General features: G+C 70.0%; 52 protein-coding genes and 2 pseudogenes. 25 read left to right on the top strand and 29 right to left on the bottom strand.

The window, feature by feature from the left end:
- Window positions 1-267 (bottom strand): annotated as a pseudogene (locus QWU11_RS44775) (hypothetical protein); the annotation flags it as partial.
- Window positions 268-379: 112 nt separating this feature from the next.
- Window positions 380-1,615, bottom strand: coding sequence for an ABC transporter substrate-binding protein (locus QWU11_RS44770; protein ID WP_290120699.1), 1,236 nt, complete (start codon window positions 1,613-1,615; stop codon window positions 380-382).
- A 193-nt stretch (window positions 1,616-1,808) separates the two neighbouring features.
- Here QWU11_RS44770 and QWU11_RS44765 point away from each other — a divergent pair, with 193 nt between their 5' ends.
- The 5 genes from QWU11_RS44765 to QWU11_RS44745 are packed head-to-tail and all read left to right on the top strand — an operon-like array spanning window position 1,809 to window position 6,700.
- Window positions 1,809-2,315: a PadR family transcriptional regulator gene (locus tag QWU11_RS44765; protein ID WP_290120698.1), complete on the top strand. Its 507-nt coding sequence runs from the start codon at window positions 1,809-1,811 to the stop codon at window positions 2,313-2,315.
- Entirely contained in the window at window positions 2,312-3,073 is a 762-nt protein-coding gene (locus tag QWU11_RS44760) for an ABC transporter ATP-binding protein (RefSeq protein ID WP_354670955.1), read from the top strand. The genes QWU11_RS44765 and QWU11_RS44760 overlap by 4 nt, the downstream gene beginning before the upstream one ends.
- A 3-nt stretch (window positions 3,074-3,076) precedes the next feature.
- A complete protein-coding gene (locus QWU11_RS44755) occupies window positions 3,077-5,377 on the top strand; it encodes an FtsX-like permease family protein (RefSeq protein WP_290120697.1) in 2,301 nt (766 codons plus the stop codon).
- 52 nt (window positions 5,378-5,429) lie between these two features.
- On the top strand, window positions 5,430-5,789 hold the full coding sequence (locus tag QWU11_RS44750; protein WP_290120696.1) for a BlaI/MecI/CopY family transcriptional regulator: 360 nt from the start codon (window positions 5,430-5,432) through the stop codon (window positions 5,787-5,789).
- A gap of 5 nt (window positions 5,790-5,794) precedes the next feature.
- A complete protein-coding gene (locus QWU11_RS44745) occupies window positions 5,795-6,700 on the top strand; it encodes a M56 family metallopeptidase (RefSeq protein WP_290120695.1) in 906 nt (301 codons plus the stop codon).
- Here QWU11_RS44745 and QWU11_RS44740 read toward each other — a convergent pair whose 3' ends face one another.
- Complete coding sequence (locus QWU11_RS44740; RefSeq protein ID WP_290120694.1) at window positions 6,701-8,962, bottom strand: MMPL family transporter; 2,262 nt, start codon at window positions 8,960-8,962, stop codon at window positions 6,701-6,703.
- Between the two features lie 73 nt (window positions 8,963-9,035).
- Between QWU11_RS44740 and QWU11_RS44735 the strand changes: the two genes are divergently transcribed.
- The 4 genes from QWU11_RS44735 (at window position 9,036) to QWU11_RS44720 (ending at window position 12,634) form a co-directional block, all read left to right on the top strand.
- Window positions 9,036-9,662: a TetR family transcriptional regulator gene (locus QWU11_RS44735; RefSeq protein WP_290120693.1), complete on the top strand. Its 627-nt coding sequence runs from the start codon at window positions 9,036-9,038 to the stop codon at window positions 9,660-9,662.
- A gap of 375 nt (window positions 9,663-10,037) precedes the next feature.
- Window positions 10,038-10,565, top strand: a complete 528-nt coding sequence (locus QWU11_RS44730; protein ID WP_290120692.1) for a hypothetical protein — start codon at window positions 10,038-10,040, stop codon at window positions 10,563-10,565.
- A 274-nt stretch (window positions 10,566-10,839) separates the two neighbouring features.
- On the top strand, window positions 10,840-11,406 hold the full coding sequence (locus QWU11_RS44725; RefSeq protein WP_290120691.1) for a hypothetical protein: 567 nt from the start codon (window positions 10,840-10,842) through the stop codon (window positions 11,404-11,406).
- Window positions 11,407-11,506: 100 nt separating this feature from the next.
- Entirely contained in the window at window positions 11,507-12,634 is a 1,128-nt protein-coding gene (locus tag QWU11_RS44720; RefSeq protein WP_290120690.1) for a LamG domain-containing protein, read from the top strand.
- Between the two features lie 18 nt (window positions 12,635-12,652).
- Here the strand turns inward: QWU11_RS44720 and QWU11_RS44715 are convergent, their stop codons facing one another.
- Window positions 12,653-13,225, bottom strand: coding sequence for an alanyl-tRNA editing protein (locus QWU11_RS44715; RefSeq protein ID WP_290120689.1), 573 nt, complete (start codon window positions 13,223-13,225; stop codon window positions 12,653-12,655).
- A 206-nt stretch (window positions 13,226-13,431) separates the two neighbouring features.
- Here QWU11_RS44715 and QWU11_RS44710 point away from each other — a divergent pair, with 206 nt between their 5' ends.
- Window positions 13,432-14,175 carry an SGNH/GDSL hydrolase family protein gene (locus QWU11_RS44710; protein WP_290120688.1) on the top strand — a complete coding sequence of 248 codons (744 nt, stop codon included), beginning with the start codon at window positions 13,432-13,434 and terminating at the stop codon, window positions 14,173-14,175.
- A 3-nt stretch (window positions 14,176-14,178) separates the two neighbouring features.
- Here the strand turns inward: QWU11_RS44710 and QWU11_RS44705 are convergent, their stop codons facing one another.
- The 4 genes from QWU11_RS44705 to QWU11_RS44690 form a co-directional block, all read right to left on the bottom strand.
- Window positions 14,179-14,514, bottom strand: a complete 336-nt coding sequence (locus QWU11_RS44705; protein WP_290120687.1) for a DUF2516 family protein — start codon at window positions 14,512-14,514, stop codon at window positions 14,179-14,181.
- 168 nt (window positions 14,515-14,682) lie between these two features.
- The gene (locus QWU11_RS44700) at window positions 14,683-15,063 is read right to left on the bottom strand and encodes a hypothetical protein (protein WP_290120686.1); all 381 of its coding nucleotides are present in this window, start codon (window positions 15,061-15,063) and stop codon (window positions 14,683-14,685) included.
- A complete protein-coding gene (locus tag QWU11_RS44695) occupies window positions 15,060-15,458 on the bottom strand; it encodes a helix-turn-helix transcriptional regulator (RefSeq protein WP_290120685.1) in 399 nt (132 codons plus the stop codon). Before QWU11_RS44695 ends, QWU11_RS44700 begins: the two co-directional genes overlap by 4 nt.
- 192 nt (window positions 15,459-15,650) lie before the next feature.
- Window positions 15,651-16,490: a neutral zinc metallopeptidase gene (locus QWU11_RS44690; RefSeq protein ID WP_290120684.1), complete on the bottom strand. Its 840-nt coding sequence runs from the start codon at window positions 16,488-16,490 to the stop codon at window positions 15,651-15,653.
- 296 nt (window positions 16,491-16,786) lie between these two features.
- Between QWU11_RS44690 and QWU11_RS44685 the strand changes: the two genes are divergently transcribed.
- On the top strand, window positions 16,787-18,442 hold the full coding sequence (locus QWU11_RS44685; RefSeq protein ID WP_290120683.1) for a DUF2207 domain-containing protein: 1,656 nt from the start codon (window positions 16,787-16,789) through the stop codon (window positions 18,440-18,442).
- A 169-nt stretch (window positions 18,443-18,611) separates the two neighbouring features.
- Window positions 18,612-18,884: a hypothetical protein gene (locus tag QWU11_RS44680; protein WP_290120682.1), complete on the top strand. Its 273-nt coding sequence runs from the start codon at window positions 18,612-18,614 to the stop codon at window positions 18,882-18,884.
- A gap of 115 nt (window positions 18,885-18,999) precedes the next feature.
- On the opposite strand, the gene QWU11_RS44675 is transcribed toward QWU11_RS44680, so the two are convergent.
- Both QWU11_RS44675 and QWU11_RS44670 read right to left on the bottom strand, forming a co-directional pair.
- Complete coding sequence (locus QWU11_RS44675) at window positions 19,000-19,923, bottom strand: asparaginase (RefSeq protein WP_290120681.1); 924 nt, start codon at window positions 19,921-19,923, stop codon at window positions 19,000-19,002.
- A 12-nt stretch (window positions 19,924-19,935) separates the two neighbouring features.
- The gene (locus tag QWU11_RS44670) at window positions 19,936-20,760 is read right to left on the bottom strand and encodes a 3-keto-5-aminohexanoate cleavage protein (protein WP_290120680.1); all 825 of its coding nucleotides are present in this window, start codon (window positions 20,758-20,760) and stop codon (window positions 19,936-19,938) included.
- 99 nt (window positions 20,761-20,859) lie between these two features.
- On the opposite strand from QWU11_RS44670, the gene dtd reads away from it, so the two are divergent.
- A complete protein-coding gene (gene dtd / locus QWU11_RS44665) occupies window positions 20,860-21,291 on the top strand; it encodes a D-aminoacyl-tRNA deacylase (protein WP_290120679.1) in 432 nt (143 codons plus the stop codon).
- A 3-nt stretch (window positions 21,292-21,294) separates the two neighbouring features.
- On the opposite strand, the gene QWU11_RS44660 is transcribed toward dtd, so the two are convergent.
- The 4 genes from QWU11_RS44660 to QWU11_RS44645 form a co-directional block, all read right to left on the bottom strand.
- The gene (locus tag QWU11_RS44660; RefSeq protein ID WP_290120678.1) at window positions 21,295-21,684 is read right to left on the bottom strand and encodes a hypothetical protein; all 390 of its coding nucleotides are present in this window, start codon (window positions 21,682-21,684) and stop codon (window positions 21,295-21,297) included.
- A gap of 179 nt (window positions 21,685-21,863) precedes the next feature.
- Complete coding sequence (locus tag QWU11_RS44655) at window positions 21,864-22,826, bottom strand: glycine cleavage T C-terminal barrel domain-containing protein (RefSeq protein WP_290120677.1); 963 nt, start codon at window positions 22,824-22,826, stop codon at window positions 21,864-21,866.
- 10 nt (window positions 22,827-22,836) lie between these two features.
- Window positions 22,837-23,250, bottom strand: coding sequence for a Fur family transcriptional regulator (locus tag QWU11_RS44650; RefSeq protein ID WP_290120676.1), 414 nt, complete (start codon window positions 23,248-23,250; stop codon window positions 22,837-22,839).
- A gap of 1,019 nt (window positions 23,251-24,269) precedes the next feature.
- Complete coding sequence (locus QWU11_RS44645) at window positions 24,270-24,755, bottom strand: FABP family protein (protein WP_290120675.1); 486 nt, start codon at window positions 24,753-24,755, stop codon at window positions 24,270-24,272.
- A gap of 122 nt (window positions 24,756-24,877) precedes the next feature.
- On the opposite strand from QWU11_RS44645, the gene QWU11_RS44640 reads away from it, so the two are divergent.
- The 3 genes from QWU11_RS44640 (at window position 24,878) to QWU11_RS44630 (ending at window position 27,095) form a co-directional block, all read left to right on the top strand.
- Window positions 24,878-25,531, top strand: coding sequence for a GIDE domain-containing protein (locus QWU11_RS44640; protein WP_290120674.1), 654 nt, complete (start codon window positions 24,878-24,880; stop codon window positions 25,529-25,531).
- 10 nt (window positions 25,532-25,541) lie between these two features.
- Window positions 25,542-25,904, top strand: a complete 363-nt coding sequence (locus QWU11_RS44635) for a DsrE family protein (RefSeq protein ID WP_290120673.1) — start codon at window positions 25,542-25,544, stop codon at window positions 25,902-25,904.
- Window positions 25,905-26,591: 687 nt separating this feature from the next.
- Window positions 26,592-27,095, top strand: coding sequence for a hypothetical protein (locus tag QWU11_RS44630; RefSeq protein WP_290120701.1), 504 nt, complete (start codon window positions 26,592-26,594; stop codon window positions 27,093-27,095).
- A gap of 45 nt (window positions 27,096-27,140) precedes the next feature.
- Here QWU11_RS44630 and QWU11_RS44625 read toward each other — a convergent pair.
- From QWU11_RS44625 to QWU11_RS44615, 3 genes and pseudogenes are all read right to left on the bottom strand, one after another.
- Window positions 27,141-27,317 (bottom strand): annotated as a pseudogene (locus tag QWU11_RS44625) (UTRA domain-containing protein); the annotation flags it as partial.
- 368 nt (window positions 27,318-27,685) lie between these two features.
- Complete coding sequence (locus QWU11_RS44620; RefSeq protein WP_290120672.1) at window positions 27,686-28,114, bottom strand: thermonuclease family protein; 429 nt, start codon at window positions 28,112-28,114, stop codon at window positions 27,686-27,688.
- 615 nt (window positions 28,115-28,729) lie between these two features.
- The gene (locus tag QWU11_RS44615) at window positions 28,730-31,609 is read right to left on the bottom strand and encodes an ATP-binding protein (protein WP_290120671.1); all 2,880 of its coding nucleotides are present in this window, start codon (window positions 31,607-31,609) and stop codon (window positions 28,730-28,732) included.
- Between the two features lie 66 nt (window positions 31,610-31,675).
- On the opposite strand from QWU11_RS44615, the gene QWU11_RS44610 reads away from it, so the two are divergent.
- Complete coding sequence (locus QWU11_RS44610) at window positions 31,676-32,404, top strand: hypothetical protein (RefSeq protein WP_290120670.1); 729 nt, start codon at window positions 31,676-31,678, stop codon at window positions 32,402-32,404.
- A gap of 122 nt (window positions 32,405-32,526) precedes the next feature.
- Window positions 32,527-32,943 (top strand): hypothetical protein, encoded by a 417-nt coding sequence (locus QWU11_RS44605; protein WP_290120669.1) that lies wholly within the window; start codon window positions 32,527-32,529, stop codon window positions 32,941-32,943.
- A 477-nt stretch (window positions 32,944-33,420) separates the two neighbouring features.
- On the opposite strand, the gene QWU11_RS44600 is transcribed toward QWU11_RS44605, so the two are convergent.
- Together QWU11_RS44600 and QWU11_RS44595 are read right to left on the bottom strand one after the other, a co-directional pair.
- Complete coding sequence (locus QWU11_RS44600) at window positions 33,421-35,352, bottom strand: hypothetical protein (RefSeq protein WP_290120668.1); 1,932 nt, start codon at window positions 35,350-35,352, stop codon at window positions 33,421-33,423.
- A 143-nt stretch (window positions 35,353-35,495) separates the two neighbouring features.
- Window positions 35,496-35,903, bottom strand: a complete 408-nt coding sequence (locus QWU11_RS44595) for a hypothetical protein (protein WP_290120667.1) — start codon at window positions 35,901-35,903, stop codon at window positions 35,496-35,498.
- A 110-nt stretch (window positions 35,904-36,013) separates the two neighbouring features.
- On the opposite strand from QWU11_RS44595, the gene QWU11_RS44590 reads away from it, so the two are divergent.
- Complete coding sequence (locus tag QWU11_RS44590; RefSeq protein WP_290120666.1) at window positions 36,014-36,631, top strand: DUF4291 domain-containing protein; 618 nt, start codon at window positions 36,014-36,016, stop codon at window positions 36,629-36,631.
- Between the two features lie 34 nt (window positions 36,632-36,665).
- Here QWU11_RS44590 and QWU11_RS44585 read toward each other — a convergent pair whose 3' ends face one another.
- The 6 genes from QWU11_RS44585 to eccB form a co-directional block, all read right to left on the bottom strand.
- Window positions 36,666-38,192: a hypothetical protein gene (locus tag QWU11_RS44585; RefSeq protein ID WP_290120665.1), complete on the bottom strand. Its 1,527-nt coding sequence runs from the start codon at window positions 38,190-38,192 to the stop codon at window positions 36,666-36,668.
- A gap of 4 nt (window positions 38,193-38,196) precedes the next feature.
- Window positions 38,197-38,604, bottom strand: a complete 408-nt coding sequence (locus QWU11_RS44580; RefSeq protein ID WP_290120664.1) for a hypothetical protein — start codon at window positions 38,602-38,604, stop codon at window positions 38,197-38,199.
- A 74-nt stretch (window positions 38,605-38,678) separates the two neighbouring features.
- A complete protein-coding gene (locus QWU11_RS44575; protein WP_290120663.1) occupies window positions 38,679-39,953 on the bottom strand; it encodes a S8 family serine peptidase in 1,275 nt (424 codons plus the stop codon).
- Between the two features lie 201 nt (window positions 39,954-40,154).
- On the bottom strand, window positions 40,155-40,466 hold the full coding sequence (locus QWU11_RS44570; protein WP_290120662.1) for a WXG100 family type VII secretion target: 312 nt from the start codon (window positions 40,464-40,466) through the stop codon (window positions 40,155-40,157).
- A 44-nt stretch (window positions 40,467-40,510) separates the two neighbouring features.
- Entirely contained in the window at window positions 40,511-40,831 is a 321-nt protein-coding gene (locus QWU11_RS44565) for a WXG100 family type VII secretion target (RefSeq protein ID WP_290120661.1), read from the bottom strand.
- A gap of 219 nt (window positions 40,832-41,050) precedes the next feature.
- On the bottom strand, window positions 41,051-42,493 hold the full coding sequence (eccB, locus tag QWU11_RS44560) for a type VII secretion protein EccB (protein WP_290120660.1): 1,443 nt from the start codon (window positions 42,491-42,493) through the stop codon (window positions 41,051-41,053).
- Between the two features lie 106 nt (window positions 42,494-42,599).
- Here eccB and QWU11_RS44555 point away from each other — a divergent pair, with 106 nt between their 5' ends.
- Both QWU11_RS44555 and QWU11_RS44550 read left to right on the top strand, forming a co-directional pair.
- Window positions 42,600-44,015: a hypothetical protein gene (locus tag QWU11_RS44555; protein WP_290120659.1), complete on the top strand. Its 1,416-nt coding sequence runs from the start codon at window positions 42,600-42,602 to the stop codon at window positions 44,013-44,015.
- Between the two features lie 18 nt (window positions 44,016-44,033).
- Complete coding sequence (locus QWU11_RS44550) at window positions 44,034-44,744, top strand: hypothetical protein (protein WP_290120658.1); 711 nt, start codon at window positions 44,034-44,036, stop codon at window positions 44,742-44,744.
- Between the two features lie 10 nt (window positions 44,745-44,754).
- On the opposite strand, the gene QWU11_RS44545 is transcribed toward QWU11_RS44550, so the two are convergent.
- Window positions 44,755-45,183, bottom strand: coding sequence for a YbaB/EbfC family nucleoid-associated protein (locus QWU11_RS44545; RefSeq protein ID WP_290120657.1), 429 nt, complete (start codon window positions 45,181-45,183; stop codon window positions 44,755-44,757).
- 85 nt (window positions 45,184-45,268) lie between these two features.
- Entirely contained in the window at window positions 45,269-46,669 is a 1,401-nt protein-coding gene (gene eccD / locus QWU11_RS44540) for a type VII secretion integral membrane protein EccD (RefSeq protein ID WP_290120656.1), read from the bottom strand.
- 108 nt (window positions 46,670-46,777) lie between these two features.
- Here eccD and eccCa point away from each other — a divergent pair, with 108 nt between their 5' ends.
- Window positions 46,778-50,755 carry a type VII secretion protein EccCa gene (gene eccCa, locus QWU11_RS44535; protein ID WP_354670956.1) on the top strand — a complete coding sequence of 1,326 codons (3,978 nt, stop codon included), beginning with the start codon at window positions 46,778-46,780 and terminating at the stop codon, window positions 50,753-50,755.
- Here the strand turns inward: eccCa and QWU11_RS44530 are convergent.
- Window positions 50,752-51,999, bottom strand: coding sequence for a S8 family serine peptidase (locus QWU11_RS44530; protein WP_290120654.1), 1,248 nt, complete (start codon window positions 51,997-51,999; stop codon window positions 50,752-50,754). The two genes, eccCa and QWU11_RS44530, sit on opposite strands and share 4 nt — an antisense overlap.
- Before the next feature lie 107 nt (window positions 52,000-52,106).
- On the bottom strand, window positions 52,107-52,313 hold the full coding sequence (locus QWU11_RS44525; RefSeq protein WP_290120653.1) for a hypothetical protein: 207 nt from the start codon (window positions 52,311-52,313) through the stop codon (window positions 52,107-52,109).
- A gap of 136 nt (window positions 52,314-52,449) precedes the next feature.
- On the opposite strand from QWU11_RS44525, the gene QWU11_RS44520 reads away from it, so the two are divergent.
- From QWU11_RS44520 to QWU11_RS44510, 3 genes are all read left to right on the top strand, one after another.
- Window positions 52,450-52,848 carry a YbaB/EbfC family nucleoid-associated protein gene (locus tag QWU11_RS44520; RefSeq protein ID WP_290120652.1) on the top strand — a complete coding sequence of 133 codons (399 nt, stop codon included), beginning with the start codon at window positions 52,450-52,452 and terminating at the stop codon, window positions 52,846-52,848.
- A 7-nt stretch (window positions 52,849-52,855) separates the two neighbouring features.
- The gene (locus QWU11_RS44515) at window positions 52,856-53,161 is read left to right on the top strand and encodes a hypothetical protein (RefSeq protein ID WP_290120651.1); all 306 of its coding nucleotides are present in this window, start codon (window positions 52,856-52,858) and stop codon (window positions 53,159-53,161) included.
- 3 nt (window positions 53,162-53,164) lie between these two features.
- Window positions 53,165-54,570, top strand: a 1,406-nt coding sequence (locus QWU11_RS44510) for a hypothetical protein (protein ID WP_290120650.1), incomplete at its 3' end; no start/stop codon positions are given.

Genomic DNA, 54,570 nt, shown 5'->3' with positions numbered 1-54,570 from the left:
CTTCGCCCCCGTCTGCTTCTCAAAAGCCGACAAAACCTTCTGGAAGTTCGCCTGCTCCGGACCCGTCCACTTCGCCGCGACCTCAATGGTCGTGCCCTTGAGCTCCTGCGTACCAGTGCTCGCCTTGCCGGAGGTCTTGCTGTCGTCGCTGCTGCCACACGCGGTGGCGGCGACGAGCAGGCCCGCGGTCAGCGCCGCTGCCCAGAGACTTCTTGCTTGCATCTTCGTACCTTTCTGCACTTTGAACGGCCCCCGAATTTCGGCCATAGGTCGGCATCACGGGGTGACGGAAGGCGCGCGAAGGAGAACTCCTCGCGTTCGTTCGCCGAAACCCGCCATTAAGACAGGGGCGGGTACCCCAGTGGTGCCGTTGTTCAGATCAACGGTTGGTGATGACGCTCCCGAGATCTCCGGCCATCTGCGAGATGGCTGCATCGGGAGTTTGACGGAAGGACAGAGCCCCGCTCACGGCATTGGAGATCGCGAGACTCACCTGGTTGTAGTTCGGACTCACCGGCCGTGGCTTGGCCGAGAGGATGCTCTTCTTGAGCACCGGTAGATAGGGGAAGCGTTTGATCAGCGCGGGATCGTCGTAGAGCCGCGCCCACACGGGCGGGAATGACCCCTGGGTGAGGCCGTCCCGCTCGCTCTCCAGACTGGTGAGGTATTTGATGAAGGCGATCGCCGTCTTCTGGTGCCGCGAATAGGCGCTCACGGCGAGGTTGGCGCCGCCGAGCGAACTCGAACCCGGTCCGGACTGGCCCGGCAGCACCGTGACGCCGAACTTCTTCCTGACCTTGCTGTCCGGACGCGACACGAGCCCGTAGACGTACGGCCAGTTCCGCAGGAACAGCAGCCGTCCGCTCTGGAACTCCTCGCGCGACTCCTCTTCCTTGAAGGTGAGGGACCGCTTCGGGATCCAGCCCTCGCGGAACCCGCGTACGAGGAAGTCCAGGCCCTGCCTCGCCTGGGGAGTGTTCACCGCGACCTTCGTGCCGTCGTCGGTGAGGATCGCCCCGCCCGCGGACTGCACGGCCTCGGCGAAGTTGACGGTCAGCCCTTCGTAGGGAAGGAACTGCCCGGCGTAGCCTTCGAGGCCGTACTTCGGCGCCACGGTCTTGGCGAGCTGGCGAAGCTCGGCCCAGGTCTTGGGCGGCTTCTTGCCAGCTTTGTCCAAAATGTCTTTTCGGTAGTAGAGCAGCCCGGCGTTGCTGGTGTAGGGGACGCCGTACAGTTTCCCGCCGAACATGGCCGTGTCGACGACCGGCTTCAGGAACTGGTCGAGCGGGAACTGCCGGCGGTCGAGCGGGATGATCCACCCCGCGTCGGCGAACTCCGCCGTCGACACGATGTCCATGTTGAGCACGTCGTAACGATCAGATTTCGCCTGGAGGTTTGTGACCATTTGGGCGTGTTGATCGTCCGCAGCGGCGGGAAGCTCGAGGAGTGTCACCTTTTCGGACGGGTGCGCCGCGTTCCATTTGTCGACCAATGGGTGCACGTAACCCGTAAGATCCGGCCCAGTGGCGAGAGTGATGGGTCCGCTGGTCGCGACCGTGGGATCGTCGCTCGCCGCATGGGACGGGCCTGATACGCCACAGCCCGCCGCCAGCACGACTACTAGGAGCCTGCTTGCCAGCGACCGCACCATCGTCACCCTCTCTATGACCCCTCATTGGGCTACATGCATGTTATGCACACCCGTAATCCAGGTGTCAACGGGAAGTTTCGGCTTCGTTACCTATGTCCAGGCATCAGCATGACGCCTAACATGCCTGACATGCAGGATCCTGAGGAGGTGGCCGCGGGTGCGATCGGTGTTGCTGGCCCTGCTGGCCAAGGAGTCCGCACACGGATACGAGCTCAAGCATGCGCTCGAGCAGACGTTCGGCGGTAACTACCCGTCGCCGAACATCGGACAGGTCTATGTCACCCTGGGCCGGCTGGAAAAGGATGGCCTGGTCCGCGGCGAAGATGTGACGCAGAGCAACCGCCCGAACAAACGTGTCTACGACCTCACTCCGGCCGGCCGCGAGGCCGTCGCCGAATGGCTGGACGCCCCCAGCGACGGCCCCCGCTTGCGCAGTGACTTCTTCGTGAAGCTCACGCTCGCCCCCCTGGCCGGCGCCGCCGACCGGATGACGCTCATCAATCGGCAGCGCCGCCACTGCCTCAACCTCATGCGCGGCCTGTCCGAACCCGGCCACCCGGAGGAACGCGACAATTCGCTCGCAACACTGCTGGTCGAAGGCGCCCGGCTGCACCTCCAGGCCGATCTCGAATGGCTCGAACGCTGCCAGGAGGCGCTGACGTGAGCCGCGCAGAAGCCCCGGACGAAGCCTCCGGGGCGATGATCCGCACCAAGGATCTGAGGAAGGTTCATCACGCGGACGGCACCGACGTGCACGCCATCCGCGGTATCGACCTGGTCGTACGGCCGGGTGAGTTCGTCGCCATCATGGGCCCGTCCGGGTCCGGCAAGTCGACCGTCCTGCACCTGCTCGCCGGCCTGGTGCCCGCGACCAGTGGCGAGATCTGGCTGCGCGGCAACCGGCTCAGCGAGCTGAGCGAGGCCGACCGCGCCGTGCTGCGGCGCCGTCACGTCGGCGTCGTGTTCCAGTTCTTCAACCTCATCTCGAACATGACCGTCGCCGACAACGTCGAGCTTCCCGCGCTGCTCGCCGGGGCCGGACCCAAACAGGCGCGCAAGCGCCGGGAGTACCTCCTCGACGAGCTCGGGCTCAGCGACCGCGCCGACACCTCGCCGGCCCGGCTGTCCGGCGGCCAGCAGCAGCGCGTCGCGATGGCACGCGCGCTCGCCAACGAGCCCAGCCTGCTCCTCGCCGACGAGCCGACCGGCAACCTCGACAGCACCAACACGCGTGACGTCGTACGGCTGCTGGAGTCCGTGCACGACCAGGGCCAGACGATCCTGCTCGTCACGCACGACGCGCGGGTGGCGAGCTCCGCCGACCGGGTGATCTCGCTGTTCGACGGCATGATCGTCGATGACGCCGACGTCCGCCCGGCGTACGGCGCGCAGAACGCCCTCGGCTCGTTCCTGGACCTGTGAGCCGTGCACGCCACCATCCGCTGGATCCGCGCGGACCTTCGCACCCGTCCCGGCCAGGCACTGCTGTCGGTGAGCGTCGTGGCCGGCGTGGTCACGGCGCTGATCCTGGCGATCACCATGCTCGCAGGCGCGATGGACCCGTGGAAGGGCGTGTTCGCGCGTTCCAACGGCGCGCACGTCTGGGTCCACACGCAGGCGGGCACCGACCTGAGCGCGCTGAGCACGATGGACGGCGTCACCGGAGTCTCCGGGCCGTACCAGACGGCGGTGGCGACGGCGGTGCACGAGGGACAGCGGGCGCCGCTCGAGGTGCGGGCGATGGGCAGCGAGCTGCCCGAGGTCGGCCGGCCGGTGATCGCCAAGGGACACTGGCTCGACACCTCCCGGCCCGACGACATCGTCCTCGAACGCGCCCTCGCCCGCGTCCTGCGCGTCGGGGTGGGCGACACGCTGAACGTCCGCGGGCTCGACGCGCGCCAGCACGACCTCCGGGTGGCCGGCGTCGCCGACGAGTCCGACCAGGGCCCCTATCCCGCGGTGACGCCGGGCCTGGTCTGGGTGCTCCCCGGCACCCTGACCGCGATCGAGCCCGACACCGGGAGCACCGAGCTGCTCATCGGCCTGAAGCTGGCCGATCCGAGCGCCAGCGACTTCTTCGTGCAGCACGTGGTCACCGTCCTCGGCGGCGACCACGTCGCCCGGGTCTCGACCTGGCACCAGGTACGCGCCTCGATGGAGGTGGACAGCCGCCTGCTGGGCCTGCTGCTCGGCATGTTCGGCGTGGTCGCGCTGGTCGCCGCCGCGCTGGCCATCGGTAACGCGACCGGCGGGCGCATCCTGTCGCTCCTCCAGGACATCGCGCTGCTCAAGGCGCTCGGCTTCACCCCGGCCCAGATCAGGCGGATGCTGCTGCTCGAACAGACCTGCCTGGGCGTCGCCGGAGTGATCATCGGCATCCTGGCCGGCTCCGTGCTCACCGTGTCCTCGCTGTCCCAGCGGCTGTTCGGATCGCTCACCGGCACAGTGGCGGCGCCCCTGTCGCTGAGCCGCCTCGCCCTGATCGCGGTCGCCACCGTGGCCACCGTGGCGGTGGCCACGCTGCTGCCCGCCTGGCGGGGCAGCACCGTGTCGCCCACCAGCACGGTCACCGCCGAGCCGCCGAGCGGCCGGCTGTCGCGTTTCGCCCGGCTGGCCCTGCTCGTACGCCTCCCGCCGGCGCTGGTCCTCGGCGCGCGCGACGCCTTCACCCGCCGGCTGCGCGCCGTCATCACCATCGGCGGCCTGGCCATCCCGATGGTGATGGTCACGATCGCGCTCGGCTGCTGGTCCACGCTCGACAACTTCGAGAACCATCCCGAGCAGATCGGCCTGGCCGGCGCGCTGATCGCCCGGCCGGTCGGGCAGCACGACTACGAGGCCGCCACCGTCATCTCCGCCGACCGCGACGTGGCCGCGGTCTACCCCGAGGCGCAGACGGACGCGCTCCTTCCCGGGCAGACGCGCACGATCCAGGCACGTGCCCTCGGCACGTCGCAGCAGCCCTATCCGTTCCCGATCCACGACGGGCGGATGTACGCCCGGCCGGGCGAGGCGGTGGCCGGTCAGGGCCTGCTCGACCTGCTGCACGTCCACGTCGGCGACCGCGTGCGGCTGACGATCAGCGGCGTCCCGGTGATCGTGCACATCGTGGGACGCACGATCGAGCCGTCGCTGAGCGGCGAGGTGCTGTCCTTCGGCATGGACACGCTCGAACAGTCCCGCGCGACGCCGGTCCAGTCCTACCGGATCGTCCTGCGCCACGGCGTCTCGGTCGACAAGGTACGGGCTCGGCTGCTGGACGAGTCGCACGACCGGCTGGACATCCAGGCGGCGCAGAACCCTGCGCAGCGGCTCGTCATCATCCGCGTGGTGATCCTCGGATTGCTCATCGTGCTCGCGCTGATCGGGGCGGCGAACCTTCTGACCGCGGCGTCCGTCGGGCTCCGCGACCACCTGCGCGACATCGTCGTGCTCCGCGCCATGGGCCTGACGCCCCGCCAGGTGACCACGGCCCTGGTCGCCGGGACGAGCGTGCTCGCCCTGATCGCGGTCATCGCCGGGATCGGCGGCGGCCTGGCCATGTCCACGCGGCTGATCGACCTGCAGGGCCGTACGAGCGGCATCGGCGCGGGCATCGGCCGGGCCCCGACCGCCTTCGAGCTGGGCCTGGCGGCGCTGGCCGCGCTGGGGCTCGCCACGCTCACCGCCTTCATCCTGGCCCGTAAGGCGATCAGCATCGACGTACGCGAGGTGTCCCGATTCTGAGTCCGGACGACGTACTACGCTGTGTAGTACTACGGCGGATAGGATGTGTGACGTGAAGGGTCTTGGAGAGCTAGAACGCACGGTCATGGAGGTCCTGTGGCACCGGGAGCACGGTGCCACGGCGCGCGAGGTCGGCCGCGAGCTGGCCGACGAGCGCGACCTCGCCCACACCACGGTGATGACGGTGCTCGACCGGCTCGCCAAAAAAGGTTTCCTCGTACGGGAGCGCGAAGGACGCGCTTGGCGCTACCGTCCGATCGCGACCAAAGAGGCGTACGTCGCCGAGCTCATGCTGGGCGCGCTCAGCATGACCGGCGACCGCGACGCCGCCCTGGCGCATTTCGCACGCTCGGTGTCGGGCGACGAGGTGGAGCTGCTCCGTCGCGTTCTCGATGAGGTCGAAGGGACATAACCGGGATGACCGGCACGGCCCTGCTCGCCCTGATGGCGGCCGGAAGCGCCCTCGGGGCGCACCTGCTGACCCGCGCCCGGTGGACCTGGCGCACACCGCGCACCGCGATCGCGCTCTGGCAGGCCCTCGGCCTCGCCTGGGGCCTGGCCTCGATCGGCACGCTGCTCGGCTTCGGCGTCGCCCCGTACGGCCAGGGCGTCCTCGTCGGCGTGGTCCGGTCCTTCGAAGATCCCCGGCTGCTGTCGTCGGTCCGGCTCGCGGCCCTCGCGGCCGGCCTCCTGCTCGCGCTCCTGCTCGTCGGCGTGCTGCTGATCGCCATCGCCGGGGTCTTCCGCGCCCGCCGGCGTCACCGCGCCCTGCTCGCCCTGGTCGCGCACGGCGACCCCGAGGTGCCCGGCACGCTCGTCCTCGACCACCCGGCGGCCGCCGCCTACTGCGTGCCCGGGGTGCGTTCCAAGGTCGTGGTCAGCGCCGGGACACTCGAGCTCCTCGGCCCGTACGAGCTGGCCGCCGTGCTCGCGCACGAGCGGGCGCACGCGCGCGAGCGCCACGACCTCGTGCTGCTCCCCTTCACCTCGCTGCGCCGCATCTTCCCGCAGTCGAGCATCGTCGCCCGCACGCTCGACGCGGTCGAGCTGCTGATCGAGATGGCCGCCGACGACCGCGCCCGCCGGCACCGCCCGGCCAAGGAGCTGGCCACCGCCCTCCTGCGCTTCGCCTCCGCCGGCCCCGCGCCGACGCCGGCCGGCACGCTCGGCGTGATCGGCGCCGATGAGACCAACCCGATCCTCGTACGCGTCCGGCGGCTGCTGTCCCCGGCGCCGCTGCCCCGCCCGATGCGCGGCGCGATGCTGGTCAGCGCGACGGTCGTCGCCGCGCTGCCGCTGATCCTCTACGCCATCCCCGCCTGATCACCGTACGGGCTCCAGCGGCCGCTCCTCGACGGCCACAGGCTGCCCGGGCCGGTGGCCCCGGCCGGGGAACCACCAGTTCGCGTGGCCGAGCAGGCTCATCAGCGCGGGCACCAGCACGAGCCGTACGACGGTCGCGTCCACCGCGACGGCCGAGGCGAGGCCGACGCCCATCATCTTGACCATCGAGTCGGGCTGGCCGAGGAAGCTCAGGAAGACGCAGATCATGATCAGCGCGGCCGAGGTGATGAGGCGCGCGGTCGAGCCGATGCCGGTGACGACGCTCTCGTGCGGGTCGCCGCTGCGGAGGTACTCCTCGCGCACCCGTGACAGCAGGAACACCTCATAATCCATCGACAGGCCGAAGACCAGCGCGAACATGAACAGCGGCACGAACGAAACGATCGGCATCGGCTGGTCGAGGCCGAGCAGGCGGATGCCCCAGCCCCACTGGAAGACCGCGGTGACCACGCCGTACGAGGCGCCGATCGACAGCAGGTTCATCAGCGCGGCCTTGAGCGGCACCAGCACCGAGCGGAACGCGATGACCAGCAGGACCAGCGCGACCCCGACCACCACGGCGACGACGTACGGCATGCGCTGCTTGACGATCTCGGCCATGTCGATGATCGCGGGCGACTCTCCGCCGACGTACGCGCGCGAGCCCGGATAGCCCTTCATGACGGGCGGGATGACGTTCTCGCGCAGGTTCCCGACGAGGTCGGCGGTGGCCTTGGCCTGCGGGGCCGAGGCGGGCACCACGGTGACGATCACGCTGTCGCCGGCCACGACCGGGTTCTGCACGGCCGCGACGTCACGGACGCCGCGGAACCTCCGCTGCAGCTCCTCCCCCAGCAGCTTGGCCTGCGGGTTCGGCGCCGGCCGGTCGTCCGGGCTGACGGCGAGACGGCCGCCGGGCTCGCGGCGCAGCTCGGTCCAGCCCTTCGCGGTCTTGGTGGACTGCGCGGACGGCGTCGGCTCCTTGGGCGCGGGCACGGCGGCGACCACCGCGAACGGGCTGTACCAGCCCGGCCCGAACTCCCTGGCCGTCACGTCGTACGCGCGGCGTGCGCTGTTGGAGCGCGGCAGCGTACTGTCGGCCATGATGCCGAACCGCAGGCTGAGCACCGGGATCGCGAGGAAGAGCAGGAAGAGCGTCGCGGCGATCGCGTACGGCCAGGCGTGCCCGTCCACGTGCCGTCCCCAGCGCTCCCAGCGGTGGGTGGCCTTGTCGGGCCGGACGCGCGGCAGCCGATAGCGGTCGATGTTCGTGCCGAGGGCGCCGAGCACGGCGGGCAGCAGCGTGAGCGCGCCGGTCACCATGAGCAGGACCGCGATCGCGCTGGCCAGCCCGATGATGCCGATGAAGGCGATGCCGGAGAACCACAGCCCGCAGATCGCGAACACGACCGTGCCGCCGGCGAACACCACGGCGTGCCCCGAGGTCGCCAGCGCCCGGCCGATCGAGGTCTCGACGTCCATGCCGTCGTCGAGTTGCCGCCGATGCCGCGTCACGACGAACAGCGCGTAGTCGATACCGGCGCCGAGACCCAGCATGGCGGCGACCATCGGCGCCGTCGGATGCACCTGGAAGAGCGACGCCCCGAAGTGGATCAGTGAGTACGCCACCGCCAGCGCGGCGAGGGAGATCACGATCGGCACACCGGCCGCCAGGAACGATCCAAAGGCGAGCAGGAGCACGCCGAGGGCCAGGATGACGCCGACGCCCTCCTCGGGGCCGGCCTTGGGCTGGTTGAGGATCAGCGAGACGATGCCGCCGTAGTCGACGTCGACCCCGGCCAGCCGTGCGGGCTCGGTGGCCTCTTCCAGCTCGCGCATGTCGCCGGGCCCGAGGTCGCGCGCGGTGCCCTTGAGGTGCGCGACCGCGACGACGGCGTTCTTGCCCTTGGCCCCGCCGGTGCCGCCGTAGGGGTTCTCGACGGTGGCCACGCGCGGCAACCGGCCGACCTGCTTGATGGCCTGGCCGACCTGCAGCGCGACCCGCCAGTCGGTGAGCTGGACGCCGGGTTGCGGGTGGAAGACGATGGTCGCCGTCGGCCCTGTGACGTCGGCGAAGTTGTGCCGGAGCAGGTCGATCGAGCGCTGGGTCTCGGTGCCGGGCAGGCGGTCCTGCTGGACGAAGGTCCCCCCGCCGACGGCGCCGAGCGCCAGGGCCGCGATCGCGACCGCCGCCCAGACCGCGAACACCCACCGCCGGTTCCGGGCACAGAACCGCCCCAGCCGATCCAGAATCCGTGCCATGGTGCCTAGGACAGCACGAGGCCTCAAAAGTTGCAACGCCTGCAAAGTCGCATCGAGTGTATATATTGGTGAAATGGATCACATGGGGCTGAGGGAGCGGAAGAAACAGCGCACCCGCCGGGCCATCGCCGGTGCCGCCCTGCGCCTGTTCGACGAGCGCGGCTACGAGGAGACGACGATCTCCGATATCGCCGCCGCGGCCGACGTCTCCCCACGCACGTTCTTCAGCTATTTCCCGTCAAAGGACGACGTGGTGTTCGCGGAGATGGACGAACGCCTCGCCGACGTACGCGCCCGGCTGGCCGAACGCCCCGGCGACGAGACACCGCTGGCCACCTTCCGGCGCGTCGCCGACGCCCTGCTGCGGGCGATCGCCGCCGAAGACGGGGAGTACGGCGCGATCCAGGTCGCCCTGATCCGCGACCGGCCGTCGTTGCAGGCCCAGGCGCTGAAGCGGTTCTCGGACGCGGAGGACGACTTCGTCGAGGTGCTGCGCGACATCGCCCCGGAGCTCGACGACGTGACGGCGGTGACCCTCATCGGAATCGCGTTCGGCGGCCTGCGCGCAGTGATCACCTACTGCCGCACCCAAGCCTACGACCCCGACCGAACCCGCGAGGCCACCCAGCGCGCACTGACCATCGTCGAGTCGGTCCTCGAGTCGATCCCCGCCGTCACCCGCCCCCCGACCGCCGACTGACCGCCCACCGAGAACCCAGAACCCAGACCGACCCGCCCCGGCGCCGACCAACCGCCGACCCGGCCGACCGCTGCAGTCGGCCCGCGTAGGCCGATCGCCGTCGACCTCTGGTCGACCAGCCGCCCGCCGTCGGCCTGCTCGCCGCGCACTCCGGCATACCTGCCGCAGACCCCAGGCCCACCCATCGCCGCCCGCACGGCGTCGGCCTCCGGCCGGCACCCCGCCGGACTTTCCTCGGTGAACACCGGGGCCACATCATGGCAAAACGTGAAACTTACTCACAAGTAAGTTGACCCATTACGGGTGCATTACGGGTAAGTAAGGAACCCGGGTCAAGTCCTCCGTTCCCGCAACCCGGGTGGAAGGAGCACCACGATGATCGGGTCCCTCGCCAGGCGCGCCGCGGCTGCCTCCAGCGTCTTAGCTCTCGGTGGTCTCGGTGCGCTCGCCCTCCAGGCGCCCGCGCACGCCTCCAGCTTCTCCGCGTCCTACACCTGCAACATCCCGCTCTCCGGGTCGCAGGCGGTCACCATCTCCGGCACGCTGACCGCCTCGCCGAGCCCGTCCACCACCGGCACGTCGACGCACTTCGCGCTGCACATCTCCAACCTGAGCCTGTCGTCGCCCGTCGCCATCAACTCCTGGACCGCGACCGCCGGCATCGACGTCACGGGCGCCCAGACCGCCTCATTCCAGGTCAGTGGAAGCGGCGGCAGGGTTCCCGCGAACCAGCCGATCACCGGCGACCTGGCCGGCAACTGGACGCCGACCGTGGCCGGCACCGACCAGTTCCAGGGCGGCAACGTGACCGTCAAGGCGAGCGTGCCGCTCCTCGGCACCCTCACGGTCCCGTGCACCCCGAACGCTCCGCGGCCCGTGGCCGAAACCCTCACCGTCAACTGACCCCCGCTCGACCGGACGGCCTCGCGACACGACGTCGCGGGGCCGTCCGGCCGTCTCCGGGCCCGGACCGCGGTCCCGACCCGTACGCGGCGGAGGTCGCGACGCCTGTCCTCGGACAGACCGTTCCGACCTGCGGTTCTCTATTCGAATAAAGCCCCTCGAACAGGCGCGTACAAGGTCGAACAGCGTAATCCGTTGTGATCCGGATGGTCGGCTCACTAGAGATATGACCACCGATCGCACTCCGCGAAAGGACCCCAAGAAGGAGACGTGCATGAACGTCGCTCGGAAAACACTTTTCTCCCTACAACTCGCCACGCTCGCCATGGTCGGCGTGGCCGGCGCCGGAACCGGAACCGCCCACGCGGCGACGGCCCCCACCACGCCGGCGACCGTGTCCGCCAAGAAGTGCGGGAAGACCCCGGCGCACAACTCCCACCTGTCGCGCGCCACCATCCTCAAGCGCGGCAAGAGCTGGGTCACGGCCAAGGTGCCGTACTCCCAGTCGCGGACCTACTGCAATGGCTACGGCCGCTACCGCGCGGACTGCTCCGGCTTCGTCTCGATGGCCTGGGGCCTGCACACCTCGTACTGGACCGGCAGCCTGCTCGGCGTCTCCAAGAAGGTGTCGAACGGCGGCCTCAAGGCCGGTGACGCGCTCACTCACTACGCGACCAGCACCTCCCGCGGCCACGTCGCGCTCGTGGTGTCCAAGACCTCGAAGGGCGTGTACGTCTACGCCGAGCCGCACAGCGGAAGCCACGCCCAGAAGCAGTACTGGTCCTGGACCTATGTCAAGAACAATCACTACTACGGGATCCGCTACAAGAACGTGAAGTAGCGTTCCACCGACGATGGCGGCCGTTCGCCGAAAACGGCCGCCATCGTCATATCAACCGCCGATAGCCACAAATGCTATCCGGCGCGATAGGTTTCGCCCCGTGCCACTCGAGAGCCCTCCTCCGGACCCGCGCGAAGCGACGTCTCCCGTCGAGTTCGTCGTCCAGCTCCGCCGGCTCAAGGCGTGGTCGGATTCGACCTACCGCCGGCTGGAGAAAGAGGCGATGCGCCGCGGCCACGTTCTGCCGCACAGCACCATCGCCACGGCTCTCAAGCGCGAGTCGCTGCCCCGTACCGAACTCGTCGAGGCGCTGGTGGGCGCGTGCGGCTGTGACGAGGAGACCGTCGCACGCTGGGTGGCCGTACGGCAGCGGCTGAGCACCGGGCCGGGCCCCGAGGCGACCCGTGCCGAGCCGGCGCCCGAGCCGGTCCCGCCGGCCCGCGGCGCGGACACACGGCGGTTACACCGTCTCCTACGCTTGGCGCCGCTGGCGGTGGTGCTGCTGGCGGCATTCCTGGTCATCAGTGCCTCGTCCCGCCCGCCGGACGTACGGCGGCCGGAACGGCGCCCGGCGTTCCTCCCCCAGGCGGCGGCCTGGTGGCGCTTCGAGGAGACCGGCGGCACGGCCGCGTACGACTCCTCCGGCCACGGCGCGACGGCGTCGATCGCCGGCGGAGCGGTCCGCACGGCGGTCCCGGGAGGCCGGGCGCTGGCGTTCGACGGCGGTGGCCACGTGGTCGCCCGCGGGCCCGTCGTCCGTACCGACGAGGCCTTCACGGTCGCGGCATGGGTACGGCTGGACGAGACCGACGACTGGGGCACGGTGTTCAGCGAGCATCACGGCGGCCGCGCTCCCGACATCGCGCTGCTCGACTACGACGCCGAGCACCGGGACTGGGCGTTCATGATGCCGGACCGCCGTAAGGGGTGGGCCATGGGCGACGAGACCGTGTTCAGCGGCCTGCGGCCCGCACCCGGGCGGTGGACCCATCTCGCCGCGGTCCACGACCCCGCCGACCGGCGCGTGTGCCTCTACGTCGACGGCACGCGCGAGGCATGCCGGACACGCGACTCCCTGACCCGCGCGGACGGGCCGCTGGAGATCGGCCGGGCGGTGCTGGACGGCAAGCCCGTCGACGGCTGGCACGGAGCCATCGACGACGTGCGCGTCTTCGCCCATGCCCTCAGCGACGCGCAGATCGGCGAGATCGTGGCGCATCGCGCCTGACCCTCGCCGAACGCCCGGTCAGTCCTCGATCCTGATCCGTACGCGCCGGAAGCCGCGGCCCTTGTTCTCGATCTTGGCGACGCGCAGGCGGCCGATCTGCCGGGTGGAGGCGACGTGGGTGCCGCCGTCGGCCTGGGTGTCCAGGCCCACGATGTCCACGATGCGTACCTCCTCCACGTCCTGCGGGACGAGGTTCGTCGCCGTGCGGATGATGTCGGGGATCTCGAACGCCTCCGCGCGGGGCAACGAGCGTACGTCGATGCGCCGGTCGGCGACGATCTCGGCGTTGCACGCCTCCTCGACCGCCTCCTTGAAGCCGGGCGGCACCTCCGGCAGGTTGAAGTCCATCCGGGCGCTGCCGGGCTCCATGTTCCCGCCGGTGACGAGGCAGCCGTAGTCGCGGAACACGACACCGCACAGAACATGCAAGCCGGAATGTGTGCGCATGAGGCTGGTGCGCCGTTCGTCCTCGATCGCGCACCGCACGACCGTACCCGCAGGTGGGAGCGGGTCACCCTCCGCCGGGACGAGGTGGAGATCGTCTCCTTTGCGGACGCCGGCGATGTGAGTCTGGACTCCTTGCCAGAGCAACACACCAAGATCGGCCGGTTGTCCCCCTCCGCCCGGATAAAATGCGGAACGGTCGAGGACGATCCCTTCGGGACCGGACTCGAGTACGACAGCCTCCCACTCGCGGAGTGCCTGGTCTGTCAGCTCGAGCCGCTGTGTCCGATGCGTCGTCGTCATAACAGGTCACGATAGAACGCCCGGCTGCCCGGGCGCGGTCAAGGAGCGGCATGAGACGACGCGTGATGTGCAGCGTCGCCGCCGTTGCCGCTCTCCTCGCGTCCGCGGGGTGCGGTGGCACGGCGCGCAGGGCGCGGGCGGACAGCTCGCCCATCGCCAAGAAACACTCGCCGGTGGTCAAGGAGCAGGCGCACCACACTCCCGTGGTGATGTTCCTCGGCGACAGTTACACGACCGGCCGCTACGGGCAGATCCCCGAGCTGACGTACGCCGCCGACACCGCGCGTACGCTCGGCTGGCAGGTCATCCTCGGCGGCTACCGCGGCACCGGGTTCGTGGCGAAGGGCCACGTGCACAAGAACTTCGCGAACCTGTTCACCGAGCAGCTCGCCTGGCGCCCCGCGCCGGACCTGGTGATCGTCTCCGGCGGCCACAACGACCGGAAGTACTCCCCCGAGGAAGTCGCCTCCAGCGCCCGGCAGCTCCTGTCGACGATCCAGCAGACGTGGACCGAGAACCCCCGCGTCGTGCTCATGGGCCCGATGTGGGGCGGGGACCCGATCGCCTCGGTCAAGGACGTGCGCGACGCGCTGGTCGGCGTCGCCGCCGAGCAGAACGTGCCCTTCATCGACCCGCTGCGCGAGCACTGGATCACCGGCGACCGCAAGGAGGGCACCGGCAACGCGCCGATGTACATCCTGCACGACGGCATCCACCCCAGCACCGCGGGCGCACGCTTCATCTCCACCAAACTGGTGGCCGACCTCCGCAAGCTGAAGCTCGCGAAGCCGTAGCGCCTACCAGGGGCCGTACGGGCCCGAGGAGGACGAGCCGCCCCGCCCGTACTGCCGGACCGCCGGCCGTACGTCGGCGAGGTAGACGGCCGCGGCGATGAAGCCGATGATCGGCAGGATCCCGAGGATCGAGACGAACTGCACCGCGCCTGCCAGCCCGAACAGCAGCGCGACGCCGAGAATGATCAGCCAGAGCTGCTTGGTGAGTTTTCCCGCCGCGGCGTAGGCCGCGGCCGGGCGCCGTACGGCGTCGGCGGCCGCCCACACCTCGACGACGAACATCACGATCGCCACGGCCCAGAACAGGTAGGCGACGACACCCTGGGCTCCTCCGAGCACGGCTCTCTCCCTTTGGAGTGGGCGGCGCCGGAACGCCGCTTACGACTGCCTGACGGCCCCAGCGTATGCGCTACGCCCGAGTCAGGCCCGTTCTCGCCTGAGGAAAACACGAGGGCCCGGACGGGTCGCCCCGTCCGGGCCCTCGCGGTGGAGTCTCCTCCGGCTGGCTCAGTTGCCGACCTTCTTGGAGGCGTCGCCGGCGGCCTTGGCGGCCGTACGGGCCGTGGTCCGGGCGGAACCGGCGGCCGAACGGGCGCGGCGGACCGTGGACCGGGCCGACTCCTCGAGCTCTTGCGTGGCCTTCTGGCGGTCAACGCGGCTGACGATCCGCTTGCCGCGCTCGGCCAGCCCGTCGTAGACCTCGACCGCACGCGTGCCCACCTGGGTCACGTACGCGACGGCGGCGCCGCCGAGGTCCTTCGGGTCGGTCTTCTCCTGGAGCTTGTTGATGCGGTCCGGCACCTCGCGGAGCTTCTCGACCGCGAGGTCGCCGGCGCCGGCGGCGACGTAGAAGGCCTTGCTGTCACGCAGCTTGTCGGTGATCGTCATGTCTCTTCCGTTCCTTCCATCGATGAGGTCATTCGGCTGGCGACATCGCCGGCGTTGCCTTCTTCCCGGCGGAACGACTCGTAGATGTCGAGGAGGACCTGCTTCTGCCTCTCCGACAGCCCGGCGTCCGCGCGGATGGCGGCCTGGACGTCCGTGTCCGACTCGCGGTCATCGAGAATCCCCGCCTGCACATACAGGGCCTCGGCGGAGATGCGCAGACCTTTCGCGATCTGCTGCAGGATCTCCGCGCTCGGCTTGCGCAGCCCGCGCTCGATCTGGCTCAGGTACGGGTTCGAGACACCCGTGACCTCGGCCAGCTGGCGCAACGAGACCTTCGCCCGCTGCCGCTGCTCCCGGATGTACTCCCCGATGGAGCCGACTTTGGAAGTCGCCATGGATCCACTGTGCGTCGCGATGCTTGCTATTGCAAGCGGAGCAGCAAGCACTTACGGGTGAGACGAGTCACATCTCGAGTCGTTCCAGGTAAAGCGGTCACCTCGGCGAATGCGGGAAGCGGCATCTTCCAGACGCGGGAGCAGCGCGCGGACGGCCGGGCGGGACGGCGGCGCGGTTCGTCCGCCGGAGGGTCAGGAGACGTCGGAGGCCGGGACGGTCCAGGTGTCGCAGGCCGACAGGGCGCCGCCGCGGTAGCCACGGGCCACCCAGCCGGCGTAGTGCTTGCCCGAGCCATGGTCCTGGGGTTGGGACGCGCCGTCGCCGCGCAGCAGGTTGTCGTTGATCATCTCGCGGTACTGCCTGGCCGTCATCGGCAGCGTACGGCGCTCGGCGGACAGGAAGGCGCCCGCGAAGCACTGCGCCTGCAGCTCGATCCGCCGGCTCGCCTCCGCGGGGGCCCCGCCGCCTCCCGACGCCATCAGCTCGTGGCCGTACTCCAGGATCCCGGCGTCCTCCTGCACGTGGTGGCCGTACTCATGGGCGATCACCCGGGCGAACACCGCGTAGTGCGACACCGGCTCGCCCCCGGCCGTCTCCACGATGTTGCTCAGGCCGACGTACATCGTGTCGTTGGCCGGGCAGTAGAACGCCGACGCGCCGGGCGCGGGATAGGACCCGCACGGGCTGCTGCCGGGTGTGCTCCAGAAGACCCGCTGCGGGGCGGTGAACCCGGCGACCCCCGCCTTCGCGAACTGCCGGTTCCACGCGGTGTCCAGGCAGTCGGAGAGCGTCTGCAGGAACGTCCGCATCGAGGCCTCGTCGCCTTCGGCGATCTTCGGCAGGCGGCACGGGACGCGGGAGAGCGAGCCGCTGCGGTACAGCGGGCCCGCGAGGGCGGCCGACTTGCTGCCCGTACGCAGGTGGCTGCCGTCGGCCTCCTTGCTCGGTTCGCGGCCGCTCCCGGCCAGCCAGAACCCCACGACGGCCACAACGAACAGCGCCGCGAACCCGCCCAGGACGCCGATGACCACTCCGGTCGCCGTACGCCGTGGCCGGCGGGACGGCCGCCGGTAACCGTAGTCCGCCGCCGGACGCCATGCGCCGGACGGTGGCGTGTGCGGCGCAGGGCCGCTCTGCGAAGGCGATCGATGAGGACCTGCCACTCGCTTCCGTCCCTCCTCGCGGCCGTCCCCGCCGGCCCCGGCGTAGTACGGACAGGAGGCGACCGCGACCAGAATCATTGCATAGCACGGAAAAAATCGATCACCGGCCAGCCGCGCAGGTCATGCCTATAAGGGGGAAGCGTTCCCCGGTACGCTGTGCGCCCATGCTGGTACGGACGCGGCACCTCATCGCTCCCGTCGTCGCGGCGGGCCTCCTCGCCTGCGCGGCTCCGGCGTACGCGGGTTCCCCAGGACAGGTCGCCTCCGACAGGATCGCGCTCACGGTGACCCCCGACGGCCTCCTGCACGCCACGGAGACGGTGACCTTCCAGGGTGACGGCGTACGCCGCACGTTCGTCCGGCGCGAGCACATGGACGACCGGAACGACCGCCGCTTCGAGGTGAACGACGTCCACGGCGGCACGGTGACGCGCGACGAGGACCGTACGGTCCTCACCCCGTCCGGCGGCGGCGCGGGCAGCCACACGGTGAAGCTCACCTACACCGTGCAGGGCGCGATGACGCCGCTGAAGGACCGCCAGGAGCTCAACTGGGTGGCCGCCGGCGGCTGGAACGTCCCCGTGGCGCAGACCGAGGTCAGCGTGGCGGCCGGCGCGGCCGTACAGGACCTCAACTGCTTCGCCGGCGAACTGGGGAGCACGGTGGGCTGTACGCAGTTCTTCACCAACCACACGCACGTGCAGGCGGAGTTCCGGCAGCAGAACCTCGAGTCCGGCGAGTACCTCACCATCGTGATCGGCTATCCGCCCGGCACGACGTCCGGGAAGCCGACGCTCGACCAGCGGCACACGCTCGCGACCGCGTTCACCGTCAACGGCGTGACCGGGGCCGCGCTGGTCGGCCTGCTCGTGCTGCTGCTCGGCGGCGTCGGCCTGCTGTACTCCACGCGCGGGCGCGACGCGCGCATCGTCAGCAGGAAGGCGGTCGAGGGCGACCACTCACCGGTCGACGACGGGGAGTTCTCGCCGCCGGACGGTGTACGGCCGGGGCAGATCGGCACGCTCATCGACGAGCAGGCGGACGTCATCGACGTCACCGCCACCATCATCGACCTGGCCGTCCGCCGCTACCTGCTGATCGAGGAGCTCACCCGCGAGACGTACGGGCGGATCGACTGGCAGCTACGGCGCCTCGACGGGCCGGCCGAGGACCTGATGCCGTACGAGCGGCTGCTGCACGACGCCCTGTTCGCCGGACGCGATGTCGTACGCCTCTCGGAGCTGGGCGGGACGTTCGCCGGGCAGCTCGCGGCGGTACGCGGCGCGCTGTACGAAGACGTCGTACGGCAGGGGTGGTTCACCCGGCGGCCCGACTCCGAGCGCACCCGCTGGACCACGACCGGCACGATCCTCGCCGGGATCGGCCTGATCGGCACGATCGGGCTCGCGCTGTACACCAACCTCGCGCTCATCGGCCTCGCGGTGATCATCGCGGGCGCCGCACTGGCCGTCGGCGGTCAGTACATGCCCGCCAAGACCTCGCACGGCGCGACCGTGCTGGCGCACACGCTCGGGTTCCGCGCGCACCTGTACCGCGGCGAGGCGCCGGACGGGCCCTCGGGCGACCGGGTGGCGCTCTTCTCGCGCTATCTGCCGTACGCGGTGGTGTTCGACTCGGTGTCCCGCTGGGCGGGCACGGTCGCCGATGTCGGCGGCGACGGGGAGCAGGCCGACAACCTCTACTGGTACGAGGGTCCGGCCGAGTGGGACCTGTCCAACTTCGCCGAGTCGATGCGGAGCTTCACGCTCGCCACGTCCGGTGCGATCTCGGCCTCCCGGCAGTTCCGTACGCTGTCCTGACGGTCGCCTGACAGACCATAGCCAAAGCCGGAAATGTCCGGCTTTGTGATGACCTTACCTTCGCATTGTGTCGCCACGATATTACACCGGGATACTGGAAACTGTAGAGAACCACGAGAGCGCCGATACGAATGGGTCTCGTGCCAATTTCCGGTAACAAGGAGACGACGTGCGAAAAAAGCTTAGCGCCGCCGCTGGCCTGGTCACGATCGCAGCCGCCGGCGCCCTGATCACGAGCACACCCGCCCTCGCGGCGAGCGAGGACATCACCATGGTCACCGCCGTGGCCGGCCCCGCGTCGGCCACCGTCGGCGATCAGGCATCGGTGTCGTCGAGCACGCGTACGGTGGCCAATGACCGGCGCAGGCGGCACCGCCACCGCCGTCACCACCGGCACCACCGCCGCCATCACCGGCACCACCGTCACCACCACCGCTATTAACCGATCCGACGACGCCGATCATGTCGGTGAATGTCCGGCCCTGACCGTGTTGTTTACACGGACGGGGCCGGACACACGAAATACCTCTACTGAAGATGGCGTTTCGCCACAGGCCTCAGAAGCCGACCGCGCGGATCTCTCCGACGACCGACTCTCCGCCGCGGACCGGCGCCGTGACCAACTCCTCGGGGACACCGCCGACGCCGAGGGCGCGCAGCGTCGCGACCGTGGCCGGCGTACGGGCCCGCATCGCGCCATCATCGATCTTGATGGCGCCCGCGCGGCCGTCCGCGAAGGCGAAGGCGTCGATGCCCTCCGCGCCGCACTTGACCAGAAGGCCCGGAACGGCGTCCATGAGACGCCGCTCGTCGCGGTCGGTGCCCGACGTCCACTCGGGGTGGGCGCGCATGGCGTCGGCGACGCGGCGCTCGGGGCTGCCGGGCGCGGCGAGGACCAGCGCGCGGAACGCGCGGGCCAGGCCGGTCAGCGTCACCGCGAACAGCGGCGCGCCGCAGCCGTCCACGCCGGTCGCGACGACCTCTTCACCGGTCAGGTCCGTCACGACCTCCCGTACGGCCATCTGCAACGGGTGGTCCGGCTCCAGGTAGGACGCGGTCGGCCAGCCGTTGACCACACACGTGGCGAGCATCGCGGCATGCTTGCCCGAGCAGTTCATGCGCGGCCGGGACCTTTCCCGTACGACGGCGAGTTCGAGGTCGAGGGGCCGGTCGGACGGGCACTTCAGGTCGTCGGCGCTCAGCCCGGCGCCGGCGAGGATCTTCTGCACCCCGTCGACGTGGAAGTCCTCACCGGAGTGGCTGGCCGACGCGAGCGCGAGGAGCTCGCCCTCCAGGCCGAGGCCGTGGCGCACCATGGCGACGGCCTGCATCGGCTTGTTGGCCGACCGCGGGAAGACCGGGTCCTCCGGCGAACCGAGGCGTACGGCGGTCGAGCCGTCCGCGGCCAGCCCTGCCACCGAGCCCCGGTGACGCGACTCCACGAACCCGGACCGTTCCACCTCGACGAGGACGGGATTCACGCTTCCCCCTTTTCAGCGACGCTTCACACCGAGGAACGACCGTGCCTCGTCCGGAGTCATGGGCGGGCGCTGAGCGGTCTTCGCCGCGGTCGCCGCGCGCTCCACGAGCTGGGCGTTGGCCGTTACGGGCCGTCCCTTGGCGAATGTCAGCGTATCTTCCATGCCGACGCGCAGATGACCGCCGGCAGACAGGGCCGCGTACATCACGGGAAGCGTGGTCCGGCCGATCCCGGTGGCCGACCACGTCGCGCCTTCGGGCAGCGCCTCGACCGCCGCGACGAGCGAGCGGGTGTCGCCGGGCATGCCGCCGGGAACGCCCATGACGAGGTCGCAGTGGACGCGTCCGCCGTACGGCGGGCCGTAGGTGTCGAGCAGCCGCCGCAGCGACGCGACCTGCCCGAGGTCGAACAGCTCGAACTCCGGCACGACCTTCATCGACTGGGTGAGCTGGTACAGCTCGGCCATGAAGGGCCAGGGGTTCATGAAGACGTCGTCGCCGAAGTTGACCGTGCCGCACGTGAGCGAGCAGGCGTCCGGCGCCGCGTCCAGGACCTTCAGGCGGTGCTCGTACGGGTCGGTGACCGCGCCGCCGGTGGACAGCTGGACGATGAGGTCGGTGCTCTCGCGCAGGGCGGCCACCGTGTCGCGGAGCCGGATCGGATCGAGCGTCGGCCGGGTCTCGGCGTCGCGGATGTGGACGTGGATCACCGCCGCTCCGGCTGCCTCGCACTCCTTCCCGGTCTGGACGAGCTCCTCCAGCGTCACCGGGAGCGCCGGGGCGTCGACCTTGGCGGCCTCCGCGCCGGTGGGCGCAATAGTTATCAGTGTCGTGGCCATGTACGACATGATTTCAAGCGAATGACCTGTTTGGCGATAAGATCTTCGTAAATATCGCGGCGAGCGGACGCGGCGGCCGATACGGCAGAATGCGGTCTCGTGCGAGCAGTGGTCCAGCGGGTGAGCCAGGCGAGCGTCTCCGTCGACGGTCAGGTCGTGGGCGCGATCTCCGAGCCGGGCCTGCTGGCCCTCGTGGGGGTGACCCACGACGACACCCCCGAGAAGGCGGCCCGGCTGGCCGCCAAGCTCTGGGGGCTGCGCGTGTTCGAGGGCGCGACCGAGGCGTCCTGCTCCGACCTCGGCGCGCCCCTCCTGGTGATCAGCCAGTTCACGCTGTACGGCGACACCCGCAAGGGCCGGCGGCCGTCCTGGATCGCCGCCGCGCCCGGTCCGGTCGCCGAGCCGCTCGTCGAGGAGGTCGTCGCGGCCCTGCGGCGCCTGGGCGCCAAGGTCGAGACGGGCCGGTTCGGCGCCGACATGAAGGTCTCACTCGTCAACGACGGCCCCATCACCCTGATCGTCGACGTGTGAGGGTCAGGAGCCGACGATCCCCACTACGGCGACGAGGATCGCCAGCACGCTGGCCACCCCGGCCACCGTCAGCACGATCCGGTCGTTCTGCGCCAGCCGCGCGCGTACGGCGGGCGAGTAGACGACCACCCCGGTGTCGCGGTTCGGATCATGGGACGTGGCACGGCTGAAGGGGTTCGGCAGGCCGAACGAACGCCACACGGCGTCGTTCTTGACCCTCTGGTGCGCCGCCGAGCAGGCGAACAGCCGGCCGCGTACGGGCTCGTGGCAGGCGAACCCCTGCCGCGTCATGACCCGGCACACCGTCGGGTTGAGCGAGAACTCGTACAGGCACCATGCCGCCACCCCGAGCAGCGCCAGCCGCCAGGCGCCGAAGAACACCGCCGCGATCATTAACACGGCGATGGCACCCCACCAGATGTAGACGGGCTCCCTCCACCGACGCCGCCGTCGCCCCATGTTCCCTTTCCTCGCCGAGGTACCTGGTGCTCCCTCGGGTGCACCATCCGACGGAGAGAACCTTCCCATGTGCGCCGCCCGTTATGATCTTGTTTGCCTGACGCTTTATCGCATTATCGGCGACGTAGGTCGATCTTGACGGTAGATCCGGTATCCGGGGACACGATGACCTCCTGAGACGCGGCCACCCCACCCGCCAGAAGGGCCTCCTCGACCGGCGTATTGCGTTTGATCATCCCGAGCCCGATCGGCCCGAGCTCGTAGTGGCGGGCGGCCGAGCCGACGAACCCGACCGTACGGCCGCCGAGCTCGATGGGGTCGCCGTGCGCGGGCAGATGGTCGACACTGCCGTCGAGGTGGAGGAAGACGAGCCGCCGCGGCGGACGGCCGAGGTTCTGCACGCGGGCGACCGTCTCCTGGCCGCGGTAACAGCCCTTGTCGAGGTGGACGGCGACGTCGATCCAGCCGGCCTCGTGCGGGATGGTCCGGTGGTCGGTGTCCAGCCCGAGCCGCGGCCGGTGCGCCGCGATGCGCAGCGCCTCGTACGCCCAGAGCCCGGCGAGGCGGGCGTTCCAGTCGCGCTCGAGCTCCTTGCGCGCCACGATCAGCCCGTCGGTCGTCACGAGCGCGCCCTCGGGGGCCTCGGCGCCGCTGAGGGTCACGACGGCGTACGACTCGGACTCGTCGGTGACCTCGACGCGCAGGAGGAAACGCATGCGGTCGAGGAACTCGGCCAGTTCCTGCGCCTTGCCGGGCTCGACGTGCGCCCAGACGGCCTCGCCGTCGTCGACCAGGCTGAGGTGGTGCTCGACGTGGCCGTTGGGGCTGAGCAGCAGGGCCTCGGCGGGGGTCTTCGGCATCAGCCCCTCCAGATGCTGGCTGGTGAGACTGTGCAGGAACCGCAGCCGGTCGGCGCCGCCGACGCGTACGACCCCGCGGTTGCTCCGGTCGACCACCGCACTGCCTTCGGCGAGCGCGCGCTGCTCGGCGGAGGGTTCGCCGTAGTGCGCCGCGACCTCGGCGTCGGGCGAATCGGCGGGTACGGCACCGGGGGTGCTGAGCAGCGGGCTGTCCATACCCGCAAGACTACTTCCGGCAGTTCCGGCAACGTCCGTAGACGGTGAGGTGCTGCACGTCGGTCTCGAAGCCGTGGTCACGTTCGAGAGCGCTGACGAGGCCGTCCGCGACGTCCGGGCTGACGTCGTACACCTCGCCGCAGACCCGGCAGACCAGATGCACGTGCTCGGCCTCGGCGGCGAGATGGTACGTCGGCGGCTTGTGACCGAGATGGGTGTGCTTGACCATGTCGAGCTGTTCGAGCAGCTCGAGGGTGCGGTAGATGGTGGAGATGTTGACACCGCGAGCGGTCCGCTGAACCTCGGCGCAGATCTCCTCGGGGGTCGCGTGACGCAGCGCGGTCACCGCCTCCAGCACGAGCTGCCGCTGGGGTGTCACGCGGTAGCCCCGCGCCCGCAGCTCCTCATGCCAGGGTTCCGTCACGGGACCGATTTTATGCCGCTGCCCGGTGGCCTGGGGGACGTCTTGCGGGCCGCTGGTTCACGCCCGGCCTGCGGCCGGTCCGGAAAAAGTTACTTGCCTCGTCGCGCGAGCTGATCTAACGTGCGGGTTACGCGCGAAAGGAGGTGGTCCTGAAGTATGCATAGTACGAGGACTCGTGAGGTGGCTGTCCGCTAGTCGCCGTCCCGCCTTCGCCTCCTTTTTCTTACGAGGGTAGGCAACCGGTCGAGGACGCGACCGGCGAGTACCAGGCAGACACCCGACCCCCGGGCCGGCCGACCCAGTCCTGTCGGCCCCTGCCACGGCAGGAACAGCCCGGGGGTCGTCTTATGCCCAGGGGACGTCTCACACGGGAGTCGCCTCATGCCGGGGTACCTCATGCCGAGCGGGTCGTCTCACGCCGGGGATTGCCTGACGCCCGAGGTCGTCCCACGCCGGGGTGTTCTCACATCCGGGGCCTTTTCACCCCCGCGGTCCTCTCGCACCCGGAGTCCTCTCACGCTGGGGTGTCTCACACCCAGGGTCGCCCCACGTCCAGGCCTCGGATCTCCGGTGTCTTCGCCGACGCGGAGCCCGTTTTCCGCAACCGCCCGAAGCCCCCTTCATGATCTCCCGCACCGGCCGGGACATCGTCGGCGCCAGGCCCCGTATCGAGTCCCGCCGTCCCTACCCAGGCGTCTCAGGTCGTCGCCCTCGTCGGCCACCCCATCCTTCTGGGGGTCGGTCTGCCGGCGGGGCCGGCCGAGCCGGCCGCGTACGCGGTGCAGGACTCAGGACTCCGCGACCGCCGGGCCGGTCGCGTACGTGCCTCAACCGCGCCGTCGCGATGACCCCGTCGAGGCGCGCCGCCCGTACGGCCGTATCGTCCCGATGCCGTACGTCTCGGCGAGCCTCCGCCTCGAATCCGCGGCTCAGAGGCATCGGCCACTTCGAGAAAGTCTTCCCCGCGCGGGCCGTCCACCGTCTGTGAACCGGCCCGGCGAGTGTCTTCAGGGGGTGTACTAGGCCACGCGCTTCAGTTGTGCGGACAGATGCGATTGCAGGCCCTGGCCCTCGGCGGCCATGTCGTACGCGTAGCCGAGGTCCTCGCCGATCAGGCCGTACAGGCGGCGTCCCGCGGTGTACTCCTTGGCCGTCTCCGTACGCGCGACGACGTCGCTCTGCAGCTCGACACGGGTGCCGGTCACCTCGCCGATGTAGATCTCGGCGATCCCGGTCGGGTGCGCGAGCACGAGCTCGACCCGGCCTTCCGCCGAAGGGCGCCAGTAGCCGCTCTCGCGGGCCAGCGGCAGGCCGAGGTTGCCCTCGTCGTCGAGGCGCCACGTACGGCTGGTGTAGATGAGGTACGGCTTGCCGATGTGGCTGAACGAGATCTCCTGCCCGAAGCGGAAGCTCTCGATGGTCGGGTAACCGCCGACGCCGGCACCCTCCCAGTCTCCGAGGAGGAATTTCAGCGGCTCAAGGTCGGGATGCAGCTCAGGCTCCATGTATGGCCAGCGTAGTCGGGTTTCGTCGCGATAGCCTGATCGCGCTTGTGATCAAGGGCGTTAAGGGTGAACCGATGGGGCCGCCGCCACGTCTGATCTTCCTAGGGTCAAGGAGGACGCGGGTGTACGCGCTGATGACTTTGCTGGCCGCCGGTGTAGAGGCGGGCGCCGGGGCGGTGTCGAAGAGGGTCGGCACGGCACGACGGCGACGGGCCATCCACAAGGCCGAACCCGTCACGGACGCCACCACGGGCCTACGTGAAGTCAGCGGACGCGCCACCGCGGGTCCGGCCGGGCTCATCGTCGCGCCCTTCTCGGGCCGATCCTGTGTCTGGTACGCCCTGACCGTCTTCGAGCAGTACCACGCCTGGCGGCCGGGCCCGCTCGGGCCGACGAAGGTGGTCCGGAACACCAAGGCGGCCGAGCAGCTGAGCGGCCCGCTGTACGTCACGGGCGAAACCGTCGCCGTACGCGTCGACGCGCGGGGCGCGAAGTTCGAGCTCGGAGAGCCGGCCTTCAGCGCCTTCGAGGACAGCCCGTCCGGCCCGCTGGCAATCCGCCTGGCCGCGATGCTCGGCGGACGCCTTCGCCCCCGGCATCGCGAGCGCACCCTGGGCTTCATCGTCGAAGAGCATGTCGTGACCGCCGACGATCCGCTGTACGTGGTCGGTCAGACCCGCACGGAACTCGGTGACCTGGTGATCGGCAAGCCCACGATGCAGCCGTTCATCGTGTCCCGCACACCGGCCGTGCAAGCCGTCGGCGTACAGGACTAGTGTGCCGGATATGACACGATCACTCGTGATCAAGGTGACGGCGGGCGCAGAGTCGCCCGAACGGTGCAACCAGGCCTTCACGGTCGCGGCTGCGGCGGTGGCGAGCGGCGTAGAGGTGTCCCTCTGGCTGACCGGTGAGTCGTCTTGGTTCGCCCTCCCCGGCCGCGCGAAGGAGTTCACGCTCCCGCACGCGACGCCGCTTGAGGATCTGCTCGGCATCGTCCTGTCTTCGGCCAAGGTCACGGTCTGCACCCAGTGCGCGGCCCGCCGGGACATCACCGACGATGAGGTCCTACCGGGCATCCGCATCGCCGGCGCTCCGACCTTCGTCGAGGAGATCACCACCGAAGGCGTCCAGGCCCTCGTCTACTAGGACCTGTCTCGAAGTCCCGCTGTCCTACTGCGCGGCGCTCGCCACGAACGGAGACTTCGAGCCAGGCCCCTGAGGCGCCGCAGCGCGGATGACGCAGCCGCCCTAGTCCCGCCCCGGGTCTCACGCCCCTTGCCTGGTTCGTGGAGGCGGGCGGCGCCGCCTCAACCAGATCTCGCGCCCAGGCTGCCCGACCACGACGCCAGCCCGCATGCCAAGCGTCTCCATGGCGCGCAGCCATACAGCCCTCCTCCGGCGGTGCCGCACCCCACGCTCCAAACCGCAGGCGTCCTACCACCACACGTGCGTCCACATCCGACCGGCCACGCCCCGACCGGCGCACCAGCGTCCGTCGTATAGACGTGCACTGCCAAGACGCGCGCGTCGCGTGAGGCTCGTCGCGCGGACACGGGTTGTGTAGGTGCACGCTATGTAGATGTGGGCGAACGCTTCCTGGACGCACGGCACCGACAGGGCCGTACAGAGGACAAAGGCCAAGGGCACGCCGTGCGGTGAGTGAAGCACGGTCGGCCCCGGCCGCCTTCGCGATCACTTATGGCCATATGGCGAAGCGCCTCGGCTTCCCGGCGCCGGTCGACGGCCACACCGGTCGACGTTACGACCTCGCTGACGCCGCATCCGGCCACGCCCAGCGGTCACCCCTGAGTGTGACGGCCACGTCACACCACCATGCGCATCGCCATCAGCCTCATCGCCGCCGCGTTCGCCCTCACCTCCTGCTCGTCGGCGGGCAACACCGCCGCCGCGCCGCCCGGCGCCACGCCAACGACCACGCCGGCCGCCGCCAGCGAGCCCCGCACCGAGGCCGCCGTACGCCCCGCGGCAACCGAGGAGTTCGACAGCTACTCCAGCGGTGACTACGGCGGCGCCTGGGACCTGTACTACGCCGCGGCGAAGCGCGCGATCAGCCGGGCCGACTACCTCCGCGCGCACAAGCTCTGCCCCGACGCCGGCGCGGGCATCCGCTTCGAGATCGAGAAGGTCCGCATGGACAGCGACCACGAGGCGCATGTGCGCGTGACCCGGGCCATCGTCGTGCTCACGTACCGGTTTGTCTATGAGGCCGGGCACTGGCGGTACGTGCCGACCGACGAGGCGATGCACGACTTCCGCACCAAAACGGTCGAAAAGATGGTGAGCGACCTGAAGCAGAAGGGCGGCTGCAGCGGGTAGCCACTCGCCCTCGACCGGGATCACGTAGAGCAGTTCGTACCGATCGACGGGGATGATGATGTCCGCGATCTCGACTGGGGGCTCGGACGTCCAGTACGTGCGCTGGATGACCATGACGATCGTGCCCGCGTCGACGGCGAGCGGATCCGCCTCAGCCTGCGTCACCGGCCGGGCCGTCACCACCTCGGTGGCCATCTGCACGCGCTGCTCGATGCTCGCCATCCGCTCCGTCACGCCACAGCCGGCCAGCAGCCGGCGCTCGGGCAGCATCACCGGAGTGCCTTGGATGACCTCCAGCGGCTCGTACGAGGTCAAGGATGGGCGTCGGGATGGACGAATGCGTCCTGGACGCGGCCGGACGCGCTGCACGGACATAGGCCGTGCAGAAGGCAGAGGTACGTCGTGCGGTGGGTGAAGCCCGGTCAACCCGAGCCGCACCCGCACCGCACCGCACCGCACCGCACCGCACCGCACCGCACCGCACCGCACCGCACCGAAGGCTGTTACAGGTGGGCGCGGTAGGAGGGCTCGCTACCTCCTACGCCGAGCCGAAGACCCGCCTCCCACGCCGTGCCGCAGGGATCCACTTCCTATGCCGAGCCCGGGGCCAACCTCCGTCCGGATGGGTGTTGGGTGCGGGTGCAGCCGGGCAGGTTGGGGTGCCAGATGCCGGTTTCCGCACGCTGGGCGGCTTGTTCGGCGGCGTGGACGATCGCCGCGTGGGTGGTGTCGGGCGATATGGGCAGGGCTCGGGCGAGGCCGGCTCGGACGAGTTCGGTGTTCACGAACGCACCGCCCGGCGTCCAGAGGTAGAGCAGCCTCCGGCCGTAGCGGTCGTACGGCTCGCTGTCTCCGGCCGTATATACCGGTGTGCCAGGTGGGGTCAGCCGGTTAAGGGCGTGGGTGGCCTCCGGGCCGAGGCAGTCGTGCCTCAGCCACGTCTCCGGTGCGTCCAGGCCGATGAGCCGGACTCGGCCCAGCCCGCGCAGGACGAGTGTGTCGCCATCGACCACCCGCATCACGACGGCCCTAACGCACGGGCCCCGACACGGCGGAACGACCCGGCCGTGCGATGACGACCGGGACCACTCGGCCTCCGGCGCCCACCGAAAACGCCCGGCCCCTAACGCCGGCCGAAAACGCCCGGTCGCCAGCGCCTGGCGGAACCGCCCCACCTCCGACGCCCACCGAAGACCTCCGGCCTCGGACGCCCGGCGGAGCCGCCCGGACTCCGGTGTCCGTCCGAGCCGGCCGGCGCCCGGCGGCTGCGGACGCAAGCCCCCGCCGGACCGCGGCGGCCACAGAGGCAAGCCCGGCACTGGGATCGGCTCAAGCGAGACCGCAGCCCCCGCCCACCGATACCGACCCGCGCCCGGCGACCACTGGGGCAGCAGGCTCAGGAACACCGCGAGCAGCCCGCAGCCCACGGCCGTCAACAGGCCGCGCGCGTACGTCTCGGCTCGCCCCTTGCCACCCCCGCCGATCGCCGAGCCTAATCGGGTCAGCGCCACGCCGAGCGTCCATCGGCGGCGGGTCTCAGAACATCCGAAGACCCATCCGCTGACCACGAGCAGCACGACGGCCGGCCATCTCCACCACATGGCAACACCCTGCACCACATCACTGACAGAACGTCACCGGTCGAAGAACGGCAGCGCTCCCCCGGGGTCCTCGAAGGCTGCGGTGAAGCGGCGCGGCCAGTCGAGTACGTCCTCCAGCCACCGCACCCGCATCCGTTCGGCGACGTGCGTCAAGCGGTCGGCCGGGTCCACGCCGATTCCGAGTACGGCCAGGTCGGCCTCCACGCCCGCGTAGTCGTCGTCGCCCAGAACGGCCACTCGTACGATCGGGCGGTTGGACAACAGCTCCATCGACAGCGGATGGCGGCGCAGCGCCCGTACGCGATGGCCGAACAGCGGCTCGGCCGGCTCCTTCAGGCCCGGCAGTTCATGGTCCATCGGCGGCACCGGGTCGCGTTTGTCCGGAACGCCCTCGCCCGGAGGGAACAGCCGGCTCATCTCGTGCAGCCAGCGCAGTTGCGGGATCATCCACGCCGCGCCGGGGAGCGGGTCCGCAGGACGTCTGGGGTCGGCCAGCAGCTGCCCGGCCGCGGTCGCGACGCTCACCGTGAGGTCCTCCGGCGCGTACGCGGCCCGCAGGGCGGCCGAGCGGCGGCCGATGGCGCCGTCCAGCACGGTCGCGAGCATGCACTCGCGCAGGCGGGCGGACTGGGATGTCCAGTCTTCGGCGAGTTCGTCCGGGACGCGGGGCATCGGGCGGTCGACCAGGTGTGCGAGAACGAGAGTGTCCGCCCACACCCGCAGCCACGCCCACGGCGCCGCCGACGCGTTCAGGTCGGCCTCGCGCAGCTCGTACAGCGAGCACGCCCTCCCGTCCCGGCACGACTCCCCGCACGCGGCGGAGCGGCGGCCGTCGATGGGGGGGACCGGTCCGGGCAGCACGTGCTCGCGGTCGCGGCCCAGTGGCACACGTACGCGCAGCGGGCGGTCCATTCCGTCGGCGAACACCGCCGCCGCGCCCGGTGGCAGCGACACCACCTCGCGGGACTGGTCCTCGTCGAGGTTCATCGCGGCGCCGACGAGCCGCCGGTCGTCGTACGCGGGCAGCCGGTGTACGACCTTGAGCGCGGTGTTCTTGACCACGTCCGGGACGAGCTTGGTCGGGATCTGCTCGGCCACGACGATGCCCTCGCCGTACGCGCGGATCTCCGCGAGCATTCCGGCGAACAGCTCCACGGCGTGCGCGCTGGCACGTTCTTCACCGCGGTTGCGCAGCAGGCGGTGCGCCTCCTCGATGACGATCACGTGCTCCAGGCCGCGCGTACCGGTGCCGGAGCGGCGGGCGCGCAGCCGCAGGTGCTCGACGATGCGGATGATCAGGGTGCCCATGAGGAACGCCTTGTCCTCGTCGTTGGCGACGTCCTCGATCGCGAGTACGACGTTGCGGCTCAGCAGGCCCTCCATGTCGGCCGGGTGCCCGCCCTCGAAGAACCGGCCGGCCGAGCCGATGCGCAGCGACCGCAGGCGTACGTCGACGAAGCCCTTCACGTCGGCCATCAGCTCGTTGCCGTAGCCCACGTCGCTGATCACCTGGAGCGCGGCCTTCTGGAGCTGTTCGAGCGTGGGTACGGCGGGCTCGATGGCCGAGCCGGGCCGGCCGCGGCCGGTGACGACGTCCCAGCCGTTGGCCTCGTACACACGCTGCAGCGCCTGCGACATGATCTGCGGGAACGGCTCCTCGGCGTCGAACGCCGCCTGGAACAGTGCCCGCACCATGTCGATATGGGCCTGTACGGGATAGCCCGGCTCGGGTGCGAGCGGATTGACCGATACGGGGACGGCGGCCGGGTCGGAGGGGTTGATGACGGTTACGGGTGCGTCGATCCGGCCCGCCATCGCGGCGTACTCCGACTTGGCCGGCTCGATGGCGAGCCACGGGATGCGCGCCTTGGTCAGCTGTTCGAGCAGGTGGCGTACGGTCTGGGACTTGCCCGCGCCGGTCGACCCGGTGACGAAAACGTGCCGGTTGAGCGTCTGCAGCGGCACCGTGAACGTACCGACCTGGCGGTCCTGCCCGTCGAGCACCTCACCGAGTGCGATGCTCTCCCCGCTCTCGGGCCCGCCCACCTCGGAGGTCACGTCGAAGTAGCCGGCGTCGAGCACGCGCAGGCCCGGGACCTCGCGGCGTGGCAGCCCGGCGAGCGCGGCCAGGGCCCCGGCGGTCGCGATGAACGGGGACTTCAGGTCCTGGTCCTGGGTGTCGACGTGGACCGCCTCATGGAACCGTACGGACCGCTGTCCCGAACGCAGGCGGTACGGGTGGTGGCTCATCTCGACCGACCCGACGAGGACGGGCGCGATCTGGTCGAGATCCTGGGCGGACGCCGCGCCGGCCAGCACGCGTACGCGCCACAGGCCGGCCTCCTGGAAGGCGTCGAGCTCGGCCATGCGGCGTTCGAGGCGTTCGACGGCGAGCTCGTCGTCACCGCGGCGCTGCACCTGCAGCTCGTACTGCAGGTCGGTGACCTCGGCCTTCAGCACCTGCTCGCCGCACTGCTCGGCGATGACGAGCCAGCCGAACGGGCGGCCCATGAGCGTGACGAGCGTCGACTCGAACAGGCTGGGCCCGGTGTCGTTCCTCGTGGACATGAGCGGCGGCGCGAGCCGGGCGGGGCAGCGGCTCCAGGTCATCGCGGCGGCGTCGGCCAGCCAGCCGTCCCCGATCTCGACACCGCGGGCGCCGTTGGGGAACAGCAGCCCCTGCTGGCGATCGTTCGACGGCGTGAGCGGCCCGGCGTTGGTGATGAGCTCGAGCGGCGCGCCTCCGCCGCGCGACATCCAGCCGACGACGAACGACCGGCCGCCCTGCGCCGCCGACAGCACCGCGGGCAGGACCGTGACGAAGTCCCACTCGGCCGAGGAACTGCGGGCCGGTGAAAGGATCGCCTGAATTCGGTACCACGGCCCCTGAAGTCCCCCAGCAACCCCTGCCACCCATGCAGGATTACAGGGCCGCGCCCTTTCATGCCAGAGGGGGACGCCCATTGTGGAGGAGACATCGTGTCCGATCGGGACAGGCCGCAGTTCCTTCCGCCCGAGGAACCGGCCCCTCCTGAGCCGCCCGCGCCCGACGTTCCCGAGGGGCCGGACCGGCTGACCTGGATCGTCGTCGCCGTGAGCGCGGTCCTGCTCCTCCTGGTGGGCGGACTCGCGCTGCTACGGTCCGGCGGGGACGGCCCGTCTCCGGCCAAGGCGGGCACGTCGCCGAGCGACTACGCCGCGGTGCCGGACCCGTGCGCGGCACCGCTGCCCGCCGACGTCCGTACGGTGACGCCGCGGCCCGGCCGGGACTCGTGCACGTGGGAGCTGCTGCGGCCGGAGAAGTCGCGCTCGTTCGAGGTGGCGTTCCGGCTGTCGTCGTCCGCGCAGGGGGCGTCGGGTACGGTCCGGGCCGCGAAGGAGTTCGCCGACGACCTCGCCTACACCTCCGACCCGGTTCGCAACGGTGGCTTCGAGCACGACCCCGAACGGCTGTCCGGGCTCGGCGACGAGGCCTTCGCGGCACAGTCGTCCAACCTCGTCGTTTCCGGGCGTACCTCCTACGACATGGGGGGTGCCGAGGTGGAGGTCCGCCGGCGCAACGTCGTACTGACCGTGAAGTGGCGCGGCGCGGACTATCCGGCTCGCGTACGGGGGGATCAGAAGCTGGTCGGTACGCGGCTGCCCTATCCGGACGCGAAGCGGCAGGCGGTCTCGACGGCGGTCACGTTGCTGGGCCGGCTGCACTGAACCCCCTCTTTAACTTTCTGTAGCCGCCTGATTGCGATCAGTGGTTTAGGCGGGCTAGGTTCTGTGCTGGTGGCGGTCTTCGGGCCGTTCGCCGACTCCCCCCGAACCGGAAGGATCCTTCGATGAGCAGTGATATCGCCGAGCTCGAGCGTCGCGTGACCGCGGTCGAGCGAGAACAGGCTCAGCAGCGGATGGCCGAGCGGTTCGCGGCCCTCGAGAAGGAGACGGCGGACATCCGGATCGCCTTCGAGCAGCAGATGCGGCTTCTCAACGCGTTCGGCCGCGTGCAGTCCGACCAGAACTCCACCCTCCGCAGACAGGGCGAGGCCACCGGTGGACTGGTCCTGGAGGTGACCACGATCCGCCAGACGCAGGTCGACCACGGCGTGGTCCTGACCGAGCACGGGCAGACGCTCGCGGAGCACGGGCGGACCATGGCCGAACACACGCGGATGCTGACCGGACACGGGCAGATGCTGACCGATCAGGAGAAGCTACTGCACCAGGTCCTCTCGCGCCTGCCGGTGCCCGAAACCTGATCATCGCGTCGGTGCTCGCCGGGATGCGCTTCCGGCGGGCATCCCGCCTTCACCATCGCGCTGCGGAGTTGTCGCCAACATTCTGGCGAGTGTGGATCCGTGGCAGGGGTACTGAGGCGTCTCAGGCCGCGGGTCCCGGAGGACGTCCCGCACCACCAACGACTGATCCCACAGCAACGCTCACAAGCGCAGCCGCTCGCGGGCGTTGGCAGGCGCGAGGACGAGCGAGCGTTAACGCTTACTAGCGCGAGTCTCAACGCGCACGAGCGCGGCTGCTCCGCTCGTGGGCACGAGCGTTGACACTTACCAGCGCGGGTCTCAACTCGCACGAGCGCAGGCGCAGGCGAGCGCCCGCGTTGGCGCTTACGGACGCGAGCGTTGGCACCTGCCGACGCGGAACCCAACGTGCACGAGCGCAACCGCTCGCGGGCGCGGGTGTTGGCGGACGCGGGTGTTGGCGTCTTCGGACTTAAAGTCTCAGCGCTTTTTCTTGCGGAAGTCGAGGCGTTCGGGTGGGGGGCCCAGGTTCGGGGCCGAGCGGGAGCCGTCCTGTGGGGTGATGTCCGGCTTGGCGTGGCGGGCGCGGGTTGGGCCTGTGGCCTCCTCGTACTCCTGGATGTTGGCCGTCGGCAGCGTCATGATGCCCGGGTTCGCGTCCACCAGCACGATGCGTCGGCCCGACGGCTCGGCATGGGTGAAGATCATCGCCGTTGGAGGGAGTTGCTGTAGTTCCTGTGGCTCTACCGCCAGCTCGCGCGAGCCCTTGCCCGCGTCCGCGGCCATCGACGTGCTCTGGCCCCATGCGGTCGCGCGGCCGATGCCGTCCGGCAAGGCGTCCTCCGACGTGCCGGCGCCGTCGTACACCGACGGGACCGAGCGGCCCACCGTGCTGATGTACGTGCCGTTCTCCGGGTCCGCTACCGCGTCTCCCAGTTTGTCCGTGAGTTCCGCGACCTCCAGCAACTGCTCCGCACCGATCTGTTCCGCCGCCACGCGCGCGTCCTCGGCGTTGCCCAGACGCATGAAGCCCACCGCCGCGTGGCCTCGGCCCAGTCTCTCCTTCACGTGCGGCGGGATGGAGCGGTACATCAGGACCAGGCCCGTCGACGTCGCCTCGCACGAATCGATCAGACGGTCCAGGACATCGCCGCGCAGCTTCTCCGCGCCGCACACCATCAGCGTGTGCGCCCACGGGGTGCCGCTCTTCGTGGCGCGGAGCACGTGTGTCAGCGCCGCGGCGACGTACGTGCCGAGCACGCGGTTGGTCAGCACGCCGGCGCGGCGGTCGGTCGTGATGACCCGCAGCCGGCTCGGCGGGAGCAGTGTCGGGTTCGAGCCGAGCTTCTCCAGTTTGCGCAGCTGCGACTCCAGCGCCCACGCCCGTTCGATGACGACCCGGTCGGCGGCGCCCCGGCCGAACATCGTGGTGATCTTGGCGAGCTCCTCGTCCGTGATCAGGCCGCTCCGCAGGTCGTCGCGCGGGTCGCCCACCTGGGCCAGGGCGCGCAGCGCGGCGGTGATGCGCGGGATCGCGGCGCGTCCGCCGAAGACGCCGAGGACACGTTCGAGGATGGCGTTGTCGAAGGACAGATCCCGGGTGCTCGACTGCTCCTCGCTCACGCTGACCACCAGGGAGAGCACGTCCGCGAGCTCCTCGGGGCCCAGTCCGTGGGTGAGGTCGAGCTGCGGCAGGTCGCCGGGGAGCACCCAGACGAGCGGCCGCTCGCCCTGGTCGTTGCCGAGCTCGACGAGTTCTTTCGCGACCGCGCCCTCCGACAGGTCCAGCACGGTCACCTGGGAGCCGGCGGCCAGTCGCGCAGCGCCCATCATCGTGACCGCCGCCGACCAGCCCGCGAGCGTGCCCCCGGCCACGTCGACCCGTGCGACGCCCTCCGGAAGCGTCACGGCGTACCACTCGTGCTGCGACTCGAACGCCTCGCGGCGGTGCTGCCACTCCTGGTACGCGCGGGCGTGCGCGGCATGGGCGGCCTCGAGCCGGCGGCGGCGTTCCTCCTCGCGGCGCTCGAACCGCTCGGTCTCCTCGGCCATCCGTGCCCGCAGCACCTTTTCGCTCTGCCACATTGAGTAGCCGGTGATCCCCGCGATCGCCGCGCATGCCACCAGACCCGCGATCGCGAACGCCCACGGGAGGGTGCCGGTCAGCCCGGCGAGGATGAACAGAAGCGCGCCCACGCCGGTGGCGACGCCCATCATCTTCAACGGCCGGTTGAAGAGGTTCTCCTTCTGCCGCTGCGACTCCAGCCACTCCCGGTCGACCTTTTCCGACTCGGGCGGCGTCGGGCGTTTCGGTGGAGGGCCGGGATCGTCATGGACCTGGGCATAACGCCACCCGACGTAGACGCGGCCTGGTTGCAGTAACCGCGCTTCGCGGGCTGTCACATCGACCACGTCCCGGGCTTCTTCGGCTTCTCTAGGGGCACAGAGTAGAAAGCTTCGCGTGAAGAGGGGTGCGGTTTCAACCGACTAGAGGGGTTGTCGAGCGACCAGGAGTGGCATAACCGGACATCAGGCGACAGATGATGACAAAAACCTCACCAGGGTGGTTGTTGCTGACCCTGCGGCTGGGGCGGCGGACCGTAGCCCTGAGGCGGCGGAGCCGGACCCCATCCTTGGGGCGGCGGCCCCTGCTGGCCGCCGTACGGCTGCTGCCCACCGTACGGCGGCTGGCCCTGCGGAGGCGGACCGGGCGGACCGGGCGGACCCGGTGGGCCGTAGCCCTGCTGCTGGTTGCCCCACGCGCCGTACGGCGAGCCGGGCGGCGGCATCGGCTGCTGCCAGTTCTGAGCCGGCGGCCGGCCGTACTGGCCCATGTTCTTTCGCCGGGTCCTGCGCGCGATCGCGCCGACGATCGCGACGACTCCGAAAACGACCAGGTAGATGATGAGCCTGATCGGCGCGTAATAAGCGGTGTGGACGTACGCCTCGGGCATCTGCCTCACTGCTCCCGGTTCCCCTGATCGCCCCTTACGCCGCGCATCGTACGCTGTCTCGGGCATCTCGTGCATTCGGCGCGCCCATCGCTCGCACCGGCCTTTTGTAAGATGCCCGAATGCCCGCTGATCGCCACGTAAGAGCGAAATTCTCCGCCGAGACGATCGTCGTCTACCAGGCGTACCCGTCTCCGATCGCGGACGCCGCTCTCGCGGCCGGCACCTTCGTGGCCCCGTTCAAGCGCGGCCGGATGACCTGGATCAAGCCGAGCTTCCTGTGGATGATGTACCGCTCAGGATGGGCCACCAAGCCGGGCCAGGAGCGCATCCTCGCGGTCGAGATGACGCGTACGGGGTTCGAGTGGGCGCTCGCCAACGCCAGTCTCAGCCACTACGACCGCCACGCCCACGAGAGCGCCGACGCGTGGAAGGCCGAGCAGAGGATGAGCCCGGTGCGCGTGCAGTGGGACCCCGAGCGGTCGATCAGGCTGGAGCCGCTGCCGTACCGCGCGATCCAGGTGGGCCTGTCCGGCGAGGCCGTGAGCCGTTACGTCGAGGACTGGATCCGCGGCATCACCGAGGTCACTGACACGGCTGGAGACATCCGGCGGCTGGTCGCCGCCGGCGAACTCGACGCGGCCCGCGAGGTGCTCCCCGACGAACGCCCGTACCCGCTGCCCGAGCCCGCGCGCCTCCGTACTGCCGCCGCGGAGAACGAAACAGGCCGGCCCCGCTGAGAACTCCAGCGGGGCCGGCCGAAACCGAACACCGTCAGCCGATGAGCGGCGGCGCCACGTCGTCGTCCGCGGCCCAGATGTTCTCGTCCTCGGTCAGCCAGGTCGCTCGTTCGCGACCGTCGCCGTTCTGCCCCTGACCGCCCATCATCGGCGGCATCATCGGCATCATCCCGGAGCCGCGGGCCGCGTTGGCGGCGCCCGCCGCCGCGGCCTCTTCGGCGGCCGCCGCGGCGCCGTTCACCGTCCCGGCCGAACCGATCGTGCCGCCCGCCTCCTGGACGCTGCCCGCACCGGGCGACTTGAGTCCCAGCGGGTCGCCGCCGCCGAGGCCGCCACCGCCTCCGCCACCTCCGCCGAGGCCGACGGGCGAGTAGCTGCTCGGGAAGCCGCTGCCCGACCCCAGCCCCACGGGGCTCGTGCCAAGGCCGGTGCCGGTGCCGGTACCGGGCAGCGGGGTGCCGCCACTGCCGAGGCTCGTGCCGCCGCCGAGACCACCGGGGTTGAGGCTGGTGCCACCGTTCCCGAGGCCACCGTTGCCGAGCCCACTGTTGCCGACGCCGGACAGATCGGTCCCAGAACCCGGGTTGCCGACCCCGGAAAGGTTGGTCCCGGAACCGGGGTTGCCGATCCCGGAAAGGTTGGTCCCGGAGCCCGGGTTGCCGGACGCGGCCAGGTTCGACGCGCTCGGCACGTGCGGAATGCTTCCGCTGCCGCTGCTGCCGTTGTAACCGGGCACCTTGTTGTGCCCGCCGTTACCGTTCCCGTTGCCGTTGTTCGAGGGGTCCCCGTGGTGGCCCGTGTCCACCGGCGGAGGCGGGGGGACGTTCGTCCCGGGCGGGAACGACAGGTTCAGCATGTACGGCAGGCTGTCGTAGGACGTCGCGACGTCCGTGTTGTGCGCCACGAGCTTCTTGCGCGCCCAGTCGTCGCGGAAGGCCGTCTGCGCCTGCATCGACGCCCGGCCGAGGTCGAGCTCGTCCTGCTTGGTGTGACCCGCGCCCTGCAGCGCGGGGTACTTGTCGTAGTTCTCCTGCTTCCACGTGGTGTCCATGTAGACGGCGGTCTGGCTGTCCAGGCCGTTGTCGCCGCTCTCGAAGTTCTTCTTGAACGCCGGCAGGGCGTTGTCGCCGTGCCCCTTCAGGGTGTATCCGGCTTGCGTGGAGGTGTCCATCAGGTCTTTGGCGGACTGGTACAGCAGTGTGAGCTGACGCTGTGCCTCCGGCGCGGCCGTCGCCCCGCCATGCCAGCCCTCGTGCAGTTCCTTCCCGATCTCGAACAGCAGCCCGGGCAGGTCGAGGTTGCTCTTCGCGCTGAAGTTCAGCTTGGTGAGAGCGTCATGGAAGTCGAGAAAGGCCTGGCCGTGCTTGGAGACGTTCCCCGGGTTCGCGGCCTTGGCCCAGGCGGTGATCTGCTCGGCGTTGTGCATGTTGGGATCGTCGACCGGGGCGTTCTGCGACTTGAGATACGCCCAGTACGACTCGTACTTGTGCTCCCCGCCGCCGGTTTCGACCTGAGTGATGTCACTGACGTTGTAGCCGGGGAGATTCGGCTTGTCGGTCATCGGGTCACTTCCAGTCGTTGTTCTGCGCGACGCGCTGCTTGTTGGCGTCCTCGCTGCTGTAGTGCTTCGCCTTGGTGCCTTCGACCTTCGTGATCAGGTCGCCCCAGGCGCTGAGGAAGGCGGTGAAGCCGGTCTGCAGGTGGTCGCTGGCCTGCTTGCTGTCCGACGCGAGGCGCTGACCGGTGGGCGGCCCGAACTCGGCCGGGTTGATGTCCTTGGGCAGGTGCTCGGCCGCCTTGACAAGGGCATCGTGCGCGCTGCGAAGGTTGCTCAGGACGCCTTCGAGCTTCGTGTCGTCATAGATGACCTGCTTTCCCCAGTCGGCACCGCTCTGACCGGTGTCGGGCTTCATCCCCGGCCACTCGTCGTTGCCCCACGGGTACTTCGGGCCTTCATCATCGATACGTGACACTGCGCCTCACCTCTACGACTCGATCCCCCACTTGGACGAGAGAGGGATGACCACGGTTCAACATCTGCGGATCTTCATCGGCTGCGTTCGTCCATGTCTTCCGGAGGCAGGAAATCCGGCCTGCCTCCCGGCTTCGGCGAACCGGCCGGATCGAAGCGACGGTTCGGTTCGGGGCCCGGCGACCTGGACGCCTCGTTCAACGTGCGCCGCCTGCGGAGCCCGGCGAACACGGCGACCGCGAACACGGCGACGATCAGGATGACGCCGATGACGGGCGTCGCCCAGTCCGCCGACTTCTTCTTCCCGGCCGGCGGCGCCGTCACGGGCGGCGCCGACCGCCCGCCGTGCAGGCGGTCGAAGCGTTCGAACACCGGGTTAGGCGCGTTCGCCGCCACCGGATAGGTGTTCTTCATCATCGCGTGGTAGATCCGGGCCACCCCGTAGCCGGTCACGCTGTCCCGGCCGGGCTCGCCGACGTCCTTGGCGGTCGCGGTGAGCCGCTGGACGACCTCACGGGCCGGCATCTGCGGGTTGGCCGCGCGGATCAGCGCGACGCCACCGGAGATCAGTGCCGCCGACGCGCTGTTCCCCCAGGTCTTCGGGTAGTACTTCCCGCTCTGGCCGACCCAGCCGACGTCGACGCCGGGGGCCGCGATCGTCACGTAGTCCTGACGCTCGCTGCCCTTCCAGGGCTGGGCGTACTTGTCGATCGCGCCGACCGCGAGCACACCCGCGCACGACGCCGGGTACTGCGGGAGGTTGGCCTTGTCCCCCTCGTCGCCGGCCGCCGCCACGATGACCACGTCGTGCTGGATCGCCTGCGCGATGGCGGTCTCCACCTGTGCCGGGCACTGGTCGGTCTCCCGGCTCGCGTCGACCGAGAGCGAGATGTTGACCACCTTGGCGCCGTGGTCGGCGGCGTAGCGGATGCCGTCGGCGATCACCTGCGGGGAGTTGATGACTCCCCCGGTGTGCGTGGTCCGGATCGGCAGGATCTTCGCCTCCGGCGCGATCCCGGCGAAGCCGGTGGTCCCGCCGCCCCGGCCGGCGATCACGACGGACATGGCCGTGCCGTGCCCGTCATTCTTCTTGTCGAAGTCCGTACGGCCGTCCGTGTCCTCGCCCGTCACGTCCCCGCCTCGCAGGACCGCTCCGGAGAGTTCGGGAAGGCGGGCGTTGACGCCGGAGTCCATGACGGCCACGGTCACTCCGGCACCGCGGGTGGTCTTCCAGATGTCCTTCACGGCCCACGGGGCGAACCACCATTCGTCCGCCCGCGGACGGGGCAGGGCACCGGCCGGCGTGACCGAAAGCATCGTCAGGCCGAGCGCCGCCGCAGCGGCGGCCATACACCTCATCGAACGCAACGCCGGTACCTTAGATCGTCGAAACGTCTGTCACCCTCGCACGACAATGAGCCCAGGGAATTCACGCGGTGATTCGGTGCGCACCGATCGAGCTGGGACTTTCGCCTCGATGGCCGGCGCGCACCGGACTCTGACGGGGTTCGGCCCCGGCCGTTGGAGCAGCCGAGGCCTGGAGACCTCTTCTTAGAGGACGCCACCGCTCCACAGGTCGTTGTTGGCCTTCTCAGCGGCCGAGTAGTTCTGGTGGACGTCACCGATGGTGAGGCCCAGCCGCTGGAGCACCGCGCCCATGTCGGCCGCGGCGGAGTTCCACTGGGCCTTGGCGGTCTCGTACGTGCTGCCGGCCTGGCCGACCCACGGGGCGAGCAGCTTCTTCAGCTCGCCGTCGAGGTCCTCCAGCTCATCCCGCAGGGCGCGGAACGCCAGCGAGAAGTCGGCCTCGGCCTGCTGCAATGTCGTGAAGTTAGCGCGTGTGTAGTCGAGCTGTCCTGCCATCCTTCAACCCTCCGAAGTCAGCTATGGCTTGCGAGAAGACGCGATCAGGTCCGGCCGTTGAGCAGGTCGTTGACCTTGTTCACCGCGTCGTGCTGCTCCTGCACGCTCGACTCGTACTTGATGTTCGAGTGGACCAGCTTCTCGTGCATCTGGTTGAGCGCCTTGAGGATTCGCGCGAAGTCGTCGTTGAAGTGGTTGAACACGTCATCGAACGCGAGCGCCGCGGTGCTGTCCCAGCCGGACCGCAGGTGGTCCTTGTGCTGCTGCACCTGCACCTGCAGGCCCTGAATCACGCTCGCGGAGTGGTCGATCTTCTGTGCGGCCTGCTTGGCGTTCGCCAAGTCAATGGCAGACTCATCAGCCACGGTTCACCTCCATGATGATCGGGCGGCTTGCGGCCCGATGCTCCGTCGCCTCCCGAGAGACAGCGCCGGGCCCTCCGTGACCGCCTAAAACTGGGATTACGATACGAGACTTATTACGGCCTTGTCCAGTGGATATGCAAAAGTCAAGCTACATAGCGAGAAGTAATGAATTGTTATGTTCGCGTGACCTTCCACGGCGGGCCTGGCCAACAACCCCTATTACCCTCCTGACCTGGTATAAGACAATGGTTTCAGGGCCTGCTGAGGGTCCAGCGCCGGCCCTTCCGGGATGAGATGGAGCAGATTTCCTGGAACCGGGGCGACCTTCTTCACGTCGAAGCCGAGTTTGCCCGCGATATCTGCGGACGGAACGGCGAAGCGCAGTCCCTGGTCGGTCAGGATCGAGTACGAGCTGATGGACTTCGCCTGGTTCGGCGCGGGCAGCAGGCCGAGGAGCGCGCCGTCGCCCGAGGGCAGCACCACCTGGTCCACCACGCCCCCGGCCGCGCCCGACCCGCTCGACGAGGCGCCCACGGCCGGCGTCGGCACGGTGCCGCCCACGGCCACCCGCGCGGCCCCTGACCCGCTCCCGGCGTCGGCATAGACGACGCACAGCGGCGTCGCGGCGTCGTAGGAGCCGATCTTGGGCATCTGGTCGGGCAGGCCGTCCTTGGAGACCTTCGAGGTGGACCGCTGCGCGGCGTTCGCGGCCGCGGCGTTCAGAGGGATCGGCCGAACCTGTTGTCCCTTGTACGCTTTTTGGCTGTCCGGATCGTTCTGCAGGAGCACGCCCTCGGTCTGCTTGATCGGGGCGAGGCCGTCACTCAGCAGGACGTACCAGCGGTCGGTGCCACCGACGGTGCGCACGATGTAGAAGGTGCCGATGGCGGCCTTGCCACCGTCCGGGCCGGTGACCTCATCGCCCCGGTTCGGGACCGGCGGCGGGCTGAAGTCGGGTCCCGGCGGCACCGCGTTGAGCCAGGTCGCCGAGACCTCGGTCGGATGGTCGGTGCCGCTCAGCGGACGTACCTCTGTGTCGGGCAGCTTCATCCGCTGGTTCCGCCACACGACCCACGACCCGCCGGCGCCGTGGACGACCACGGCCTGCCCGTCGCCGAGCGCGTGTCCGCCGACCTGGCTGCCGACGACGAGAGAGGCGTACGAGCGCGTGCCGCCGGTTCCGTTGTCGGCGCTGTGCACGCAGACCGACCAGGGGCCCGTCACCTGGTGGCTGGAGTCGGGGAGCGAGTCGGGCGCGCCGAGAATGCCCACCGGCGCGCCGCGGGTGAACTTGTTGAGCGAGGACTGCGAGACCAGCTTGCGGTTCACCTGGGCGGTGTTGAGGATCAGCCGCGCGGACGCGTAGTTGGCCACCGGGTACAGCTTCTTGTCCTGCTGGCTGTAGACGTACTTGGTGCCGGTCTCCTTCTCGATGATGAGAGTGCCGGCCGCGTCCAGCCCGGTCGCGCCGCCCGGTGAGAGCAGACCCCAGACGCCGAAACCGGCGACCACGAGCACGCCGATCATCATTCCGGCGAAGATCGAGACGGTGAGCCGGCGTGTCGGCGGCTCAGGCATGTCGGGCTCTCCGGCGAGAAGAGCCATCCCGATTCGCTGCATCATCAGGCGATGTGCCTGATACAGGTCACGACGGGTCTGCACCGACACCTCCCGATATTTGGAACATTGCGGAACCCCCCGGCCCGCACCGTAATCTAATGGGCATCGCGGGAGTAATGGAACGCGCCAGCCGGTTCATGGGGGATGGATGAGCGAGCAGCAGAATCGCATCGCGACCCTGCTCAATTCGGGCTCGAGCACGGCGACGACGCCGCCGACGACGACCGCGAGCACCACGACCACGCCGGACACCGTCTCGTACGACATTCCGGCAGGCAAGGACGCGACGTCCGACCAGCTCGGCATCGACTCCACGCCCGACGCGCTCATCTCCGTCGACGGCCACCAGGTCGCCGCGGGCGACAACGGGCTGAGCCTCGACATCGCCCCGGACGGGTCGACGCACGTCACCCACGGGCCGCAGGATCCGACGCAGCTCACGACCTCCACCGCGGGCGACCCGTACGCAGGCACCGCCACGACCGTCCCGGCGGGCACCCAGACCGGTACGACGCAGCCGGGCACGCAGCCGGGAACGACGCAGACCGGCACGCAGCCGGTCGACACCAGCGGTACGACCACGAGCGGCGACACCGGCCAGACCGTCACGCCGCCGCCGGACACGCCGATCGAGCATCTTCAGGGCATCGGCGACCACGCCGCCAAGCTGGACCTCGCGCTGTACGGGCCGGGCACGAACACTCCGGCCCCCGTCCAGCACCAGAACGCCGACGGCAGCTATGACCTGACGATCCCCAAGGGGCCGGACAACCCGCACGCCATCACGCTGCACGTCAAGCCGAACGACGACGGCAGCCTCGACGTCACGGTGCCGAAGAGCGAGACGAACCCGCACGAGATCAAGATCCACGTGCAGCCCGACAAGCACCTCGATCTCAACATCACCCAGGACAAGGACGGGCATCTCAAGATCGATGCCCACGACCACCCGGCGGACCAGCAGGGCGACTGGCCGGGGCTGAAGCAGCCCGCCGGAACCGCCGGTGACCCGAACAACCCGAGCGACCCGAACAACCCGGACGTCCCTCAGGTGCCGCAGATGCCGGAGACGCCCAAGGTGCCGGCGGCCGGCGACGGCTCCCCGGCCGGTGGCGGCGGCGGTCTTCCCTCAGGGGGCGGCGGCATGCCCTCGGGCGGCGGTGGCGCTCCCTCCGGCGGTGGCGGCGGCCTGCCGTCGACCGGCGGCAAGCCGAACGTGCCGGCCCAGCAGCAGCCGGCGGTCCCGGCGACCGGCTACGCCAGCATCCGGCAGGAGTCCATCACCAACCTGGGCAAGGACATCGACTCGGGTCCGGTCCAGACGATGGACCAGGCGCACAAGGCCGCCGCGGACATCAACATCGGGTACCCCGGTTTCGGGATCATGGGAGCCACGTCCGGGCTGGCCTCCGCGCACACGTCGGTACGCAACGCGGGCGCGCAGCAGTTCCAGGACGGCCACACGGCATTGTCGAAGTGGGTCCCCAACCTCAACGCGACGGCCACGAACTGGCAGGGCGCCGAGGACGACTCCACCACTCAGGTCAACGGCATTCCGAAGTAGAGCGCGAAGAGGGAAACCATGGCTATCAGCGACTTCATCGACTCCGCGCCGAGTGTGACCGGGGCGGGGCTCACCACTTACGCCTGCTTCGCCGTGCCCTCGGCGATCCCGCTCGCCCTCATGCAGGGCGCGGTCATCTCCGACCCGGCGGAGATCTGGCGTGCCGGCGCTGCGCACACCGACCTGGCCGGCAAGGCGAACACGACCAAGTCCGAGATCACCCAGGCCGTCGACAAGCGTGCGAGCGCCGACAACTGGGAGGGCAACGACAAGAACATGTTCGTGCAGGCCAACGTCGAGCCGTACAAGTCGGCGCTCGACCAGACCGCGCAGACGCACGACGGGATCAACGACGCGCTGAGCACCCTCGCGAAGGTCTACATGGGCGCGGGCCTGCTGTCGCTGACCATCGGCGGCATCCTGGCGGCCTGCGCCTCCGGGGTCATCGCCTGCTCCTGGATTCCCGGTGCCAACGTCGCCGCCGAAGGAGCGGCGACGGCGGCGGCCGAGACCTCCACCGGGGTGTTCCGGACCATCCTCTCCCGGCTCGCCCTGCTCATCAGCAAGGCCGGCAAGCTCCTGAGCTCGCTCAAGGGCCAGGGCATCCTGGCCCTCGCCGGCGCCGTGGAGTTCTGGTCGGCGAAGACGGGACTCACGACCACCGGTGCTTCACCGGCCATCTGGCCCGGGGTCGCTCAGCCCGGGCAGCCCGGCCAGGCGCCCGCCTGAGACCGGGACGTCAGAGTCCGAGCTGCTTGGCGATGCGCTCCAGCTCGGACATCGCGTCGTCGAGCGTACGGTCGTAGGCCACCGCGGCCTGCTGGATCCGCTCCTGGACGGCCTCTTGGTTCTGCACGAGCGCCATCGGGTTGGCGGCCTCGCCATAGGTCTCGGCCATGAGCTCGCTGAGCTGGCGGTGCAGGTCGTCGGTCGCCTCTTTGATGAGGTTCTTCAGCGCCTCGGCGAAATCGGCGGCCGGCATGCGCATGGCACGCGGGTCGATCTGAATGTCGGAGACACCGCCGGCGGTCGTGCAGGTCACTTTGATCCGCCGGTCGGCGCTCTCTGCGTGGCCCTCGAGTTCGGCGGCACGCTCCTGCATTTCCTTGACCCGCGCCGATTGCTCTTCCGAGATCCGGATGAGCTTCTCGATGTCCAGGTTGGTCAAGTCCCCGAATTCACTCATGCTTCACCTCTTTCGCCGTGAAGTATGCAGCCAAATGTCGACCGGCACCAGCGGAGACGCGGCCATGTCATCCGCTCAGCCCGCGGACCTTTCCATAGACGTGCAGGACCGCCAGGGCGAGCGGGACCAGGGCGATGATGGCGAACATGTCGATGATGTCCCCCGCGCGGCCCCAGAACGGCGTGGGCCGGTGGCCCGGGAGCCACATCGCCATCGTCAGGGCGATCGCGGCCACGGCGAGGACGAGCGGCAGCACCATCGCGAGACCCTGCGCGGGTGTCGCCCGCAGCGACAGCCCGACGTCCAGGAGGGCGAACCCGCCGAGCCCGACGACGAGCATCCAGCTCCGCTGGGAGCGGCCGCGGAAGATCCGGGCCCGCAGCAGGAGCGACAGGCAGACGACGGCGGCCATGATCGGCCCGGCCTTGCCCGGCGAGAGGGTGAGGAACAGCAGTCCCACCGCGGAGACCAGCGCGATGCCGGCCACCAGGCCGGTGGCGAACCGGTCGGCGACGCCGGCACGGCGCAGCAGCGACTTGCCGTCGATCACCGTGGACTCGCTCCGCAGGTCCTCGGCGCTGGTCGGGATCGGCGGCAGCGGCACCCGGGCGAAGCGGAACGACAGCGTGGGGACGAGCGCGCTGAGGGCGAGCACGACCACGACCGCGCTCGCCGCCACACCCGCCGGTTCGAGCCCGTCGAACAGCAGCGTGACCGCGGCGCAGACCGTGCCCACGAAACCGGCGAAGCCGACACCCACGAACCAGGGCAGCCCGTCGGCCACGCCGAAGCCCGCGATCACCGCGATCACCGTGACGGCGGCGAACGCCGCCAGCAGATGGGGCGCGCCCACGTCCACGAGCGCCAGCTCGTCCCGTGCGGGAGCCAGCAGACCGGCCAGGAAGGCGTACGGGAGCGCCGCGTACCCGAGGACGGCGCCGCCCATCGAGTCGCCGACCGCGCGGGACAGCGCCGCGCCGAGGGTCGCCAGGACCAGCGCGACGATCCCGGCGGCGGCCGCGGAGGGCACCCACGGCGGGCCGGAGGCCAGGATCGGGACGATGCCGAGGACGAGCATTCCCGCGCCGGCGAACATCCCGAAGCGGCGCGTCGTCTCGGGCCGCCAGCGGTCGGCGCGGTCCTTCTTCCCGGTCGCGACCACGTCGGCCACGTCGTCGTAGACCAGCTCGGGGATCAGCGTCATGCGCGGACGGAAGTACAGGACCTCGCCGTCGCGTACGTCGTGCTGGGCCAGGCTCATCCCGTTCTCGAACGGGGGCCCGTCCAGCCGCTGGAGCACCCAGCCCGAGTGCGCGAGCCCGGAGTCGGCCAGGTCACGGCCTGCGGCGCGCAGCAGTGTGGGAAGCATCTGGGCCAGCGGGACCTCGGCCGGCAGCGACAGATCGATCCGCCGCCCCGGCGCGACGATCGTGATCCGACACAGATCGGCTCCGACTCTCGGACTCACGGTCTCCCCCATCGGCGGATTCGAACGAACCAACATGAATTGGGTTAATAGGATGTCGCTTACTCACGCTCAATGCCAGCGGCCTCGGGAGGTACTCCGTTGAGCACGGTGATCGTCAGCAGGCAAGAACGACGGCCTCCCCCAGAGATGCCACGGGGCGAGGTACTCCTCGAATCACCGCCGGAGATCCCCGAGACCATGTCGGCGGGCTTCCAGGCCATTTTGACGTACGTGCCGATGGCCGCGGGCGGCGGCGCGATGGCCTTCATGCTCGTGGCGCCGGGTTCGAACCCGACCATGTTCCTGTCCAGCGGAATGATGTCGCTGTCGATGATGGGGATGATGCTGGGCCAGATCAGCCGGGGTACCGGCGACCGGAAGCAACGTCTCAACGGCGCCCGCCGCGACTATTTCCGCTACCTCTCGCAGGTGCGCCAGAAGGTGCGCCGCGCCACCGCGCAGCAGCGGGAGGCGCTCGAGTGGAACAGTCCCGACCCGGCGTCGCTGTGGTCGCTCGTGATGAGCGCCCGCCTCTGGGAGCGCCGGGCCAGTGACGCCGACTTCGGCAACATCCGCATCGGCAGCGGCCCCCAGCGGCTGGCCGTGCAGCTCATCCCGCCGGAGACCAAGCCGATCGAGGACCTGGAGCCGATGACGGCGGGCGCGCTGCGGAGGTTCGTACGCGCGCACTCCACCGTCCCGAACCTGCCGATCGCGGTCTCCCTCACGTCGTTCTCCCGGATCCTCCCGGCCGGCGACCCGAAGGCCGTACGCGGGCTCGTGAACTCCTTGATCGCCCAGGCCGCGTCGTTCCACTCTCCCGATGACCTGCGGATCGCCCTGTGCGCGTCGCCGGAGCGCATGCAGTCGTGGGACTGGATGAAGTGGCTCCCGCACGCGATGCACCCCGAGGACACCGACGCCGCCGGCCCGGTGCGGCTGATGGCCAAGACGATGTCGGAGCTGGAGGCGATGCTCGGCCCGGGGCTGAAGGATCGGCCGCGGTTCTCGCCCGGCCTGACCTCCGACGACATGCCGTACCACATCGTCATCGTGGACGGCGGCGCCGTCAGCGTGGACAGCCAGCTCAGCGCGGACGGCATCGACGGTGTCACCGTGATCGACCTCAGCGGCGTGGTCACTCCGACGTCCGAGGCGACCATGCTGCGGCTCAACGTCGCGGCGGACTCGATGAGCATCGTCCGGCGGGACCGTACCGGCAAGGACGTCGCCCAGCCTCTCGGCAAGCCCGACTCCATGGAGTACGTCTCCATGGACGGCCTGGTACGGCAGCTGGCGCCGCTGCGGACCAGCGGCGCGAGCGAGCCCGAGCAGAGCGCGCTGAACGCGAACCGCACGCTGACCTCACTGCTCGGTGTCAAGGACCCGACCCACATCGACACACCGGCGCTGTGGCGCCCGCGGGCACCCCGCAACCGGCTGCGCGTGCCGATCGGCGTCGCCGCCGACGGCCGCCCGGTGGAGATGGACATCAAGGAGTCCGCCCAGGGCGGCATGGGCCCGCACGGCCTGGTCATCGGCGCGACCGGGTCCGGCAAGTCCGAGCTGCTGCGCACCCTGGTCCTCGGCCTCGCGGTGACGCACTCCTCCGAGGTGCTCAACTTCGTGCTCGTCGACTTCAAGGGCGGCGCGACCTTCCTCGGCCTGGACACCCTGCAGCACGTCGCCGCGGTCATCACCAACCTGGAGGACGAGCTCCCGCTGGTCGACCGCATGTACGACGCGCTGCACGGCGAGATGATCCGGCGCCAGGAGTTCCTGCGCTCGGCCGGCAACTACGCCTCCCTGCGCGACTACGAGGCGGCGCGTGAGCGCGGCGCCCAGATCCCGCCGATGCCGACGCTGTTCGTGGTGCTGGATGAGTTCTCCGAGCTGCTGTCGGCCAAGCCGGAGTTCGCCGAGCTCTTCGTCATGATCGGCCGCCTCGGCCGGTCGCTCGGCGTCCACCTGCTGCTCGCCTCGCAGCGCCTGGAAGAGGGCAAGCTGCGCGGCCTCGACACCCACCTGTCCTACCGCATCGGCCTGCGGACCTTCTCGGCCATGGAGAGCCGGGTCGTCCTCGGCGTGCCCGACGCGTACGAACTGCCCTCGCAGCCGGGCAACGGCTACCTCAAGTTCGACACGACCGGCATGACGAGGTTCAAGGCGGCGTACGTCTCCGGCGCCTACAAGGCCGAGGAGGAAGAGGTCGACGACGACGGCCCGCGCGTCGTACCGCAGATCGTCCCCTTCATGCCGGACTATCTCGCGCCGCAGATGATCGCCGATCCGGACCCGGAGCGGACGCGCGACACGAGCGAGAACAGCACCGAGGACAGCCTGTTCGACATCATCGTCCGCCAGCTCGCCGGCCAGGGACCGCCGGCGCACGAGATCTGGCTGCCGCCGCTCGACGCGCCGTCGACGCTGGACGAGCTGATCCCCGGCCTCACGGCCACGCCCACGCAGGGATTCACCGCGCCGGGCTGGGAGGGCCGCGGCCGGATGTGCGCCCCGGTCGGCATCGTCGACCGCCCCTTCGACCAGCGCCGCGACGCGATGTGGGTGGACCTGTCCGGCGCCGCCGGAAACGTCGCGGTGGTCGGCGGGCCGCAGAGCGGCAAGTCGACCATGCTGCGCAGCCTGATCGCCTCGCTCGCGCTCCTGCACACGCCGCAGGAGGTGCAGTTCTACTGCCTCGACTTCGGCGGCGGGACGCTCTCCTCGCTCGCGAGCCTGCCGCACGTCGGCGGTGTGGCCTCCCGCCTCGACGGTGACCGCGTCCGGCGTACGGTCGCGGAGATGTCGGCCCTGCTGACCCAGCGGGAGCGGGAGTTCACCGAGCGCGGGATCGACTCGATCACGACGTACCGCCGGCTGCGCGCCGAGGGGAAGGTGCCCGGCGACGGGTTCGGCGACGTCTTTCTCGTCATCGACAACTGGCTGCTGCTGCGGCAGGAGTTCGACACCGTCGAGGGCGGCATCACCGACATCGCGGCGCGTGGCCTGGGCTTCGGCATCCACGTGGTCACCTCGACCAACAAGTGGTCGGAGTTCCGGATGAACATCCGGGACCTGTTCGGGACCCGCGTGGAGCTGCGGCTCGGCGACCCGTACGAGTCCGAGATCAACCGCAAGCTCGCCGACAACGTCCCGCAGAACTCCCCGGGCCGCGGCCTGACCCGCGACGGCCTGCACTTCCTCGGCACGCTGCCGCGCGTCGACGGCCGTACGGCCTCCGACGACCTCGGCGACGGCGTCCGCTCGCTGGTGGAGACGGTGTCGGCGGCGTGGACCGGCCCGGCCGCGCCGCGCGTACGACTGCTGCCCGCCACGCTCGCGCCGTCGGCACTGCCGGCGCCGTCGGTGTCCGGCCGGCGGATCCCGATCGGCATCGACGAGGACACGCTCTCGCCGGTCATGCTGGACTTCTCCGCCGACGCTCACTTCATCGTCGTCGGCGACACCGAGTCGGGTAAGTCGAACCTCCTGCGGCTCATCGCGGAGGGCATCGTCGCGCGCAACACCCCGGACCAGGCCCGGCTGATCTTCGTCGACTACCGCCGTTCGCTGCTGGACACGGCCGACACCGAGCACCGGATCGGATACGCGGCGGCGAGCACGTCCGCGACGTCGCTGCTGAAGGACGTCCAGGGCGCGCTGGTCAACCGGCTGCCGACCTCGGACCTGACCCCGGAGCAACTGCGCAACCGGTCGTGGTGGAAGGGCTCGGACCTCTATCTGATCATCGACGACTACGAGCTCGTCGCCACGTCCAACAACCCGCTGATGCCGATCGTCGAGCTCCTGCCGCAGGCCCGCGACATCGGCCTGCACGTGATCCTGGCGCGGGCGATGGGCGGCGCGGGACGCGGCCTGTACGACCCGGTGATCCAGCGGATCAAGGACATGGCCAACCCGGCGCTGATCCTGTCCGGCACGAAGGAGGAGGGCGCCCTCTTCGGCGACGTACGCGCACGGCCACTGCCTCCGGGCCGCGGCTATTTCGTCGAGCGCCGCACCGGAACCCGCCTCATCCAGACCGCCTTCCTCGGCGGCGACGAGACCGGCGGAGACACCGTCTAGGAGTCCTGGCGGTCCGGGGCCGGGTGGGTGCCCGGCTTCCAGCGGCGGCGGCGGCCCATCGGGATGAAGATGCCGCCGGCCACCGCCGCCGCGGTGCCGCCCAGGGCGATGCCGGTCACCGTCAGTGCCACCGAGCGGGTCTGCCGGTCGGGCCGGTTCCGGTACGTGATGTGGATCGCCTGGCCTCCGCCCGCCGCGGCGCCGCCCGAGTCCGTGCCCTCGCCGGGCAGCAGGGCCGTGACCGCCTGGACCGGGTTGATCATGCCCGCGCCCGAGCCGGTGCCGCTGGAGCCGTCGGCCGTGGCCTCCAGGCGCCGTTTGACCTGCTTGAAGTCGAGCTTCGGGTGGTAGGCGCGTACGAGGGCGGCGGTTCCGGAGACGTACGCCGCGGCGAAGCTCGTGCCCTCCTCGTTCGGCGCGTACCCGCCCGGCCAGAGAGTGGCCACCTGCTTGCCCGGGGCGCTGACGCTGACCCTCGTCACGGTGTTCGACGAGTCGGCGACCGAGCCGTCGGGGCTCAGTGAGCCGACGCCCATGACGTCCGGGTAGGCGGCCGGGTACGCGGGGCCGGTCGTGCCCTTGTCCTGGTCGGTGACGTTGCCGGCGGCGGCGACCACGAGGGCGTCGTGGGCCTGCGCGTACCGGACGGCCGAGCGCAGGGCGGCGGTGTCCGGCGAGGTGACCGAGACATTGATCACTTTCGCCTTGTGGTCCGCGGCGGTCCTGATCGCCAGGGGCAGGTTGGGGTCGGCTCCGTCGGTGTGGTCCTGGTTCGTGAACTTCACCGAGAGGAGGCGCGCGGCCGGCGCGACGCCGACGAACGGGAGGTTGCGCGACCGCCGGTCCTGGGCGGCGATGATGCCCGCGACCGCGGTGCCGTGCCCGACGCAGTCGCGGTTCATCGTATGGGTGAGGTCGATCGAGGTCACGTGGCCGGCGAGCTGCTTGTGGCCCGCGTCCACGCCGCTGTCGACGACGGCCACCGTGACGCCCTTGCCGCGCGTGAGGTTCCAGACGCGGGTGAAGTCCAGCCGCTGCTGGGCCCAGGGTTCGGTCTGCAGGGCGGCGATCGGCTGGGGCGGGGTGCACTGGACGGCCGGGGGCGCGGAACGTGACGGCGTGGCCTTGGGCGATCCCGTGGGCTTGGGCGTCGGCTTGACCGCGGCGGCGGACGGCGTGCCGATGAGCGCGGCCAGGCCGAGAGCTCCCGCGGCGGCGAGCCCGCCCAGCTTCAGTGCCCTCATACCCATCCCATCCACCGTCGCTCCGGTCGGCCGGGTTCCGTCAGAGCACGGACGGCCTGCGCCGACAAAGGCGGCACAAATGGTGATGTTAGTGCGTAGGGGCGTGCTCAGCCCTCGTCCGTACCCCGGCTCTGGTGCGTGGGAAACGGGTTGCCCTCGTCGTCAATGCCGATCGGGAACTGATAACGCTCGACGTCATCGACCTCGACCATCTCTTCGGGCGGGATCGCGTCGCGTTCCTCGACCGCGCGGCGCATGCGCTTCAGGGCTTCGCGGTCCTCGTCGGAGAGTTCGGCCATGACTGTCTTCCCCACCTCCACATCCTTCCGGACTACCTTATGCTCGATGCGGGGGTATTCAGGTTGATTGCCGCGAAGAGGAACCTGACGCGGACGGTCAGCGTCTCTACCTCCAAGGCCGGCCGGGGCGACATGACGGAGGTGATCGAACATGAGGGCTGAGTTTCGCGCGTCGCTCGAGGAACTCATGGATGACTACTCCAAGCAGGTCGGACGCCTCAACGAGATGCGGCGCGACCTCGACAAGGTCAGCGCCACCGCGACGCGGCCGGACGGCCTCGTGACGGTCGTCGTCGGCCCACGAGGGCAGGTACAGGACATCCGCCTGGACCCACGGGTCTACCGCAAGCTCGACAGCAGTGAGCTCTCGCGCGCCATCATGGAGCTGATCGCGAAGGGCACGGCCGACGTGTCCGAGCAGATGAAAAAGATCATGACGCCCTTCATGCCCGAGGGTCTGTCATACGAGACGGCGCTGGGAGAAGACGGCGACTTCACCGCCTTTCTGCCTCAGCCGCCGACGGTTCCCGACGAGGAAGAGAAGTCCTGAGGGCATTATGACGATGTACAACGGATACCTCGTGTATCCGGCGCAGATGCGCACGCGGGCCACCGGCTTCACCGATGCGGGCCACGACCTCGAGGTCGTGAAGAAGACCCTCGAAACGGACCTCGGTGACGGAGAGTATCTCGGTCGTGACCAATACGCCGAGCAATTCCTGAAGAATTACAAGCCGTTGCTGGCCAGCATCTGGAAGATGCTCGACGACAACGCGAAGGGCCTGCACGGGGTCAAGGGGGGCCTCGACGACATGGCGACCACATACGAGCAGGCGGACGTCGCCAGCACTATTCAGGCATAAGGCGTGGACCAGGCACTCGAGGATCTTGTTCCAGGGATCGTCAAGCCCTACGTCGGCTGGATCGTCGGCATGGACTGGCCCGAAGCCGACGAGGACACGATCTTCGAGAAGGTCGAGAAGCTCACCGCCGCGGGCAAGGGCACCGACGGCGTGGCGACCTCGGGCGACATCACCTTCGACGCCGTCAAGGCCTGCATGGACGGCATCGCCTCGGAGGCGTTCGGCAAGTACTGGGACCAGTTCACCAAGGCGGACCCGCAGTTCCTGCCGAACCTGACGAAGGCCTGCCAGGAAGCCGCCACGCAGCTCAAGAGCTACGGGCTGGACGTCGAGTACACGAAGTACATGATCCTGTGCTCGCTGATCCTGCTGGCGTTCCAGATCGCGTACTTCATCGCCATGGCCGTACCGAGCTTCGGCGGCTCGCTGTCCCTCATCCCCGGCGCGTGCGCCATCACCCAGATGAGCGTCCGGCAGCTCGCCGTGATGCTGCTGCGCAACATCCTCGTCTCCACCGCGATCATGGAGGGGATGGACGCCGGGATCCAGGGCACCCAGATGCTCGAGGGTCACCGCGACAGCTGGGACTGGGAGAAGACCAAGGCCAGCATCGAGGGCGGCGTGATGACCGGTGTCGCCCTCACCGGCATGGCCGGGCTGTTCAGCAGGGTCGGCGGTCCCCGTCTGGCCTCGGCGGCGGCGGGGGACCTGAAGTTCGGAGACCTGGCCGGCCGCGAGAAGCTCGCCGCGTTCATGACGAACTCCTGGGGCGGGCACATGCTCCAGAGCGGCGCGGCCAACATGCTCGGCAGCGTGCCGATGCTCGCCGCCAGCGGGCAGCTCGACTGGGAACACCTGGCCAAGGCCGGCACGTCCGGCCTCATCGGCGCCGCCGACGGACACCTCATCAAGCCGACGAGCGTCGGCGGGCGCGACCTTCCCCCTCCGCCGGGCGAGCTCACGCTCGCCGCCGCCCATCCGGGCGTCGGCGAGGCGGGCCGTCCCGAGCCCGCGGGTCCGCCGCCGATGGACACCGACCGGATCCTGTCCGGCGACTACAGGGGCCCTGCCGGAGACGGCGCGGTCGTACCGGCCGGCGAACACCTCCCGGTCGGCGAACACGACACCGGCGTCACCCAGAACGACGGCGGAGGCGGCAGCGCCCCGGCGGTCGTACACCAGGAGGGCGGCGGCACCCAGCAGACCGCGGCCCCGCACACCACCCTCGCGGACGCCCACGCGCCCGGCGGCGGCCTTCGCCCCGCCCAGTCGTTCGCCGGCGACGGGGGAACGGTCGTCCGGCCCGACGCCGCCGCGCGCCCCCGCGCCGAGCAGGAGGTGGCGCCGGTCCTCCCGGTCCCGCCCCCGCAGGCGGACGGCCGCGCCACGGGCCCGGCGGCACCGCCGGC

The organism is Actinomadura sp. DC4 (genome assembly GCF_030406325.1).
Taxonomy (GTDB): domain Bacteria; phylum Actinomycetota; class Actinomycetes; order Streptosporangiales; family Streptosporangiaceae; genus Actinoallomurus.
This window is presented reverse-complemented; position numbering and strand designations above follow the sequence as displayed.

Coding starts and splice junctions, on each gene's coding strand:
- QWU11_RS44745 (WP_290120695.1), top strand. CDS start 5,795: ATGACCGGCACGGCCCTGCTCGCCCTGATGGCGGCCGGAAGCGCCCTC.
- QWU11_RS44740 (WP_290120694.1), bottom strand. CDS start 8,962: ATGGCACGGATTCTGGATCGGCTGGGGCGGTTCTGTGCCCGGAACCGG.
- QWU11_RS44735 (WP_290120693.1), top strand. CDS start 9,036: ATGGATCACATGGGGCTGAGGGAGCGGAAGAAACAGCGCACCCGCCGG.
- QWU11_RS44730 (WP_290120692.1), top strand. CDS start 10,038: ATGATCGGGTCCCTCGCCAGGCGCGCCGCGGCTGCCTCCAGCGTCTTA.
- QWU11_RS44725 (WP_290120691.1), top strand. CDS start 10,840: ATGAACGTCGCTCGGAAAACACTTTTCTCCCTACAACTCGCCACGCTC.
- QWU11_RS44710 (WP_290120688.1), top strand. CDS start 13,432: ATGAGACGACGCGTGATGTGCAGCGTCGCCGCCGTTGCCGCTCTCCTC.
- QWU11_RS44700 (WP_290120686.1), bottom strand. CDS start 15,063: ATGACGATCACCGACAAGCTGCGTGACAGCAAGGCCTTCTACGTCGCC.
- QWU11_RS44695 (WP_290120685.1), bottom strand. CDS start 15,458: ATGGCGACTTCCAAAGTCGGCTCCATCGGGGAGTACATCCGGGAGCAG.
- QWU11_RS44685 (WP_290120683.1), top strand. CDS start 16,787: ATGCTGGTACGGACGCGGCACCTCATCGCTCCCGTCGTCGCGGCGGGC.
- QWU11_RS44670 (WP_290120680.1), bottom strand. CDS start 20,760: ATGGCCACGACACTGATAACTATTGCGCCCACCGGCGCGGAGGCCGCC.
- QWU11_RS44660 (WP_290120678.1), bottom strand. CDS start 21,684: ATGATCGCGGCGGTGTTCTTCGGCGCCTGGCGGCTGGCGCTGCTCGGG.
- QWU11_RS44655 (WP_290120677.1), bottom strand. CDS start 22,826: ATGGACAGCCCGCTGCTCAGCACCCCCGGTGCCGTACCCGCCGATTCG.
- QWU11_RS44645 (WP_290120675.1), bottom strand. CDS start 24,755: ATGGAGCCTGAGCTGCATCCCGACCTTGAGCCGCTGAAATTCCTCCTC.
- QWU11_RS44635 (WP_290120673.1), top strand. CDS start 25,542: ATGACACGATCACTCGTGATCAAGGTGACGGCGGGCGCAGAGTCGCCC.
- QWU11_RS44630 (WP_290120701.1), top strand. CDS start 26,592: ATGCGCATCGCCATCAGCCTCATCGCCGCCGCGTTCGCCCTCACCTCC.
- QWU11_RS44620 (WP_290120672.1), bottom strand. CDS start 28,114: ATGCGGGTGGTCGATGGCGACACACTCGTCCTGCGCGGGCTGGGCCGA.
- QWU11_RS44605 (WP_290120669.1), top strand. CDS start 32,527: ATGAGCAGTGATATCGCCGAGCTCGAGCGTCGCGTGACCGCGGTCGAG.
- QWU11_RS44590 (WP_290120666.1), top strand. CDS start 36,014: ATGCCCGCTGATCGCCACGTAAGAGCGAAATTCTCCGCCGAGACGATC.
- QWU11_RS44585 (WP_290120665.1), bottom strand. CDS start 38,192: ATGACCGACAAGCCGAATCTCCCCGGCTACAACGTCAGTGACATCACT.
- QWU11_RS44575 (WP_290120663.1), bottom strand. CDS start 39,953: ATGGCCGCCGCTGCGGCGGCGCTCGGCCTGACGATGCTTTCGGTCACG.
- QWU11_RS44570 (WP_290120662.1), bottom strand. CDS start 40,466: ATGGCAGGACAGCTCGACTACACACGCGCTAACTTCACGACATTGCAG.
- QWU11_RS44555 (WP_290120659.1), top strand. CDS start 42,600: ATGAGCGAGCAGCAGAATCGCATCGCGACCCTGCTCAATTCGGGCTCG.
- QWU11_RS44550 (WP_290120658.1), top strand. CDS start 44,034: ATGGCTATCAGCGACTTCATCGACTCCGCGCCGAGTGTGACCGGGGCG.
- QWU11_RS44530 (WP_290120654.1), bottom strand. CDS start 51,999: ATGAGGGCACTGAAGCTGGGCGGGCTCGCCGCCGCGGGAGCTCTCGGC.
- QWU11_RS44520 (WP_290120652.1), top strand. CDS start 52,450: ATGAGGGCTGAGTTTCGCGCGTCGCTCGAGGAACTCATGGATGACTAC.
- QWU11_RS44515 (WP_290120651.1), top strand. CDS start 52,856: ATGACGATGTACAACGGATACCTCGTGTATCCGGCGCAGATGCGCACG.